This is a genomic window from Chitinophaga sp. 9-1-y (assembly GCF_059511905.2).
This window is the reverse complement of the sequence record NZ_CM197955.1, coordinates 4206929-4264599: the sequence shown is the minus strand read 5'-3', so window position 1 is coordinate 4264599 and position 57671 is coordinate 4206929. Positions and strand designations below refer to the sequence as shown.

At 43.8% G+C, this 57671-nt stretch carries 50 protein-coding genes and 1 tRNA gene (2 of these 51 running past the window's edge); 30 read left to right on the top strand and 21 right to left on the bottom strand.

Annotated elements, in window-relative coordinates; all coding sequences use genetic code 11:
* From AC5ZC7_RS16780 to AC5ZC7_RS16765, 4 genes are all read right to left on the bottom strand, one after another.
* Positions 1-1654: the 5' portion of a protein O-mannosyl-transferase family gene (locus AC5ZC7_RS16780; RefSeq protein WP_496157759.1), read on the bottom strand. The gene continues 1580 nt to the left of window position 1, outside the view; only the first 1654 of its 3234 coding nucleotides appear in the window; it begins with the start codon at positions 1652-1654; its stop codon lies beyond the left edge, outside the window.
* A 171-nt stretch (positions 1655-1825) separates the two neighbouring features.
* On the bottom strand, positions 1826-2119 hold the full coding sequence (locus AC5ZC7_RS16775; protein WP_496157760.1) for an antibiotic biosynthesis monooxygenase: 294 nt from the start codon (positions 2117-2119) through the stop codon (positions 1826-1828).
* Positions 2116-2943 carry an SAM-dependent chlorinase/fluorinase gene (locus AC5ZC7_RS16770; RefSeq protein ID WP_496157761.1) on the bottom strand — a complete coding sequence of 276 codons (828 nt, stop codon included), beginning with the start codon at positions 2941-2943 and terminating at the stop codon, positions 2116-2118. Before AC5ZC7_RS16770 ends, AC5ZC7_RS16775 begins: the two co-directional genes overlap by 4 nt.
* Before the next feature lie 214 nt (positions 2944-3157).
* The gene (locus AC5ZC7_RS16765; RefSeq protein ID WP_496157762.1) at positions 3158-3970 is read right to left on the bottom strand and encodes an SDR family oxidoreductase; all 813 of its coding nucleotides are present in this window, start codon (positions 3968-3970) and stop codon (positions 3158-3160) included.
* A gap of 180 nt (positions 3971-4150) precedes the next feature.
* Between AC5ZC7_RS16765 and AC5ZC7_RS16760 the strand changes: the two genes are divergently transcribed.
* From AC5ZC7_RS16760 to AC5ZC7_RS16730, 7 genes are all read left to right on the top strand, one after another.
* Positions 4151-4223, top strand: a tRNA-Lys gene (locus AC5ZC7_RS16760).
* A gap of 314 nt (positions 4224-4537) precedes the next feature.
* Complete coding sequence (locus tag AC5ZC7_RS16755; RefSeq protein ID WP_496157763.1) at positions 4538-5098, top strand: phage integrase SAM-like domain-containing protein; 561 nt, start codon at positions 4538-4540, stop codon at positions 5096-5098.
* Positions 5099-5208: 110 nt separating this feature from the next.
* Positions 5209-5808 carry a hypothetical protein gene (locus AC5ZC7_RS16750; RefSeq protein ID WP_496157764.1) on the top strand — a complete coding sequence of 200 codons (600 nt, stop codon included), beginning with the start codon at positions 5209-5211 and terminating at the stop codon, positions 5806-5808.
* Positions 5809-7505: 1697 nt separating this feature from the next.
* Complete coding sequence (locus tag AC5ZC7_RS16745) at positions 7506-7667, top strand: hypothetical protein (protein ID WP_496157765.1); 162 nt, start codon at positions 7506-7508, stop codon at positions 7665-7667.
* A 308-nt stretch (positions 7668-7975) separates the two neighbouring features.
* Positions 7976-8464, top strand: coding sequence for a hypothetical protein (locus tag AC5ZC7_RS16740; protein WP_496157766.1), 489 nt, complete (start codon positions 7976-7978; stop codon positions 8462-8464).
* Positions 8465-8648: 184 nt separating this feature from the next.
* On the top strand, positions 8649-9989 hold the full coding sequence (locus AC5ZC7_RS16735; protein WP_496157767.1) for a DUF7834 domain-containing protein: 1341 nt from the start codon (positions 8649-8651) through the stop codon (positions 9987-9989).
* Between the two features lies 1 nt (position 9990).
* Complete coding sequence (locus AC5ZC7_RS16730; protein WP_496157768.1) at positions 9991-11934, top strand: GmrSD restriction endonuclease domain-containing protein; 1944 nt, start codon at positions 9991-9993, stop codon at positions 11932-11934.
* Positions 11935-12482: 548 nt separating this feature from the next.
* Here AC5ZC7_RS16730 and AC5ZC7_RS16725 read toward each other — a convergent pair.
* Both AC5ZC7_RS16725 and AC5ZC7_RS16720 read right to left on the bottom strand, forming a co-directional pair.
* On the bottom strand, positions 12483-13451 hold the full coding sequence (locus tag AC5ZC7_RS16725; RefSeq protein WP_496157769.1) for a zinc-binding dehydrogenase: 969 nt from the start codon (positions 13449-13451) through the stop codon (positions 12483-12485).
* A 21-nt stretch (positions 13452-13472) separates the two neighbouring features.
* Entirely contained in the window at positions 13473-13865 is a 393-nt protein-coding gene (locus AC5ZC7_RS16720; protein ID WP_511911604.1) for an ester cyclase, read from the bottom strand.
* A gap of 152 nt (positions 13866-14017) precedes the next feature.
* Between AC5ZC7_RS16720 and AC5ZC7_RS16715 the strand changes: the two genes are divergently transcribed.
* Complete coding sequence (locus AC5ZC7_RS16715) at positions 14018-14140, top strand: hypothetical protein (protein WP_496157771.1); 123 nt, start codon at positions 14018-14020, stop codon at positions 14138-14140.
* Positions 14141-14190: 50 nt separating this feature from the next.
* Here AC5ZC7_RS16715 and AC5ZC7_RS16710 read toward each other — a convergent pair whose 3' ends face one another.
* Together AC5ZC7_RS16710 and AC5ZC7_RS16705 are read right to left on the bottom strand one after the other, a co-directional pair.
* Positions 14191-14760 (bottom strand): Crp/Fnr family transcriptional regulator, encoded by a 570-nt coding sequence (locus tag AC5ZC7_RS16710; RefSeq protein ID WP_511911603.1) that lies wholly within the window; start codon positions 14758-14760, stop codon positions 14191-14193.
* Between the two features lie 214 nt (positions 14761-14974).
* Complete coding sequence (locus tag AC5ZC7_RS16705) at positions 14975-15328, bottom strand: winged helix-turn-helix transcriptional regulator (RefSeq protein WP_496157773.1); 354 nt, start codon at positions 15326-15328, stop codon at positions 14975-14977.
* 91 nt (positions 15329-15419) lie between these two features.
* Here AC5ZC7_RS16705 and AC5ZC7_RS16700 point away from each other — a divergent pair, with 91 nt between their 5' ends.
* Entirely contained in the window at positions 15420-16154 is a 735-nt protein-coding gene (locus AC5ZC7_RS16700) for an SDR family oxidoreductase (RefSeq protein WP_496157774.1), read from the top strand.
* A 249-nt stretch (positions 16155-16403) separates the two neighbouring features.
* Positions 16404-17072 carry a hypothetical protein gene (locus AC5ZC7_RS16695; protein WP_496157775.1) on the top strand — a complete coding sequence of 223 codons (669 nt, stop codon included), beginning with the start codon at positions 16404-16406 and terminating at the stop codon, positions 17070-17072.
* Between the two features lie 6 nt (positions 17073-17078).
* Here the strand turns inward: AC5ZC7_RS16695 and AC5ZC7_RS16690 are convergent, their stop codons facing one another.
* From AC5ZC7_RS16690 to AC5ZC7_RS16665, 6 genes are read right to left on the bottom strand one after another with little or no spacing between them, the layout of a single operon-like run.
* A complete protein-coding gene (locus AC5ZC7_RS16690) occupies positions 17079-18014 on the bottom strand; it encodes an LLM class flavin-dependent oxidoreductase (protein WP_496157776.1) in 936 nt (311 codons plus the stop codon).
* A 9-nt stretch (positions 18015-18023) separates the two neighbouring features.
* Entirely contained in the window at positions 18024-18551 is a 528-nt protein-coding gene (locus AC5ZC7_RS16685) for a hypothetical protein (protein WP_496157777.1), read from the bottom strand.
* Between the two features lie 30 nt (positions 18552-18581).
* A complete protein-coding gene (locus AC5ZC7_RS16680) occupies positions 18582-19610 on the bottom strand; it encodes a S41 family peptidase (protein ID WP_496157778.1) in 1029 nt (342 codons plus the stop codon).
* Positions 19611-19612: 2 nt separating this feature from the next.
* Positions 19613-20146, bottom strand: coding sequence for an aspartyl/asparaginyl beta-hydroxylase domain-containing protein (locus AC5ZC7_RS16675; RefSeq protein WP_496157779.1), 534 nt, complete (start codon positions 20144-20146; stop codon positions 19613-19615).
* Positions 20147-20164: 18 nt separating this feature from the next.
* Positions 20165-20995 (bottom strand): class I SAM-dependent methyltransferase, encoded by an 831-nt coding sequence (locus tag AC5ZC7_RS16670; protein WP_496157780.1) that lies wholly within the window; start codon positions 20993-20995, stop codon positions 20165-20167.
* A 30-nt stretch (positions 20996-21025) separates the two neighbouring features.
* Positions 21026-22390 (bottom strand): nucleotide disphospho-sugar-binding domain-containing protein, encoded by a 1365-nt coding sequence (locus AC5ZC7_RS16665; RefSeq protein ID WP_496157781.1) that lies wholly within the window; start codon positions 22388-22390, stop codon positions 21026-21028.
* Between the two features lie 563 nt (positions 22391-22953).
* Between AC5ZC7_RS16665 and AC5ZC7_RS16660 the strand changes: the two genes are divergently transcribed.
* The 16 genes from AC5ZC7_RS16660 (at position 22954) to AC5ZC7_RS16585 (ending at position 41487) form a co-directional block, all read left to right on the top strand.
* Positions 22954-23181: a class I lanthipeptide gene (locus AC5ZC7_RS16660; protein WP_496157782.1), complete on the top strand. Its 228-nt coding sequence runs from the start codon at positions 22954-22956 to the stop codon at positions 23179-23181.
* A 51-nt stretch (positions 23182-23232) separates the two neighbouring features.
* Entirely contained in the window at positions 23233-23442 is a 210-nt protein-coding gene (locus tag AC5ZC7_RS16655; RefSeq protein WP_496157783.1) for a class I lanthipeptide, read from the top strand.
* Between the two features lie 203 nt (positions 23443-23645).
* On the top strand, positions 23646-24767 hold the full coding sequence (locus tag AC5ZC7_RS16650; protein ID WP_496157784.1) for a lanthionine synthetase LanC family protein: 1122 nt from the start codon (positions 23646-23648) through the stop codon (positions 24765-24767).
* 2 nt (positions 24768-24769) lie between these two features.
* Entirely contained in the window at positions 24770-25972 is a 1203-nt protein-coding gene (locus AC5ZC7_RS16645; protein ID WP_496157785.1) for a lanthionine synthetase LanC family protein, read from the top strand.
* Positions 25973-25981: 9 nt separating this feature from the next.
* The gene (locus tag AC5ZC7_RS16640) at positions 25982-26911 is read left to right on the top strand and encodes an LLM class flavin-dependent oxidoreductase (protein WP_496157786.1); all 930 of its coding nucleotides are present in this window, start codon (positions 25982-25984) and stop codon (positions 26909-26911) included.
* Positions 26912-26921: 10 nt separating this feature from the next.
* Positions 26922-30149, top strand: a complete 3228-nt coding sequence (locus tag AC5ZC7_RS16635; protein WP_496157787.1) for a thiopeptide-type bacteriocin biosynthesis protein — start codon at positions 26922-26924, stop codon at positions 30147-30149.
* Positions 30139-32379, top strand: coding sequence for a cysteine peptidase family C39 domain-containing protein (locus AC5ZC7_RS16630; protein ID WP_496157788.1), 2241 nt, complete (start codon positions 30139-30141; stop codon positions 32377-32379). The genes AC5ZC7_RS16635 and AC5ZC7_RS16630 overlap by 11 nt, the downstream gene beginning before the upstream one ends.
* Positions 32380-32413: 34 nt before the next feature.
* On the top strand, positions 32414-32830 hold the full coding sequence (locus tag AC5ZC7_RS16625; RefSeq protein WP_496157789.1) for a hypothetical protein: 417 nt from the start codon (positions 32414-32416) through the stop codon (positions 32828-32830).
* Positions 32831-32847: 17 nt separating this feature from the next.
* The gene (locus AC5ZC7_RS16620; protein ID WP_496157790.1) at positions 32848-34110 is read left to right on the top strand and encodes a hypothetical protein; all 1263 of its coding nucleotides are present in this window, start codon (positions 32848-32850) and stop codon (positions 34108-34110) included.
* Positions 34055-34849 (top strand): galactosyltransferase-related protein, encoded by a 795-nt coding sequence (locus AC5ZC7_RS16615; protein WP_496157791.1) that lies wholly within the window; start codon positions 34055-34057, stop codon positions 34847-34849. The genes AC5ZC7_RS16620 and AC5ZC7_RS16615 overlap by 56 nt, the downstream gene beginning before the upstream one ends.
* Positions 34842-37610 carry an outer membrane beta-barrel protein gene (locus AC5ZC7_RS16610; RefSeq protein WP_496157792.1) on the top strand — a complete coding sequence of 923 codons (2769 nt, stop codon included), beginning with the start codon at positions 34842-34844 and terminating at the stop codon, positions 37608-37610. Before AC5ZC7_RS16615 ends, AC5ZC7_RS16610 begins: the two co-directional genes overlap by 8 nt.
* Before the next feature lie 9 nt (positions 37611-37619).
* Positions 37620-38348: a GLPGLI family protein gene (locus AC5ZC7_RS16605; protein ID WP_496157793.1), complete on the top strand. Its 729-nt coding sequence runs from the start codon at positions 37620-37622 to the stop codon at positions 38346-38348.
* 23 nt (positions 38349-38371) lie between these two features.
* A complete protein-coding gene (locus tag AC5ZC7_RS16600) occupies positions 38372-39133 on the top strand; it encodes a glycosyltransferase (protein WP_496157794.1) in 762 nt (253 codons plus the stop codon).
* A complete protein-coding gene (locus AC5ZC7_RS16595) occupies positions 39126-39902 on the top strand; it encodes a glycosyltransferase (RefSeq protein WP_496157795.1) in 777 nt (258 codons plus the stop codon). The genes AC5ZC7_RS16600 and AC5ZC7_RS16595 overlap by 8 nt, the downstream gene beginning before the upstream one ends.
* A 6-nt stretch (positions 39903-39908) precedes the next feature.
* The gene (locus AC5ZC7_RS16590) at positions 39909-40598 is read left to right on the top strand and encodes a glycosyltransferase (protein WP_496157796.1); all 690 of its coding nucleotides are present in this window, start codon (positions 39909-39911) and stop codon (positions 40596-40598) included.
* A gap of 19 nt (positions 40599-40617) precedes the next feature.
* A complete protein-coding gene (locus tag AC5ZC7_RS16585) occupies positions 40618-41487 on the top strand; it encodes a glycosyltransferase family 10 domain-containing protein (RefSeq protein WP_496157797.1) in 870 nt (289 codons plus the stop codon).
* Between the two features lie 93 nt (positions 41488-41580).
* Here AC5ZC7_RS16585 and AC5ZC7_RS16580 read toward each other — a convergent pair whose 3' ends face one another.
* Positions 41581-42054, bottom strand: coding sequence for a hypothetical protein (locus tag AC5ZC7_RS16580; RefSeq protein WP_496157798.1), 474 nt, complete (start codon positions 42052-42054; stop codon positions 41581-41583).
* Between the two features lie 121 nt (positions 42055-42175).
* On the bottom strand, positions 42176-42433 hold the full coding sequence (locus AC5ZC7_RS16575) for a LytTR family transcriptional regulator DNA-binding domain-containing protein (protein WP_511911601.1): 258 nt from the start codon (positions 42431-42433) through the stop codon (positions 42176-42178).
* Between the two features lie 344 nt (positions 42434-42777).
* Between AC5ZC7_RS16575 and AC5ZC7_RS16570 the strand changes: the two genes are divergently transcribed.
* Complete coding sequence (locus tag AC5ZC7_RS16570) at positions 42778-43347, top strand: isochorismatase family protein (RefSeq protein ID WP_496157800.1); 570 nt, start codon at positions 42778-42780, stop codon at positions 43345-43347.
* 111 nt (positions 43348-43458) lie between these two features.
* Here AC5ZC7_RS16570 and AC5ZC7_RS16565 read toward each other — a convergent pair whose 3' ends face one another.
* From AC5ZC7_RS16565 to AC5ZC7_RS16545, 5 genes are all read right to left on the bottom strand, one after another.
* A complete protein-coding gene (locus AC5ZC7_RS16565; protein WP_496157801.1) occupies positions 43459-44946 on the bottom strand; it encodes an FG-GAP-like repeat-containing protein in 1488 nt (495 codons plus the stop codon).
* Positions 44936-46426: a RagB/SusD family nutrient uptake outer membrane protein gene (locus AC5ZC7_RS16560; protein WP_496157802.1), complete on the bottom strand. Its 1491-nt coding sequence runs from the start codon at positions 46424-46426 to the stop codon at positions 44936-44938. Before AC5ZC7_RS16560 ends, AC5ZC7_RS16565 begins: the two co-directional genes overlap by 11 nt.
* Positions 46427-46455: 29 nt before the next feature.
* Complete coding sequence (locus AC5ZC7_RS16555; RefSeq protein ID WP_496157803.1) at positions 46456-49830, bottom strand: SusC/RagA family TonB-linked outer membrane protein; 3375 nt, start codon at positions 49828-49830, stop codon at positions 46456-46458.
* Between the two features lie 310 nt (positions 49831-50140).
* Positions 50141-51313, bottom strand: a complete 1173-nt coding sequence (locus AC5ZC7_RS16550) for a FecR domain-containing protein (RefSeq protein ID WP_496157804.1) — start codon at positions 51311-51313, stop codon at positions 50141-50143.
* Positions 51314-51407: 94 nt separating this feature from the next.
* Positions 51408-52007: an RNA polymerase sigma-70 factor gene (locus AC5ZC7_RS16545; protein ID WP_496157805.1), complete on the bottom strand. Its 600-nt coding sequence runs from the start codon at positions 52005-52007 to the stop codon at positions 51408-51410.
* A gap of 165 nt (positions 52008-52172) precedes the next feature.
* Here AC5ZC7_RS16545 and AC5ZC7_RS16540 point away from each other — a divergent pair, with 165 nt between their 5' ends.
* The 3 genes from AC5ZC7_RS16540 to AC5ZC7_RS16530 form a co-directional block, all read left to right on the top strand.
* A complete protein-coding gene (locus AC5ZC7_RS16540; RefSeq protein ID WP_496157806.1) occupies positions 52173-52802 on the top strand; it encodes a sigma-70 family RNA polymerase sigma factor in 630 nt (209 codons plus the stop codon).
* A 140-nt stretch (positions 52803-52942) separates the two neighbouring features.
* Positions 52943-54202 carry a FecR domain-containing protein gene (locus AC5ZC7_RS16535; RefSeq protein ID WP_496157807.1) on the top strand — a complete coding sequence of 420 codons (1260 nt, stop codon included), beginning with the start codon at positions 52943-52945 and terminating at the stop codon, positions 54200-54202.
* Between the two features lie 541 nt (positions 54203-54743).
* Positions 54744-57671, top strand: partial view of a SusC/RagA family TonB-linked outer membrane protein gene (locus tag AC5ZC7_RS16530; protein ID WP_496157808.1) — the 5' portion only. The gene runs 567 nt beyond the window's last position; only the first 2928 of its 3495 coding nucleotides appear in the window; it begins with the start codon at positions 54744-54746; its stop codon lies off the right edge, out of view.

Genomic DNA, 57671 nt, shown 5'->3' with positions numbered 1-57671 from the left:
ATCCGAGGATGAATGGCAGGAAGAACAGGGTATTATGTGCTTTGTTGTCTTTCAGACTGTCTGGCATCATGCCCTGGTCGCCATAAATCAGGTTATCGATGAATGGAATACCGGAAATCCAGTTACCGTCCCGTACGTTACCGTAACCCTGGGTATCGTTTTGTTTACCTACGAAGTTCCACATGAAGTAGCGGAAGTACATAAAGTTCACCTGGTATTGGAGGAAGAACTTCACGTTATCGCCCAGTCCTGGTTTTTCGCCCTGCTGTAATCCCAGCCAGGACTTATAGAAATCGGCGTGTCCCTGATCGTTGCTGGCATCCCATACACGAGGGAACAGCATCATATCTTCCGGAGCATATACGGGTTCCATTCTTTTACCGGAAACCATATATTTTTTCTCGCCACGGGCGTAGATGTTACCACCTTCTTTATATTCAGTAGGACGGGCAGTGAATACCTGGCCATAAATCAGCGGGAAGTCGCCGTATTGCTCACGACCGAGGTAACCTACCAGGGAAATCGGGTTATCTACATTGTACATATCTACTGAAGGATTGGCAGTAGAACGTACCATGGTAGTAATATAAGTGGAGTAACCCAGCAGCATGAACAGCACGAACATGATCGTGAGGCGGCTGAAATGGGTAGCTTTAGCGAAATCTGTTTTAATACCCACCACTTTCATGAGGTAAGGAATGGCTACAAAGAACGCTGCCAGTATGAATTTGAAGAAGATAACGGCACCACTGGCATCATTAAATGCAGGTACCAGGATAACGGTTGCAATCACGATGAAAGGTGCATAGAGGCCGAATTTCGGCTTTTTGTAACCAATCAGCAGGATGGCTATGATCAGCACGAAATAGAAGATAAATCCTGAGAAGTATCCCATTCCGAGGCTATTTACGAAGAATACGTCCATATAACCGGAAGCTTTCACGGTATCCTGGATCAGGTATTTTTGTACGAGGCCGGTGATACCGCAACCTGCTACAAAAGCCCAGAAAGTACCCCAACCGGTGGGTTTGAAGCGTCTGAAGTAGTACACCATTACCATAGCCGGGATGGTAAGGAGGTTGAGGAGATGGACACCGATAGAGAGACCCAGCAGGTAACCGATTAATACGATCCAGCGGTCTGCATAGGGTTCATCGGCTTCATGTTCCCATTTCAGGATCGCCCAGAATACGATGGCGGTAAAGAAAGAGGACATACCATATACTTCACCTTCCACGGCGGAAAACCAGAATGAATCGGAAAAAGTGTAAGCCAATGCACCTACGATACCAGCACCCATGATAGCGATCATTTTCTCGCGGGAAATTTCTTCCCCGGCTTTCACCATCAGGCGGCGTGCGAAGTGGGTGATTGTCCAGAACAGGAACAAAATAGTGAAACCACTGGCCAGGGCTGTCATGGTATTTACGCCCAATGCAGCCTGAGATGGTTTCAGGAACATACTAAACAATCTTCCAAGCAACACGAACAATGGCGCTCCTGGCGGATGCGGGATCTGTACTTTATAAGCACTTGAAATAAACTCGCCGCAGTCCCACAAGCTGCCTGTAGCTTCCATCGTTTTAATGTAAACAAAGCAGGCAATGATGCAAATGACCCAGCCGACCATGTTGTTGGTCCTTTTAAAATTCATAAGGTTGTTTTAAGGTCCGACAAAAATATAAAAAACAGCAAATTATGCTAATCTGGTGAACAGTTTTAACTTTTTGTAAATAACTTTTTGGCTGTTAGCCTTGGGCTACCGGCTTTTAAGCGCCCGTTTTGGATTGGCGGGGACATTAAAAAGGTATTAAACTTCAGCGATTTAGAGGCTAACGGCTGTTTGAACCGTCCAGGCAGCGGGTTTTCCGTTGAAAAGGACTTTAGTGGCTGCCCAGGTTTCGCGGAACAGGTCGGAGGCCCGGTAGTTTTCCAGTGCAGCTTCAGATTCCCACTGACTGAAAGTAAACCAGGTGTTGCCGGAAGCGGGATGTTCCCATAGTTCGAGGTGCATACATCCGGGGAAATGGCGGATCAGCAGCTGTTGTTGTGTGAAGAGGGCCCGGAAAGTGTCTACTTTTTCCGGGTCAAATTCCATTTTAACGATACGGTTAATCATTGAAAAATTATTCTTACAGTTTGGTAGTATGACAGTTGCTGGAAGCCGGTAGGATGTGTGAGCTGGTCTCTCCGGAAGCCCTGGAGGCCAAAGAGTCCGGCCGCATTTCCTTTATTGATGGCGATTTCCAGGTATCCGGCGGCGTTAAAAAGGGCCAGTTTGGTCCCTTCGGCTACATCGGCGTAGGTTTCGCTGATCTGGCTGATTACTTCATCGCGGCGGAAGAAGATCCGGAAGCGACGGTTTTTGCGTTGCATGTCGAACTGCTGGCGGGTAATATTTACCACCACGTTCTCGAAGCTATCTATATGAATGATTTGTCCTTCTATGAAATCGTCGCCCACCAGCGGTTGCAGGTTGTTTTTCACATGGATCTGCTGGGTGAGTGGGCCCAGTTCTCCCAATGCCCTGCCACGACTCAGTTCCCTGGCCACCGTGGCCAGTAGTTGTATGATGGTGAAGGTGTTTTTAGGTGCATCTGCCGGTAAAGGTATTTTAATCACCTTCTCCGGCATACCTCCGGCAATCATGGTCAGCAGGCCATTATCGGCGCAACCTATATATTGCCCGTTATGTTCCGCCACCAGCACATGATCCGGGCGCCTGTCGAATAAATTAATCAGGACAAAGTGGAAAGTCCCCAGCGGGAAGTACGCAAAAGCGCTTTTACAGATGTAAGTAGCCTGTGGTAAGTTGAAAGGACTGATATGGTGGGTGATGTCCGTAACATGACATTCCGGGCAGTATTGCCAGAGCTGCCCCTTAATGGCACCTACCAGGTAGTCCTGCATCCCTATGTCTGATGTTAATGTTATGATGGACATGCCAGAATATCTAAATCCAATTCTCTAAGTTCAAAATCTCGTCCTCACTATTGCTTTCTCACCTTCAACATGGCAAATAAGTGTGCGCTTTCCTTTCAAAAAAGATGCCATGGGGGTTATGCGAGCTAAACTTACTGCAAATAAAGACAAAAAACCCGAGGCGATCGTTTTTTAAGCAGAATTTTTTCACACTAACGTTAACGACTACAGTGAATTACTGCAAAGGTGAACCTGGTTCTTTTTTAAAGTGATTAAATACCAGGCCATCCAAAACACCCGGCAACAGTTTGCTCAACAATACCGTCAGTTTACCCTGTCCAGTTAATACCAGCGTGCGTTTGCGCTTCGCAATCGCCTTCGCAATAGCTACCGCCACCGCCTCCGCCGACATCAGCTTACCCTCGTCCAACGGCGTTTCACTCTGTGATTCCCCCTTCGGATTCAAGGCCGTATTACGGATATTAGAAGACGTAAACCCGGGACATACCCACATCACGTTAACGCCTGTATGTAAATTCTCTGTCCGCAGCGCTTCCATAAAGCCCTGCATCGCAAACTTCGACGCCGAATATCCCGTGCGACCCGGCAGACCCCTATACCCCGCAATAGAAGATACCCCCACAATGGTGCCCTTGTTTTTTAAGATAGAGTCGAAGGCAAACTTGGTACAATATACCGTGCCCCAGAAATTAATATCCATCAGCGACTTCAACACCTTCACATCCAAATCCCTGAACAAAGCCCGCATAGATATACCTGCGTTATTAATCAATATATCTATCTTCCCGAACTTCGCGATCGTACTTTCAATAAATGCTTTGCAGTCGGCCTCTACGCTTACATCTGCAACAAAAGTATACAGTGCTTTGTTATTTAATTCCAGCTGTAGGGCATCCAGGGCATTTTGCTTTCTGCCACATACCGCTACGTTAGCACCGTGGGTCAGTAGTTCGGCCGCCAGGGCTTTACCGATTCCTGAGGATCCACCGGTGATGACAACCGTTTTGTTTTGAAAGTATGAGTTCATGGGTATATTTTAAGCTGCACAAAAATAGGCGAGAAGATGATAGGAATGACATTTTATTTTACAAAGATGTATACGTGGGATTTGTGGTAATGCTTAGTGGTGGTGGATTTGAAGGTTTTTTGAAGAAAAATTTGGCAGTAAAAAAAATATTATTACTTTTGCAATCGCTTAACAGCAAAGGATTCCGTAGCTCAGTTGGTAGAGCAATACACTTTTAATGTATGGGTCCTGGGTTCGAGTCCCAGCGGGATCACTACTAAATCATCAAAGGAAATTAAAGCCGCTTAAATCGTAGGATTTATGCGGCTTTTCTGTTTTTGGTATGAAAAGATAAATCATATCAAACGAATCTGAAAGGATACAAAAAAGGATACACAAAAAAAATCTAAGTTTAGTGTATCCTTTTTTCTGGTAGATGCTTATCAGTAAAGGGTTTTAGGACTTGCAAACCGAAACAAAACAAACCAAACAAAACCAAAAATCGGTAACCTAAAACTTGTTTGACTATGAAAGTAAGTCAAGATTTATCAATCCTCTTTCATCTCCGGTACAGCAACATGAACCCTGATGGTAAGGCGACCATCTGCGTCCGTATTACAGTTACGGGCTTTCCCCGGGGATGGTTTTTCACTGGGCTATAAAGTTGACCCCGCAAAATTCCACAAAGAATCCGGTACCGTTACTGGGAGGTCGGCAGAAGCTATTGAAATTAATAATCATCTTCTGCATATCAGAAGTAAATTGCTCCGACACTACAACCTGCTGAAAAAACACGGAGAAACAGTTACGCCAGCCATAATAAAAAATGCGCACCTGGGTGTTAAGCAGGAAAAGCAAACCCTATTGCAGGTTGTAGACTTCAACAATGAAAAATCTAAAGAGAAAGTCGATAAAGAGAAACGGAAAGGGAGTACCTATAAAAAATGTGTCACCACAAAGGATAAGATCATTACCTATCTGTCACACGTCTTTAAATTAAAAGACATTCCGCTGGATAGAATCGACTTTGCTTTTGCTGAGGATTTCTATGACTACCTTACACTCACTAAAGGACTCCAGGACAATAGCGCCATGAAATACCTGAAAAATACAAAGCAGCTATTAAAGCTGGCGGTTCAGCGGAAGTGATCTCTTTTCTTTCAATAGCAGGGTTGGTAGCGTGTTTTTTTACTAAATTAGGTTACTGTATAAAATCGATACTAGTTAGTCTGGCAAGAGGTAATAAAAATAAGTATAGGATGAGAAAATGTTTTGAATGCGGAGAGCCTGCAGAGCACAACCATCATGTTATTCCTCAAGTGTTAGGGGGAAAGAAAACTATTCCACTATGTGCAAAACATCATGGATTAGTGCATAATCTCAAGAGTTTTGAACGTGCTGATGGGCATTCGGAAAACACAAAAAGAGGACATGATAAAAATAGGGTTTTGGACATGTTCATTCTCTTTCAGATATTATATATTTATGAAATTCAAGAAGATGTTCATATGATAAAAAAAGCAGCTCAAAGTCATTTTAACATTGAGTATACTGAACAAAATATCAAAACATTACTGGTCCGACTTAATGAAGTAGACGATAAGTATTTGTGTTTTCTTTTTGATAGGTATATAGATTCGGACTTATCTCATCTATGGAATGAGGAGGATTTTGAATTATATACTGACCTGAAATTTAATAGAATTGCCATTTTGGCAAAGGAACTCGAAAGTAAAAATGGCCAGATGGACTTGTTTATAAATGCTAGAATAAAAGAGACCCTTGATGAAATAAGAAAAGAATTTGTTCAAATAAAGAGCAGTAAAGAATATATTTCAGAACGGATATGCTATAGGTAAAGACTATTTAACATTAATAGCAAATCGAAGAAAAACTGCTTCTGCAGTTTTTCTTGTAACGAAGTAGCGGGTAGCGTCACTACCGTTCAGGGAGCTTGTACAGGCGGACTGATCGGGATGACCTGCCAACGAGCCTAGTTACAGTAGTTACAGATGGAGGGGGCCGTATTACGACAGCTTTTCCGAGCAACTTTAAAAAGGAAATGGTATGAGTACCAAACTAAAGATCAGTAAGGAACTGGAAAAGCAGTTTAATGAATTTCTGGAATACCACCCTGCAAAACGTGTCAATCATAGTCTATGAGAGGTTTTCAAGAACTATGCGTCCTATTCTTTAAACGTTGTTCCGCTCAATATGGAAGAAATTATTTGGGACATGCAAAGCCTGATCGAACTATTTGATATGGCGGAGGATGAAACAAAGGACTGGCCGGAGAAATGAATTTTGAATGCGAAGCATGAGAATTTAAGGGTTTGGGTATTACCAAAACATAGCTGACTATACTATTTCACCTCCTTAAGTGTTTGAAGATGTTGGTCAGTTATCGATGTATAGGATTGCTCTTAGGATAATCACTTTAAGCCCTGTATATTACTGATGTTAAGACGTAAATTTATTTTACTTAACTTTCGATTAACAGTGGTTATGTGTTTTTATCGGTCATTTGTATTATTAAATATTAAAATAACACATATGGCTGATCATCGCGTTAATATTCAGTTGCCGGAAACAGAATTGGGAAGGGCTGATACAATCCTAAAAGTTAAGAAAGATAATAAACTACTAGGGACAATTCATATCTCCCACGGAGCATTTGAATATCGGCCAAGTGGTTGGGCGGAAAAGAATAGAATTAAAATAAACTGGAAGGACTTTCATGATCTAATTGTGAGTACAAATAGGTAGATGTAAATTTTCGACATATAGTATCATTTGTACGTGGGAGATCTGATTTATTTATTGTCAGTCAAATATTAATTTCCCCTTTTTAGTAATGATTGTGTACATTATATTTTCTCTTATTTTCGCACTTTTACCTAACACTATTCCTGACAATAACGGTTACACGTAATCAGGTTAGCATTACGGTTAGCAATAAACGCTCACCACTATCAAACACATATATATTCTACAAGACATTACGAAGATACGTGCTACTCCCAAGGGGATCACTGAATAGTTTCAAAGCCTGCGCTAGTCGCCGGCTTTGTTGTTTTGGCCTATTTGTTAGTCTATCAAAGTGGGAATTCGCGATTCGTAGGTACTTAGTTTTATTTGGGTTGACCTGTCATTATAAAGGTACTTTATCTTGAACATTTAATTAACACAGGGAGATTATTTCTTTTAAACAAGAAAAAGCAAAGTTCCCATGTTACTTGCCTTCGGCATGCAATTGCCTGATGAGTTGTTCTAGTTCTAGAACTCGTTCAGCTTTAATTACATATCCAATACCGGTGTATACAGGAGTTACATATGTAATTTTTGTGAAGGGTCGACAGCCAATGTTAACTCAAAATGATGAAGATCAGCAAAAAATTCTTAATTAGATAATTGCTATTAATACATTCTTTATTCTCGTATAATCTCTATCAATCTATTCGATTATTGCTCATATTTATTACGATATTTGTATATTACAATAGCAAGCCCTTATTTCAAAACATCTATGAAATGATTTACCTCAAAATAAACGATAATGTTATCTCATTACATTAAAGAATTTAAAGAAAAAGAATCTGCTGAGATATTTGCCAGAGAAGCTAAAAGCTCAAGAATCGCAGCATGGGTTTCTGTTGTGGTGGCAATTGTGGCAACCATTGCTGCGACAATTTCATTATTTAAATCGTGGTTTTCATGAACTGTCTGAAAATGCCCCAATTAACAAATCTCCAGATAATAGTTAATTGCGACTGGACACCGATAATGATCATGTGTTATATAGATTATGAAAAATGCTTCACTTATTTTATGGTTAACATTAGGTGGATATTTATTAAAACCAGAAGCTTGCTATTATCAACTAATGTCTTCCATAAATAGTGACTAGTTTTTTCCTGATCAGTTTTTAATCATCAAGAATATGAAATTCGGCACCCGCTTTTTAAAGAAGTTCGTATGTAGATCTTAAACTACTTTCCAAAATACAAATTACAAAAATTATTAAGAATGGAATTATTGCAACATGAATTTACTACCGCCCCTAAAGGTTCATATTTAAGCAATGTTGGGCTACTAGTTAAAGAATTACGGCATTACCGCGAGAGTGTCTCTATAGAGGAATTTAAATCAGCATTGCCAGGTCTTAAAAGGTTAGAAAGGCAACTGCAGGAATTCGATGACGCTATAGGGCTTGAGGGAAGAAACTATATAGACGAAATAATGGCGGAGTTACAACAAGAAGCGGAGATAGAAGATAAACTAATGACGGATATTGAAAGATTTTCTAAAACGATAGTATACACTATATTCCATAAAGAATTTGTAATAAAGGAATTTTCCTACGATTTTCGGAATATAGAAGCTGTAAAATGGTTGGAGTTTTATGGTTATAGAGACGAACAGTTAATAGATGAAAGATTAAATGTTGTGAAAGATATTTTTCGATCTGTATGTTCAATGTATAGCGTAATTTTTATCGATAGCACCTTAACTTAAGGTGCGGTAGGTAGAAGGGGCTGTCAAGTTTAAATAGGCCTTGATGACAAAATGCCTGTTGATATCTTGATTCACTTCATAAATTTGTGAAAGCGGATATACGAGAGCTATTCGAGAATGTGGGGAACGGTAGAATTGAACCAAGAGGTGTTATCTCAAAAAGGGAAAATCGAAGTTATATTTTATGCAGGTTCAACATGATGTAAAAACAAGTGTAATCAGTATACGGGAATTACTGCAGCTGAAGAGACTTATGATACCGGCTTATCAGCGGCCTTATAAGTGGCAGGAAAGCCACATCCTACAGTTAATAGAGGATATCAATACGTTTAAACGAAAGACCGCCTATCGTCTAGGTACATTGGTGGTGCATAGTGATCGGGAGGCGCTGAATATAGTTGATGGGCAACAACGTACGATTAGCTGTATCCTCTTGTTCAAAGCGATAATAAATACGTTAACTATTGAAGATCCTCATTTGAAAAGGGAGATTGCATGTATTCAGAAAAATCTTGTTGATTTTACCTTCAGTAATCCTGTTACAGCACAGAATATCTTACGAAATTACAATGCGGCAAAGCGAGCCATTTCAAATTGTGATGAGGATTTTGTACGTTTTTTTGTGAATCATTGTGAGCTGATCTATTTCGAGATAACTAATATCAGTGAGGCTTTTCAATTTTTTGACTCACAAAATGCACGTGGTAAAGACCTGGCCCCACATGATCTGCTGAAGGCGTTTCATCTCAGAGCATACAGTTCTGAAAGTGAGAGTTTGAAACTGGCGGATGTCAATGTATGGGAAGAATACGAGTCCAATGACCTTGCCAGGCTATTCGCTGATTACTTGTTCCGGATCAGGTCCTGGTCTAGAGGCGATTCCGCCCATGAATTCGATAAAAGTAAGATACACCTGTTCAAAGGAGTGACGGTGGAGCAGATTGAAAATTATAATTACGTTGTTGCATTAAGGATACTGCATCATTTTACCGACGAATATAATAAAAGTTATCACCGGCAAATCGACCTGGCTCAAAAGCCATACCCGTTTCAGTTAGATGCGCCAATATTAAACGGCCGCCGGTTTTTTGAGATGATCGGCTATTATAAGAATGTCTTTGAGATGACGATTAATAGTATCCGTGTAAATGCATCTCTAACAGAAGTGTCCAAAGAAATATTTAAAACAATCAAATCTTATGACGGTTGGCAGAGAACGGGTGACACATATGTAAGAACACTATTTGAATGTGCCTTGATTTTCTATGTGGATAAATTCGGCTTCCACCATATCAATCAGGCTGTCGAAAAGTTGTTTGCGTGGGCTTATAAGTTGAGGTTGCAATATTATGCTATTCAATTTACAAGCGTAGATAATTATGTGAGAAGCGAGAACATGTTCCTGGATTTCAAGAACAGCTATGTTCCGCAACAGGCCCTTTCCAGGACCATTGACTATGAAATAAATATTCAACGAGACATCAAGGATATTAGTAGTATTTTGAAAAAGCAGTTTTACCTGTAATATGGCACATCAGATACAACCACACACAATAAAGGAGCTATTCACAAGAGACAGCTACCGCATACCAATCTATCAGCGGAATTATGCCTGGGGGAAACGCGAAATATCTCAACTTATTCACGATATTATCGACTACGTTCAGGAACAACGTAATTATTATATTGGTACTCTAATTGTTTTCGAGCAGGCCAGTGAGCACGGAGTCTTCTATGATACAATAGACGGGCAGCAACGTCTGACTACGTTTTCTATCTTGTTATCTGTTTTGAAGAATGAGTTCTCCGTTATGGATTGGTATCAGGGTAACACGTTGACTTTTGAAAGCAGACCTTTATCGCAAAATGCACTTGAATGCTCCTATGCAGGGTATTTCAGTGGGTATAAAGAGTACCATTCCTCCATTAAAGATGCGTATGACCATATCAAACAGGAATTGGGTATTAAACTTAAAGAGAGTGGGACAACAATCGAGGATTTTGCCCGTTATGTGACTAATCATGTCGTTATCCTTCGTGTACAAGTTCCGTATGATACTGACTTGAATCATTATTTCGAAATAATGAACAATCGCGGCGAACAATTGGAAAAACACGAAGTGGTAAAGTCACTTTTGTTGGATGTATTATATGATGGCGAAAGTGAGGAGAATGATTGTCTGCAGGAACTTTTTCACTCTATATGGGATGCCGCTCAACAAATGGAGCGATATATTCAATTCGGTTTTGAACCCAAATTGAGACGACTTTTATTTGGAAAAGACTGGTCTGAATTGCAACCTAAAGAGTGCGCTGAATTATTAGAAATATTCTATAGCTACAAAGAAAAAAGTAAGGATGGGAGTGCTGGTTTTTCACTTGGAATTGACGCGATCATAAACAGTGGTCAGCGATTTGAAAAGATCGAAACAACACAAGATACACCAGATAGATTTACATCACCAGTGAATTTCCAGAATTTTCTGTTACATCTCCTGAAGATTCAGACCTCAAAGAATGAAGTGGCATTGGATGACAAAAGGTTGATCGATCTTTTTAAAGCGGAGTTGAAAAACAGGGATAGAGAAAAAGCGAAGGCCTTTGTTTTGGAATTCATGTTCAATCTGCTGCGGGGTAAATGGTTGTTTGATACCTATGTGATTAAAAGGCAGTTTCTGAGCAATAAAGAGGGCTGGAGTTTAATGAAACTACGTTCGAGTGATGGAGTTAAAGGATACTATGTAAATACATTTGGTAAAGAAAGCAACTGGGATAATGAGTATGTCATTACTCTGCTCTCTATGTTTCATACAGCTGCACCCGCAATGATCTATAAGTACTGGCTAAATGCAGCAATGTATCATCTTTTGAATAGCGAGGAAGTTTCCAGAGATGATTATGTAGATTATTTGGAAAAAATAGCCAAGGACTTGATCTGTTTTCGCTTTTTGAATGAGGACGAAGGATCAAAGCTAGACTACCATGCACTTATTTTCAAGAACCACACTATTCCAAAAAAATATCCCGTCATTCAATACGATAATCTACTTTTGCAGTACGGTAGTATTGAGAACAATTTAGTATTTAATTTTTTAGACTATATTATCTGGGACAGCCTGGATGATGAGGTCGCGGAGAGCTTTGAATTTTCGTTCAGAAGTTCAGTTGAGCACTATTATCCTCAAAACCCCATTGGTGGGCAAAAGCTGGAAGATCAATATTCACTGCACTCCTTTGGGAACCTATGCTTAATAAGCCATCAGAAAAACTCCAAACTGAATCATCATCTACCTTCAGCAAAGAAGAACTATTACGCAAAGTTGAATCAAGGAGGTCATCTTGCTTATGATAGTTTGAAACAGTATATCATGATGCGAGATTATAACGCTGAGGAATGGAGTATGGAGCAGATCGATGATCATCATCGAAAAATGGTAGATTTAATCAACAATTTCATACAAGCGAGATAAACTCATGGCCCCGACGGGGCGAAGGAAGGATTATTATGAAGTGAAATGGTACTTTTCAAAATTGATAGTTACTTTTTTAAGTGTTGATACCAACCAGATAGGGTATGACCCCAATGATGTTCCTTTTGGTTATTTAAGTGAAGTTGGCAGTGTAACAATTCAATATATTCTTTCCGAGCCAAAAAAGGATAGCAATAGGCCATAAAAGAGGTGTAACTCTTATCTATAGAAGGTAAAAATGAAACAATTTAGGCGCAAGGTTTATTAAACTTCAATTAATACCCATAATATCTACATAAAATTACTTTGTTAAAATATCAGTGCATCAGCATCATTTCTATTTCCATTGAGAAACATAAAAAGTACATCTATTTTCCCTGGCATTTAATTTCAATAATTTATTGCTTTTATACGCTATCGTATGCCACAAATTCACTGACTTCAAATCTGGCTACAGTTGTCTGAATATTGTTGGGTAAGTCGGGAACATCATTAACAGTTACTTAAAATTGAGCCTAACTGTCAGATTAAATCGCAACTATTCCGATTTATGGCAATATGACGATCTTTCCAACGGCGGTATTACTGTCCATCAGGCGGTGGGCCGCTACAATTTCTTCCAGACGGAAAATTTTGCCTATGCTGAGTTTTATAAGGCCGGCTTCCACATCTCTGATAAACTGTTGGTAACTTCCGCTGTCCACCCGGACCTGCCCACTATCATACACAGTAAGATTCACGGTGGCGGGGATGTAATCCATTGGTGAAAAGTTGGCAATTGACCACTGTTCTGATAGCATGCCGGTCATGCAGACTGTAGCTCCCTGGGCGGTACACTCAAGTGAGTCTTTCAATGTGGACGTGCCGACCAATTCCAGTATTTTAGGTACACCTACAGGAAAGTCTTGTCTTAACGCAGATGATAGTTTGCCGTCGTCGATAAGCACATAGTCGGCGCCATTGTCCAGCAGGTGTTGCTGTTTTTGGGGATTCCTGGTAGTCGCAATAACCCGGAGCCCGCTGTTTTTAGCAAGTTGGGTCGCGAGCATGCCGATGGATGAGGTGCCGCCCCGGATCAGGAGGGTCTCCCCTCTTTCAATTTTCAATGAAAGATGCAGCGATCCATAAACGGTCTGGAACATTTCCGGGGTCGCACCAAGCTGCTCCCAGGGCAGATCGCTTTCAAACGGGTCGATGATCGAACTGGGCAATACAGTAAATTCTGCATAGCTGCCATCAAATTCACGGCCCATTCCACCCATGAAGGCTGCTACCTTCGTGCCTTTCTTCAGTGTTCCACCAGGATCGACTTCTACTTCGCCGACACATTCGATACCAAGCACGCGGGGGAACGTTACGGATGGAGATAGACCCTTGCGGGTCATCAACTCGGACCGGTTTAGCCCAAAGGCTTTTACTTTGATCAATACCTGCCCTGCCTGGGGGACAGGAATGGTCCTTTGCTCGATCACAAAGTTTTCGGGTCCGCCTGGTATGTTTAATACAGCCGCCTTCATGTGTTTGAGTTTGAAAGAGTATTATTGGGGAGGGAGTGCACCTATTTGTTGCATCAGCCCGAGGAGGTCAGGTTGGCCGTATTCCTCGATGATCTGGCCATTTAAAAAATGATAAATGTTGATCGCCATGACCCGGATTTGCCTGCCGGTAGGTGGCACACCAAAGAATGGGCCCTGATGCGTGCCAGCCATGGTAAACCGGGCGGCTACTTTATCGTCATCAAAGATGAACTCGTCCACGGCCCACTGAATATCGGGAAAACCACTGCGCATCATGTCTATGATGGCCAGGTAACCTTGTGGTCCCTCCATGGGTTCAGCACGGCCTGGGACATAAAATATCGCTTGGGGTGAAATGAGTTGTTCGACCAGTTGTGGGTCGGCGGTATTGATGAATTGCACGAACCGGTCCATTGCCTGTTTGTTGGTCTCTTTTGACATAATTTTGAGCTTGATTAGTTATATTTCCTTCTGGCATAAACAGCCCGTCGCAGGTAAAGAAATCGCGGGGGGCATTCTTGTTGCCTGTATTGAGCGTATGTGCAAACGCAGTAACTACGTCTTGCATGGCCGCTTTTTCTACCTGGATATTCATTGCCTTATATGTACTGTCTATCAGTCGTTTCCTCCAAAATGCAAGTGTTGCATTGGGCCGGGAACAATGGCGCAAAGGTAGTCTTTCCAGGTAAAATCAACCCTTAAACAATCTTAAGAAATAGCTTGAATCTGGTTTAGGGGGTCAGGATCGGGAGGACAGGTCTTTCCTTATTTTACTTAGAAATTCGGGAGTGATACCCAGATAGGAGGCGATTTCAGTATTTGGCAGCCGGAGAGCCAGTTGGGGATAGTCGGTGAGGAAGGATTGATACCTCTCTTCAGCCGGCTGACTGATATGTTGCAGGACCCTGCTTTGCAGGGCAATATATTTTCGTTCGATGATGATCCTGAAATTACGGTCAAATTTGTGATAGTCTATGTAAAACTGAAGCAGGTCGGAATGTTTGATCTGCAGAATAACGGACGGTTCGATGGCCTCTATATAAAGTCGGCTTGGCTTCTCATTATAGAAGCTAGTGAGGTCGGTAGTCCAGTCATTTTCTGCGGTGAATTGGATATTGTGTTCTTTTCCGGCCTGGTCTACGGCATACAGTTTAAAACAGCCGGAAACGACGAAGGTGAAATGACGGCAAACCTCACCTGGCTGAAGGATTATCTGGCGGCGCTTGATCCGCCTCTCTGTGAAATGCTGGAGTACTTCACTACGTTCCAGGCTGTTGAGCTGAAAATAGCTATTAAAATGGGGAATCAATTTCCCGACGGAGTCGTCTTTGGTATGCAACGCTTTGTTTGAATAAGATTAACTAAAATAGAAGTGTTCCGGGAGGAAAATTACAAAAAATGACTGGCAAATAAGCTTATCAGAAAACAGAGACCGGCAATTTTATAGGATTTACTACAAGCGGTAACCTACATGGATACCGTAGCCTAAAGAAGAACAAAACCAACGCTCGTACAAAAAAAATTCAATTAGACATAATCTTCTTTCTGTGTTTCAACCCAAATTCAATCAAAGCATTAATAACAGGTAAGGTTTCAGTGGCGTGCTTAGTAAGTGCATAGGATACGGTAACTGGTTTGGTATTGTTCACCGTTCGCGTAATCAGCAAATTTTCCTCTAATTGCTGTAATTCGGTCGACAGCACTTTGGGCGTTATACCTTTCGATTTTTCCAGCAAGTCTTTAAACCGAATCGTTCCGTAGAGGTACAAACTTCTCAAAATAAGTATTTTCCATTTGCCTCTCAATAAGTCGAGGGCATCCTGCAATGCTAATTGCCGTTCGATGCTGGGTTCCGGATTAGATTTCAATTTTCCCATAATTATAGTCACTATCCTAAAGGTAACGGATAACAAGACTATAACAAATGTCCGATAATTTTGGATTTATAAAAATCAAACAAACAAGGACATGGAAAATGAAAGAGAAAAGAGTTTGGCTGGCAAAAGAGTTATTCTATTGGGCGGCACATCCGGTTTCGGCTTAGCTACTGCAATAGCAGCAGCAGAGCAGGGGGCGTCTGTGGTGGTGGTTTCCAGCAGTCAGCAAAAGGTTAATGAAGCTTTATTGTTACTACCGGAAGGCGAAGGTTTCATGGCTGATCTTGGTAATGAAAAGCAGGTCGAGCAGCTGTTTAAGAAAATAGGCGAATTTGATCACCTTGTTTTTACGGCAGGTGATGCGTTAAATTTCAGTAACCTGTCGGAGTTGGATATTGACAAGGCCAAACAATCGATTAACCTGCGCTTCTGGGGCTCCGTTATGGCGGCAAAGTATGGAGCACCGTTGATTCGCGAAGGTGGATCAATTATATTAACTACTGGCGCCATCGGAAGAAGACCGCGGAAGGGAACTGCTGTGATTGCCGGAATGGCCAGCGCTATTGAAGGACTTACCCGTTCACTTGCTTTCGAACTTGCACCAATAAGGGTCAATGCGGTATGTGCAGGAACTTTCAGGACAAACCTTTTAGCCAGTATGACGGAGGGCGACAGGGAACAATTGTTTAGTCAGATTGGAAGCAAGCTATTGACAGGCAGGGTTGGCAATCCAAATGAAATTGCCGAAGCATATTTATACCTCATGCGCGGAAGCTTTACCACTGGTCAGATTATAGTGGTTGATGGAGGAAGCTTACTTGTTTAAATATATTCCGTATAACGCAGCCATAAGGAGCTACAAATTATTTCTACCATGGGGATCACACGCAACTTCTACAACCTGCGTTATTCATAGGTTGTAGAAGTTGCGTTTTTATTTTCTATAACTCCCGTTTCTTTCCCGTACTTTATACAGCATTACTACGATATATCATACATCTTCTCCTAAAATACCCCCATTCTAATTTTAATAAATCCACTTTAATCCGTATTTTCCAGTACACAATTTAACCCTATGCGTTCATTCATATTTTGCACCAGCTACATAAATGGAGACCAGTTTTTTCACAACCGCGACAGGTACGACAGGTGGATCAAATATTACCAGCCGCTGCTGGAACAGCTGCAGGCGGAGCGATTGTTCCTGATCGATGATGGCGGCCGGGGATATGGCGACATCAATGTGCTTTCAGGATCATTGCCCGCTACACTGGAAGGAACTGTTCAGCTGTATCGGTTTGATGAAAACCTGGGACGTCGTTCTACCATAGATTTCCCCGGTTGGTGGAGAAGCTTTTTATATGCCGTGGAGATTGCCCAAAAATATGAATATGATAAGATCATTCATATTGAATCGGACTTTTTTGTGTTGTCTGAAAAGCTCCGTACCTATATTCGTGAGTTGAACAGTGGCTGGACCAGCCTCTATTCTGCATATTATGAATTTCCGGAAACAGGTATCCAGGTGATTTGTAAGGATGCTTTTGATATGGTTACTTCTTTTAAACAGCAATATGTGAATGCGGATTTCCAGATGGATAATTTTGCAGAACTGAGTTTACCATTTACAACGGTTAATACCGATTTCGTTGGTGACAGATTGGGAGAGAGGGGAGTGATAGATGCCTGGTTGAGAAGTTCGCCGGAACTGCTGTCCCGATTGGATTATATCGGGCAGGTGTAGCGGTGGTTACACTGTGATATTTTGTTTTTGGGAGATACCCAGGCCAAGGGCATCCGCAATTAACTCAATTCCCAATAGCTTCTCTTTGACAGGTGCTGCGGTATTGAGAAAAATGAACTGACGAATGCCAAATAATTCGGCGAGGGTGTATACCTGGTCTGCAAATTCGGATGGTTCTCCTACTACGTTGTTGGTGACAAATCCCCGCGAATTTCTTTCACTGAGCGCATGAGCTGTTTGCCTGTTGTGGTGGCAACAACCTGTAAAAGCTAGTGAAATTCCCGGTAAACCGCCATGCTGGTGATAGTAGGCTTCTCTAAATCGCTCCAGTTCTTCCCTGGCAGGTGTGAGGTCTACACCAAAATGAAAAAGGGAGCGGGAAAAATTAAGGCCTTGCTGTAGTACCAGGTCGAGCTTTTTATAGGAGGAGCCCAACAGCCATATGGGAGGAGGTACTCCCTGTAGCGGTGGGATGATCACATCATTGTCGATCAGTTCTTCTTCTTTGCGGAAAATGTCCAGCAGGGAGAGGAGCTTATCGGTATAGGTGTGATCAGATACGGGCTCGGGGTAAAACAGTGAACGGGTAGTTCCGCTAATGTGGCCACCTGCAATGCCCAGGTCAATGCGGTTGGGGAAAAGACCCGCCAATAATTTAAATGTATAGGCAATGCGATAAGGCTGATGCGCGGAGAGGATGATACCTCCTGACCCTATCCTGATCCGGCTTGTTTTGCCGGCCAGGATAGGGATCATTATTTCCGGGTTGAGCCACAGCGAATTTCGATGGGGATTGTGATGTTCCGCCAGCCATATACGGGAATAGCCTAATTGTTCGGCATGGCAAACATAGGTCGACAGGAAGTCTGCTTCCTGTGTCGGAGTAAAATTTTCACCGGAGGTAGTACCAAAGTCCAGTAGGCCAATTTCAATATCGTTCATAAGGGATGATCAGGATACGGTAATGGAATAGTCGGGGTAAAGCTCTTGCAGTACAATGTCTATGCACTCGTTAACGTAATTGATGTCGAGATACATGTTCAGGTAAACGCAGGACATATAAGCTTCTACATGCCGCCCCTGCCGGATCACGCGGTCTATTTTTCCCAGCGAGGAGACGGTTGCTTTCAGGTAGCTTCGATACCATACTTCGTATATTCTGAACAGGGCATAGTTTCGCTGATCATCCCGGCTGGTGGTATAAAAAAGCACCCGGTGGCGGTTGTTGATAAGAAATTGTTCCATCAGTCCGATAACGGTGTTGGTAATTTTTTTATCAAATGCCTGTATCGTTCCCACGCTCATTACTTCAAAAACAAACTCATATACTTCTACGTACTTATTGTCTGTATAAAGCTGTACAATATCGTTCTGGTAATGCAGGATAAAGTTGATAGAATAGTGACTTCCTCCGTCTGAGTAAAACTCATAATAGTTGTCCGCCAGTTCTTTTAAAGGGTAAACAGGTAGATGGTTCATAATAATAAGTTTTTCCGGGTGATGGAATGTTTACCTGATCCAATGGCGGATATCACTCATCAACTGATCTTCAGTGATGGTTGATGGATTCGCATATTGATCTGGCTGTATGGGGCCGGGGTAGGCGTGACCGTTACGGTCATGGGTAACACTGGTAGCCAGTGAAATGAATGCGCTGTCTGCCAGGAAGATATTGCTTTTGCCGGTGGCTACGCCGAATGTGGGCATTCCAAATGTTTTTACGTGAGGTAACCCAAGGAATGCGATGAGTATCATTTCGCCGGCGCTGGCGGTATAGTTGCCGGTGATAATGGCAATGGGCTTTTCGGAAAGCTTCAGCGGGCCATACGTAGACAGATATCCCAGGCGCGCTGTTTTACGGCCACTTTTAGTATAGATGCCATTTTTGTAACGCGTGATATACGACCGGTTGCCTTTACTGTCAACATATTTTAGCAATACATCCTGGTTAATCAACGGCGCAAAGCCTGTCAGGAAGGGAGCTGTGGAGCCGCCTTCCATTTTCCGGAAATCGATAATAAGGCCTTTTACATTTTCATCGTCCATTTTTTTCAGGGCATGATACAGGCTGTCTGCTATCCGGTGTTGATCGGCCTGGTCCACGGAGTTGTAAGACTTTAGTTCTATTATCCCATAGGAGCTGTCGATCCTGGCATTAAAAGGAATGCCGCCGGGTTTACTGCTGAGCATAGTGATAATGGAGCTCCCCGCTTTGGCGGGCGCCTGGAAGAAGCTATGCCGGTCGTTGAGTCCGGCCAGCAGGTATTTGATGGCGGGATAGGTGTCCTGCCACGATTCGGCTTTTTCCATTTTGTCAATGGATGCCTGGTATAGTTGTTTGAAGTCAATATCTTTTTTCCGGAAGCTTTGGTCTCTTACCTGCACAAATGCATCGTTAAAGTAGCGGGCTGCAGCCGGCGAAATATTTTTCCGGGCGGCTCCGCGGTCGTCTAACAGGTAAGTGCTACTGCAGCCCACAAAGAATGTGGTCAGTAATGCGCCAAAGAATAAGCTTCCCTTGTGTTTTCTTCCCATCATATTCATATCTTTTCCGGTAGTAACAATGCCTCTTTATTTAGGTCCATTAATAGCACGATGCGTGTTTCGTTTGTTTTGTTCCATGCCTCATGCAGCAGGGTATCATCAAAAACAATTACGCCGCCTTCTGTCCAGCTTTCCTCCACGCCGCCTACTTTAAGCCGGCAATCGCCTGCTGGTACCTTAATACCCATATGGCAGCGAAGTACGGCAGCGGTGTAGCCTACGTGGGGGCGGATAATGGTTCCCGGGTTCAAGATAGAGAATCCTGCGGTATCAATCAAAGTAGAATATTGCTGAATAAAAGACGATAACACAGGGCACATCTGGTGGGCTACTGCAAAGTCTTGCCCCTGGTAACGCAACCCGAAGATATTCCAGCCTTCATTGTAAAGGAAGGTTTCGGGCCATTGGATGTAGGCACTTTCTTCTACGGCCTGGTTAAATTCCGTTTGAATGGATTGGAATTGCTGGCTCAGATCATGGATGAAAGGATGATCCAGGTAATAAAAGGGTTGTTGGAGTACAGATGTCATGTTTGCTGGGATTACAGGTTATATAAATTCAATGGCAATATCTCTGGCGTGCGGGTTATTGGGAAAGTCGAGCCCTTCTACGGGATAGGCTTCGGGTTTATCTGTTAAGTCATTTTTATCAATACAGGACCGCCTTACAAAGGTTGTTTCCAGCACATCGGGGAAGGCGATATTGGTATCACTGTTATGAATAAATCCATACATAAAAAAGGTAGGCGCGTAGTTGTTGCCATGTATGTGTACCAGCTCAAACTCCTGCTGTAGCATGGCGAAAGCTTTTTTCATGTCTAATAACCGGTTTTTGAGGTCATGCCATTCGATCAGCAGTTGGTTTACGTTTTGAAGATCGCGCATGATGTCCGGAGCATTGAATACCGCATATTCACTTCCTTCAATATCTATTTTCAGTAATACCTGTTCGTTGTGCAACTGAAATCTTTGTTGATGGGCAGCCAGTGTATCGAGTTTGTTTTTTTTCACGGGGCCCAATCCTTCGTTAATAAAAAATACCTGTTTTTTCTCCAGCATTCTTCGCTGGCGCCAGAGTTTTCCTACGAGCCACAGGTAGGAAGATGCGTTGATCAGTCGCAGGCGGAGCAGCAGGTTGCCGAGATGTTTGAAGTTAACCATGTATTTTCCATACATCGTGGGATCAAACATGAGTACTTTTTTCCCGGTTTGCTCCTGGAATTCTTCTTCAAAAAGCGTTTCCCATCCCACACCGTAGGTGAGCAGGCGGTCGGCGCTGTGGAGTGTTTTGCCGTAAACAACATAGCCTCCGTCTTGTTGTCCGCCCAGTCTTATTTTTCCATTGATGGCAAGTGGTTTAAGAAAATGTAGTGCATGCATATTGTTCAGCGATTAGATGATGGTAGGGTGTCATGATAAGTTGTTCACTGTTTCGAGGAAGGTGTGGGCGCTGTATTTTTCATTGATCACGTCGCGCATCTGCCTTGTATTATTTCTATATAACGGGTTGTTTAGTATCTCACCTATTTTTTTTGCCAGGCTTTCAGTGCTGTCTTTTTCCATTTCTCCCCGCAGGCCGATCCCGTGATATTCCACTTTGAAGGCGTTGCCATTGTTGTCCCATCTGGGTTCCAGCGGACATGCCAGCATAGGTACGCCATAGGCAATGCTTTCTTTGATGGATCCTAATCCGCTATGGGTTATAAATACATCCGTATGTTCCAGTACTTCTTTTTGGGGAACTTTTGAAAACAGGTGAATAGTAGGCCATTCGGGTAATGTTTTTTGCAGTACTTCCAGGATTCTTTCATTGGATGCCAGGATAAGGTGTGTGCCTTCCAGGTTGGCTACTGCTTCTACGAGGTTGTTGATAAAAGCCAGGATGGTTTTGTGTTGATGAATAGAAGTGAAGTAAGTGCCAAAAGAACAGAATACTATTTTTTGAGATTGCTGTTTCATTGCTTTCACTAACCCGATGTCAAAACGTTGGTCGAGGTTGTGGATGATGGTATTTTTGTTGACGCAAAGGCCCAGGTAATGCTGGTGCTGTATCCTTACCTGTGGCGATACTTCCAGCTCTAATGGCGCCAGGATCAGTTCCGGTACGTTTTTAAATGAATAAAGGGTGAACAGGTTTTTATCATAAATTAGTTCATTGTCTTTAGGCAATCCTATCTTTCTGCAAATACGTTTTAATATCCATTTATCCAGTAGCTTGTTGAATCGTGAATGGCTTTTTTTCAGCGGATGCGTTTTATCACGTTGCTTTTCGAGATGCGCTTCTTTTATCCATTCGGGGTCTGATAGTATCGGAAACCCTTTCAGGGTGTGGGTCGACAGCATCGGGGAAAACAACATGATTTTTATTTGGTGCCGGTACTTATGGAAGAAGAGATAATTGGTAACTGCAAATACATCGATCAATACCAGTTCCGGACGAAGGCTGGTAAGCAATGTATCTATTTCTTCCTGGCGCTCACGATAGATTTGATTGGTGTAAACAAGTTGCAGAAATTTGAAAGTTTTGTAAATGAAATTTTTTTCTCTGTAGTTGTTTACCACATATCCGGCATCTGCCATATAACCAATATTCTCTGTGGTGGATTTTACAAATGTGAACTGATTCTTCTCTATCATTTCCTGTAAACCCCTTGTCTGATGTACGAAGTAGTGTACATCATATCCATCGGCCTTCAATATATCTGCAAAATAAAAAGTAGGAAGAGCGTGGCTGGGAAGTGGCGATATTATTATCAGGGCAGACTTTTTACTCATTACTATGTGTTGTTTACGGGATCATTAGGAATGATAATTATCGTATCGGGTATCACTGATAGTGCTTAGGGTAATCTGATGAATTGAAGATAGAAAATTTTTTTTTATTTCAGATTTTTAATTATTTTGGTTGCATATAACGATAGTGAGAGCCCAAGTCCAAAATCTTGTTTTATAATCCTAAAGTAAACTATACATACTATGTTGTAAGTACCCGATTTTAAATACCTGTATTTTCATGAAGTGACGTTAGATACTGTGAGCACGCTATGTACCCGACTGTAAATCCCGTTTCTATTAAATCCGTATTAATGCAACAATGAAAAAATTGTTACGAGAACCCTGATGGCTGCAATGGTGCAGCCACCTCCCAACAGGAGTTGCCCATTCCGTAGTTAATAGTCCTGCCATGGATCCGTTTGTACTACCATCAAATGGTAGCTGGTAGGAGTGTGTTATGGTGTTAATAAACCTTGTTTTATTACGCCCTGGTATTTCTTTGTCTGTATGCATTTACAATTCATCACGTCTTTTTTTTTACTCACCTTCAAACCCAAGATCAAATGAAAAAAGAACAAGGGAGAAAACTGTCTCTCAACAAAGAAACCCTACTCCGCCTACAGGAAGAGCAGCTGAAATCTGCTATGGGCGCACAAGCCATGATGTCCAATGGTGGTACCGATGTTTGTCACTGGACTACCTGCGGCGCCAGCGTTAATGGTAACTGCTCCACCCACGGAACTGCATTAGCCGAAGCAGAAATGAATACCTGCTGTAAGAAATCCTGTTGATCACTTGAACCATTGAGATCAACCCTTTTTTAACCTGGAAAATTTCACATCATGGAAAAAAAATCTCTTAAATTAAACAAAGAGACATTACTCCGTCTTCAGGAAGAGCAATTAAAAGCTACGCTCGGCGGACAAGCATTTATGAGCAATGGACAGTCCTCTCAATGCCCTACAGTAGACACTTGCGGTTGCAACCCCAACGAGCCTGCAAGCTGCTGTAAGAAAACCTGCCGCGCACACCAGAGTGCCGAGTTTTCATGATGACTGGTTCGTCGTGGTAAAACTCCTGCCGGCAACGCCGCTACGTATAAGCTGTTAATGCGTAATAGCAGAAAGATTTACCAACGCCGGATATCTTTTATTCAGGTATAATATGCCCGAAGAGAGGCGGTTACCTGGTGATTGATCACTTCATCCCATAGCAGCAGGTAACCGACCTTTTTTAAAAATTATGACTAGAGCCGATGAAGATGCCATCCCACGAAGTGTATAATATAAAAGACAGCATGGGCGACCTTGCTAGTTTTATCCAGGATAATGTTGCCGTTATCGATCGTTTCGATATGGGCTACGGCGTTTGCGGGTTTGCGATTTTTTATCATCAGCGATACCTGCTTTACGGCCACCAGGAAGATTTGCAGGCATTTTATGAAATGACAGAAAGAGCGATATACCTGGCTAATAATCCTGTTGAAAACGGATTCACGTATATCGACTACACGGAGATGGGCTTCTTCCTGCGCGGTCATATTCCGTTATTACAAAAGAAATTCGACGTAGCGGAGATGATTCAGCAAATAGATGAGCTGCTGCTGGATTATGCTTCTTATGCTATCGGACAATATCGACTTGATCCCTATACCGGCGGCATGTTACAGGCACACTATTTTCTGTTACAAGGCATTCATACCGGTTTTATAGCGGATCTCGTCAACGATTTCTTTACAACGAAGCTGTCGCTGGAAAGTACAGAGATCTCCCAAACAGGGATCACGCACGGCCTGGCATTTTTTCTGTTGTTTTTCGTCCGTTGCTTTGAACAGGGTATTCAGACCGAAAAAAGTCTGCACTTAATCCGTCATCTGTGTGATGCTTTGATGGGAGCGGAGCAGGACGCCGATATCCACGGTTCCTTTTTCTGCGACAGGCGGCAGGAAGCAGGTGTATCAGGACTTAACCTTTGTTATGGAGATGCCGGAATTGTATATGCATTGTTGCGCGCATCCAAATACCTTCTTCCAGGGTATGCAGCAGCAAAAACAGACAAAATGGTTAAACATCTTATAAACAGGATCGGTCAGGTGAGCCCCGCAGGTACAGATAGTATCCTGTATGGGGAAAGCGGCCATTTATTTTATTTGCAACACCTGCAAAATGAAGGGTTCTTACCTCATCTGCCGGCCACCGATACATTACCATCTCTTGACGTTACCTGGAACCTCCGGGAAAACCTGCACATGTATGGGTTGCGGGAAAAAAAGAAAATATCGCTGCTGGAAGGAGCTACTGGTGTTGCTTACCTCCATTGTTGCCGGCAAACCGGCGCTAATCCCCGATACATTAACGCATTAACCTATCTGCTTTGAATATGAAATGGAACGAAGACCTGAATGATATCCTGACTTATATGGATACAAAGCTGGGAGAAGAGCAATACCGGAACTATTCACTTTATAATGGTATGCCGGGACTGATGCTCTGTTATTATTATCTGGCAAAGTATACCGGCGAACAAAAGTTTGCTGACAAAGCAGCCATGTTTTATGAAAATATCAACACGGGGCTTGAATCCGGCGCTGTTAACTTCAGGATATTCCACTCGCTTAGTTATGGAATAACGGGGATTGCTTATGCCAACTGGCATCTCAACGAATTTGGTTTGCTTCCTACGCATCCATCCGATTTTGAAGGGATTGAAGAAATGTTATTACCCTGTTGTGAAGAAGATTTTAACAGAAATGTTACGGATAATCTTCATGGCCCTTTGGGTGTTTTTTACTACCTGAGTAAGGTGATGGATACTTCTCCTGAAGTGCCTGCCGTCATGGAAAAATTGCTGGATAGGTACGCTGCTGCTGCTATTACAGATGAGTGGGGCATGCGCATCAAGAATAACTCTGTGAAGGATGTACATGAAACAGAATACAACCTGAGCTTATCCCATGGTTTATGTGGCAACCTGCTCATTTTTGCGGAAGCATATGCCAACGGCTTTCGTTCCGAAAAAATGATGCAGCTTATCAGGGATGGCTTGAAATATATAGATAATACAGAGAAGATAGAGCTTGACACCAATGTCAATAACTCACATTTTCCCAGTTTTTTTTCGGAGCACGCCGGATTTGATAAGGCTGTCAATATCAGCAATTATAATGCCCGCCTGGCCTGGTGCTACGGTGATCTTAACATGGCGCTGTTGTTTATCAGGTTAGGACAGGTGTTGAATGATACAGCACTGGTGGAGCGGGGTATTCATACCGCAGAGCGCAGCCTATGGCGCAAAACCAGGATGGAAGCGCAGGTGGCGGATGTGTTTTTCTGCCATGGCGCCAGTGGCCTGGCTTACCTGTACCTGAAACTTTATCACCTGACCGGGCGCGAAGCTTTCCTGGAGCAAACGGATCATTGGATGGAGATTACCAGCGAGCGGTTGAAACATGCATTGGATAACGGCAACGAAGAAAATCCTTTCTCGCTGCTGGAAGGGTATCCGGGCGTAGCCCTGGTATACCTCAGTCGTATGCTCGGAAAACCGCTTACCTGGGACGATGCACTTCTTTTGAACTTTTAATTATCGCCGATGAAACTGGGCATTATGGAATTCGGGTATCTTGAATCGGCCTTCAGCAGTGTAGGTAAAGTGAGCGACATCGCTGACTATGCTATGATGGCGGATGAAATGAATTTTTCCCGCTTTTGGCTGAGCGAACACCATCATAACTATACGCAGAGCAGCTGGTCTAACCCCCAGTTCCTCGTACCGTTGTTACTCAATATGACCTCGCGTATTAACGTAGGTATAGCGGGTATCTTAATCAATTATTACTCGGAGTATGAAGTGGCGATGAACTTCAAGCTGATGGCGAATCTTTTTCCTGACCGGACCGACCTTGGCTTTGCGAACGGTACGCTGCCGGTTAATATAGGAGGATTGTTGTCGCAGAAGAAGCTGGAACAACATCCGGAGGATTTTTACAGGAAGATTGTTTCCCTCGCAGATATGCTCCATAACGAAGATGATTTCCGGGAGAAACAGCAGATTATTATTCCGCCATATAAAGGAACGGCGCCCAATATGTTTGTGTTGAGTTCTTCTTCTATGAAATTCGAGTTTTGCCTGGAGCATCAGTTGCATTGCGCGCATTCCTTATTTCATGATCATCGTTCCCGGGAGGTACTGAATAAGGCACAAATCGCCGATTACAAAGGGATGTTCCGGGAGCGTTACGGTTATACACCTTCTTTTGTAGTGGCCTTCAAAGGGATTTGTGCCACCGATAGTACTACAGCGGAAAAATACCGTCAACAAGCCTCACAGAGTATATATGGTGCTTCTTTCTTTAACAACCTTATTGCAGGAACCCCGGAAACATTTGTCCAGGAGCTGGCTGAACTGGAAGAAAAGTTTGGCGTGGATGAATGTGTATTCCTGGATTGCAATACAGATGTAAACAGGAAGAAAGAAGCCCTGCAATTATTATCAGACAGATTCAATATTACTCACTCATAAGTATCATGATATGAACCCAGCATTCCAGCATTTCGACAAGTTCATTTACCGCATACCGGCTTTATCCATGTCCTTACTGGAGCAGGAAATTAAACAGCATCCGCGGGTACATGAGTTGCTGACATCCTATCTCAGTAAGCCTGCTGTGCGGGAAGCCATTTACCTGGCCTCTCCTGACCTTTACCAGGAAGTGTTATTGTTCCTGAGTGGAGAAATATCCAAAGAGGAGAAACCTGTCCGGTACGATAAATTTGTGGACGCCGCATTGAAGTATATTTATAGGATGACCTACAGGGCTACTCCTTTCGGCACTTTCGCCGGCGTAGGAGTAGGAGACGTAGGCAGTGAAAACAGGATATCACCGGATACCGAAGCGCCCATGCAAAAAGTAGTGCGTTTTGATTCAGGCATACTGATAGCGATAGCGGAGTATATCTTGAAACAGCCGGAACTATTGAAGGGGCTTACCTTCTATGCCAATAACTCTATTTATCCATTGGAGGACAAATATCGTTATGTGGAGTTTTTTATGGACGGCGAAGGCAAAAGAGTTTATCATCTCTCATCTTTCGGGAAAGATGAATATACCGAGGCGATTCTGGCTGCAGCAGCGGATGGCCTGCCATTTTCCGACATCGTGGCGTTGCTGGTGAGTGACGATATTTCGGAAGAAGAGGCCACAGATTTTATCTGTGAACTGATTGGCGCCCGAATATTGATTAGTGACCTGGAACCGCTTGTAGTGGGAGAAGAATACAGCGTACAGTTTATGCGGGTGTTGTCGACCGCAATTTCTTCATCTGCCGTGTTAAGTGCCGCCGGCAGGGAACTGTATAGAAAAATATTTGACTGCATACAGCGATGCCTTCACCTGTTTGATGAAATTGCAGCGGATCATCATTTCCCGGTAGAGAAATATGAATGTATTGTAACGGAGCTGGAAACACTCGGTGTACAGTTCTTTTCAAAAAGTAGTTTCCAGGTGGATGCCGGTGTCAGGGCGGTTACCCAACCAATTATCTCCACCGCACTGGCGGCAGATATTGTAGAGGGCTTTCAATATCTCCTCAAATTTTGCCGGACCCATGAAAGTAGTATGATGGCGAAATTTACCAGGGATTTCCAGGGCCGGTATGAAGACCGGATGGTAAAGCTGGCAGAAGTAATGGATCCTGAAATAGGTATTGGCTACGGCACACTGGGAGCTGGTACCCTTGACTTTTCACCATTGGTAGATGATGTGCCGGTACCGCCAAGACCGGCAAAGAAAGATACCCTGGAGATCAAATGGGATATGGATAAACACACCTTTTTCTTCAACAAGGTATTACAGGCATTTAAAAATGACGACTATACTGTTTCACTTTCAGACGCCGAAGTCCGGAAATATATGCCACCGGCAAAGGAAATACCGGCTACCGTGAACGCCTATGTAAATGTATTGTACCGGAAAGATGAAAAACCGCTTATTCATTTCCTGAACCTGGGAAGTGGTAGTGCTGCCTCCATGTTTGGCCGGTTTAGTGTAACGGATAAAGACATCACTGCATTGTCGACCCGCGTGGCTGAATACGAAGAAGAATTTTATAAAGGCTATGTAGTAGCGGAAATTAATCATCTTTCAGATACCCGTATTGGTAATATCACCATGCGCGATACTTTCCGGAAACATGAAATCCCCTATGTTACCAAGTCAAACGCCCCCCACCAGGAAGGGATTATTTCTGTGGATGATCTATATCTCGTGATGGTTCACGGCCGGTTACAGGTGTACGCGGCCAGCCTGAAAAAATGTGTGTTGCCTAAATTATCCAATGCACATAATTTCTTTATGAACACCTTGCCGGTGTACAAGTTTTTGGCAGACTATCAAAACGAGATAGAACTTGGCGGCATTGACATTATGCTTGACATGGGCCGTGTACCGGAGTTTTTTGAGTTTACTCCCAGGGTGCAATACCGGAACTATATTTTTTCGGCCGCCAGGTGGAGCTTCCCGAATACGGAGCTCATGGAAATTGTAGCAAAGAATGATACCGCCACCGCTATCGGAGAAATCAGGAAGTATTTGCAGGAGAAACGGATTCCCCGGAGGTTCTATTTGCAGGAGAACCACGACAATGAATTGTGTTTTGACCTGGAGAACGATATCTCCCTGGAGCTTTTTATTCACGTAATTACCAAGGTGAAGAAGCTCTATTTCCGCGAATGTTTGTTTGATCAGTCAAACGAAGGGCTGGTGCAGCAAGGCGACCTGGTGTACGCACACGAATTGTTATTACCCCTGAAAAACCTGGAAGGGAAAGCCCATTTTGTTGACGGCAGCACGCTGCTGCCTGCAATCCCGGAATATGCTGATGAAGCCAGCCCGGTGGAGCGCAGCTTTTTACCTGGTAACGAATGGCTGTTCCTGAAAGTATATGCCGGTATTGATATCTGTGAAAAAATTATCGGCCAGGTGCTGCCGGGTTTTCTGCAGCAACTCCGCGCCAGCGGAAAACTGGGCGGGTGGTTCTTTATTCGTTATTCCGATCCTGACCATCATATCCGGTTACGGTTAAAAGTGCCGGCAGATATGATTGATACCATACTCTCCGGATTACAGCAGGCCATTGTATCGCAGCTGGGAAGAAAATGCCTGGGAAGTATTATCGTAGACACCTATCAGCGCGAGTTGGAGCGGTATGGATTTGAGCTGATGGAGACCGCCGAAAGTATTTTTATGTACGACAGTGAGCTGGCGGTACAATTAATAAATGAAACAGCGGCTATACCAGGCACTCATCCGAGGTGGCTGGTGTCGCTGAGGACCATCGACGCCTATATGAATGCGTTTGAGATGGACATAGATGAGAAATATGCCTTTGTGAAACAACGCAGGGATGATTTCGCGCGGGAGTTTAATGCAAACAAATTTCAGAAAAGGAAGATTATCTCCAAGTTCCGGACCGCAAAAGAAGAAATAGACATGGTCATGGAAAGCAGCGGTCATCAGTACCAGGCAGCTATGGCGCTGATCGGCGATTTTGAAGACCGGCTCAAAGTGATTTGGAATCAACGATACCGCCACCAGTCGAGGGATAAACAGCTTGGTTTCCTGAACAGCTTCGTACACATGCACGTGGTACGGTTGTTCCGGTCAAAGAACAGGCTGACAGAGTACGTACTCTATTTTTATCTCGAGCAACACTTCCGGTATAAAATAGGTGAAATGAAACATTTGATGCATGCTGAATAAAAGATTTCCATTTTATTACCAAAGTAATTCCATGGAATGCGGCGTTGCCTGCATGAAGATGGTGACAACCTACTTTGGTAAAAAGCTGAGCAATAATACGATTCGTTCTTTTTCTGATTTTGAACGATCGGGGACTTCCATGTTCGGACTTTGCAGAACAGCCAAAGCGCTGGGATTGGAGCCGGAGGCTTATTCACTCCGGTACGATGAACTGCTGGCATTGAACACGGATCTGCCCTGTATTATTCACTGGAACCGGTATCATTTTGTGGTATTACACAAAATCTCTGACAACAGGTTCCATGTAGCAGATCCGGCGAAGGGATTATTGAAGCTCAAAGAACCAGAGTTTAGGGAAAATGCGTTTACGACAGACGGCGAAGGTGTTGAACGCGCTTTTGTGATCTTTTTTAAACCTACCCCTCAGTTTGAGGCCCTGGAAAACGATGAGTCGTCGGGATCCAGCGTACGCTTTGCGCTATTCCAGGAAATGATCGCAAAGCGGCAACGCTTCTTTTGGGTAATTGGAGTACTGTTATTGATCTCGTTGATGATACAGTTTCTTATACCCTTCTTTACAAAATCGATAGTAGATATCGGTATTACCTCCGGTAACCTGAACCTGGTATTGGTACTGGCGATTGGACAGGCTGCCATTATTTTTGGCCGTACATTATTTGATATTGTACGCAGCTGGATTTCGTTGCATCTGAGCGTACGTATTAACTTCGACCTGATCGTCAGATTCCTGCAGAAGATGTTCCGGCTGCCCCTTATTTTCCTGGAAAGCCGGAAAATAGGCGACCTGATGCAGCGTATTACCGACAACTACCGGATAGAGTCATTCATCACCAACGTCACGGTGTCAAGCGCTTTTTCTTTCCTTACCATCCTGGTGTATTCAGCGGTGCTTTGTTTTTACGACTACCACTATCTGCTGGTGTTTATTTTCAGTAGTGCGGTGTACGTGGGGTGGAACATATTTTTTCTTAAAAGACGGCAGAACCTGGACTGGAAGAGATTTGATGTAGCGGCGCGTAACCAGTCCATACTTATCCAGATGTTTTCCGGTATTCATGATTTGCGTATCAACAGTGCCGAGAAGTTTTATTTCTCTATCTGGGAAAAGAATCAGAGGGAAATTATTAAGTCGAACTTTGATGTAATGCGATTAAACCAGGTACAGCAAACGGGCGCCTCTGTTATTTATGAAATATCACAGATCCTTATTACGCTGCTGTCTGCCCACCTGGTGATCCATAACCACATTTCTTTTGGTACCATGCTCGCTATCCAGTTTATTATGGGGCAGTTAATGGGGCCAATGGGGCAACTGATGAATGCTGTCATTACCGGGCATGATGCTAAAATAAGCCTGGACCGGTTAATGGATATCTGGAATGTACGAGAAGAGTCGGAACTTTTTGTACGTGGTAATAAAGAGACGCATCCCCAACGCCTGGAAGCCGCGGATAACAGTATCCGTTTCTCCAATGTTAGTTTCAATTATCATGGACAGGAAACGCAGTTTGCGCTCGATGGTATCGACCTGGAGATTCCGGAAAACAAGATTACCGCCATTGTAGGAATGAGCGGCAGCGGCAAAACAACCCTGTTGAAGTTATTGCTGGGCTACTATTACAACTATGAAGGAAGCTTATATGTAGGTGGTGATGAATTCCGGTCAATTGATCTGCAGCACTATCGGCCTAAATGCGGGGCCGTATTGCAGGAGAGCTATATTTTTAATGACACTATTGCCAATAATATAGCGCTGGGTTTACCCCTGGACAATGACCGGATGAACATGGCGCTTGATATTGCCTGTATCCTCGACTACGTGCAGGGATTACCGCTCAAAACCAATACATTCATAGGTAACGAGGGGAAAGGCCTGAGCGAAGGACAAAAACAACGTTTGCTGATTGCGCGTGCACTGTATAAGTCGCCACAGTTCCTTTATCTCGACGAAGCCACCAATTCCCTCGATGCGAAAACAGAGGCCCGGATATTTGCCAAGCTCAGAAACTATTTTAAAGGAAAAACAGTTGTCATGGTGGCCCACCGGCTAAGCACTGTGCAACATGCCGATAAAATTGTGGTGCTGAGCAAAGGTAAGATTGCAGAAGAGGGAACGCACGACGAGCTGCTGCTCAATCAACATGAATACTATAACCTGGTGAGGGCACAGGTAGGCAATTACAATCTCAGGGAAACAACCGATGTCTGACCGGCATCGGTATCAGATCTTATAAATGTAAAGTATGGATGAGTTAAATACATTTCCCCGGAAACCGCTGTTATTTGCAGTGATATTATGTTCGCTTTTTGTACTGGCGGTTACGGGCGCCTGCTTCTATCATCCGGCGATACCGCATCCATTCAGGATAAAGCTGAACAAGACCGGGATGATTGGGGAAGGAACGGAAGGGTATTATGTAACTACCGAAGGTGCAAGCGGCACGGTTACCCAACCCCACTACCGTTTGAAAATGGCCGTGAATGGAGAGAGCGTCTTTTACGACTTACAGATCGATCAACAGCTAAATGACAGCAGCTTTGCCGGCCGTTTGCTGGTGCATAAGGCTACTAATCCATTTGGCCGCGACAATTCAGTGGAAGCCATTATTTACAATGATTCAAAGTCGGTATTGCCGCTTATAAGACTGATGTTTAAATAACCGATAAGCTATTATCCATGAAAGCATTACAAATCGGCGATCAACAGGAAGGAAATATCAAACAGCAACGGCTGATCAGCTATTTGCGGAATACCCTGCCCGCCCGGGGAATAAGTATCACGATGCAGGCAGAGCATCCGGTGCTGAACCCGGATATAGTATTGATTACGGGAACACCAGATACGGCGGCGGTGGTATTGCTAAGTCAACTGGCACCGCAGGTGCCCGTCTTGTTGTTTGTAGCGGATCATGATTTTCATATATCCCTTCCCGTAGGGACCAATATTACGTATGTTTTTTATGTAGATAGCCTGCCTAAGGGCTATGCAGATTATCCAAAGGAAATGACGGCGGTCATACACATTCCAGGTGCCAGGTGTGCTGATGTTGTGCCTGCCGCTGTGGCTAACCGTGATGCGCTCTGCATTGCCTTTATCAACTGCCAGGATAACCTGTATGCTTCCAGGCAATTGCTGGCTGTGTTTAATGATCTCTCCGGGCATGACTGCCGGGTGTTTGAACATGGCCGTCATCTTGGACTGTTGCAGGAGCACGCCAACCATCATGTACGGTTGCATAGCCTGGACGAGTATCTGTCCAATTTGCCGGATTTTGACCTGGTGATTGCTAACGGACAGGCGGCCGTGGATGCTATTCTGCATCATAAGCCGGTTATTGTAGCGGGGTTGAACGGCTTTGCCGGAATGGTAAACGTAAAGAACCTGGCCGCTCATATCAAATGTCATTTTTCAGGCAGGATAGGAGGTTATATTGGAGAGCGTATCCCGGTGACCATGGTGATTGCGGAATTGCTCGCTGTTAACACATTGATGCGGGAAGGCCTGCCATTGAAGGAACTGGCTGCTACAACGGCGATTGCATACCATGAACCTACCACTACCGATATCATCATGACCCGGATTATCCAGCTCATGGACACCGCGGAATGCGTGTATGGAGCAGCGGAAACATTGTTGCCGCTGGTTCCGCAAATAGCCACCAATATTGTTTTCGATCAGCGGCAAGGAGAAATGATCATGAAGCGATTAGGTAGTATGAAAGTACTCAACGGATTTACAGATGAGGAGCGGCTGTTGCTGACTTTTTTTGACGGCAGTAAAAGCTTGCAGGAATTGGTACAGATGACAGGCCTGGAAGATAGCCTGGATGTGGTACTTCCTTTCGTTCGCTACTGTTTTGAAAATAAGATTATATTTTTCACCAATGGAACAGGCCATGACAGACTACCTCGTGAAGCAGCAGTTAATGAGCAATTTTGATCTGAGTATTATATTGCCATTTTATAAGAAGTTGCGATCTTTCCGCAAAATCCTGCCGTTGAATGCACCTTATTTTCAACGTCCTGGCATTGAAGTGATCATTGTCATGGATGAACCATCTGAAGAAGCCGGGCTGATTTCATTGTTGAAACAATACCCTGACATCTGCTGGAAAGTAATCGTAAATGATATCCCGCATAGCTGGCGCCCACCCTGCAAAGCGCAGAATGTAGGCATCAGGCATGCCGGCAAAAATTATGTACTGTTAATGGACCCGGAATCGGAATGTTATACGGATGTGATACTCCTGCTGTCTTATTATAACCGCATGTATGGCGGCTGTTTTACCACCGGCAAAGTAGCCTTTACGGACTTTGATTTTGTAGCTCCTGCTGCCGGCCTTACGGGCATGGAGTTTCTTTCGTATGGAAGTATCCTCACAGAAAAAGCTTATCTCTACGACATACAAGGATATGATGAAAGCTATACCCAGTGGGGAGGAGACGACGACAACCTGAGGGCCAGGCTGAACTATTACGGTCTTGATACATTAAAAATAGATGAAGCAGTATTGCTGCATCGGGAAGAAATAAATATCAATGGTCATCAGTCGCGGTATGAACAAGCCAATCAGAACGATGACGACATCATCAAAAAATCAATTTGCCCTGACCATTACCTGGCCAATGATATCAATTGGGGCAGGGAGTTTTCAAGAATAGCTTATAACAATGCATAGATATCTCAAAATAGGATGGATCGTTTGCTGCTGCTGTATAGTAGCGTCTATTGCCAGTGCCCAGCGCCAGGTAAAGGGCAAGGTAGTCAGTAAGCTGGAAAACAAAACCATGCAATATGCAGTAGTTGCCTTGCTCAACAGTGGCGACAGCACCTTCAGGACATTTACCCGTACCAATGAAAAAGGAGAATTCAGGTTACCGGTAACCGCACCCGGGAAGTATTTGTTGTTATTATTGTATCCCGGTTTTACAGACTATATGGATACACTGAAAGTCGCTGGAAATGCGGACGTTGATCTGGGTACTATTACCCTGATGGACGAAAGCATTATGCTGAAGGAGCTCATTGTAAATGGTAAGTTGGCGATGCGGATAAAGGGAGATACCATAGAATACGATGCATCGAGCTTTATTGTGCGGGAGGGTGGAAATGTGGAAGACCTGCTGAAGAAACTTCCCGGCTTCCAGGTGGATAGTAAAGGAAAAATTACGGCATATGGAAAGAAGGTGGAAAAAGTGCTGGTAGATGGAGAAGAGTTTTTTGGAGATGATCCTACCATTGCTACACAGAATCTGCTGGCTACCGCGGTAGACAAAGTAGAACTGTACGACAGAAAATCAGATCTGGAGCAGATTACAGGCGTTACAAAAGAGGATGCCAATAAAACAGTAAATATTGTACTGAAAGAAAGTGCAAGGAAGGGCGACTTTGGGAGATTGGAAGCCGGCGCCGGATCGAAACGCATCATCAATGAAAAGGCGATGTACAATAGTTTCCGGGCTAACAGGCGCTTCTCCGTGTATGGTGCCGGCAGTAAAACAGATGCCGGATTGATGAGCGGTGATGACAGAAGTTTGCTGGGACTGGCAGAAGATAAAGAATATGATGCCGTTAGCGGGTACTACCTGAATATGGGCGTAAATGAAGAACGCGGTAACTGGAATACCGATGGTATCCCGGAGGCGTATACGGCAGGCGGGCTACTATCCGATAAATGGAACCAGAACAAGAACAATATTTACCTGGCGTACAAATTTAACAGCCTGCTGATGAACGGCAACAGGTACCTGCTCACCCGTACATTTACCCAGGATAAGTCCCTGCTGGAGGAAAGAAATATCAATACCAGTTTGCTTAAGCAACAGCATCAGGCCAATATAAAATACGAATGGAGACCCGATAGCTTTTATACCATAAAATTATTGTCTGCCGCCAGCTATGCCACCATGAGGGGGAGGATGTCCGCCGTGGGTCAAACGACCAACGAGCAACAGGATACCCTTAATAAAGGTGTCATGGATCAATACATGGATGCTACGTCGCGCAAGTGGGAGAGCCAGTTGCTGATAAGCAGAACATTCCGGAAAAAGGGACGCTCTCTTAGCGCCATACTGAGACTAGGCGTGGCGGATGACAAAAATACCGGAACCCTGGACGCTACTTACCGTTTTTTCTCGAATGGCATCAACGACAGCACCAGCCTGATTAGCCAGTTAAAGCAGCATAACGGAAATGCTACTGCCACCAGCGCAAAGATTGTCTTCTCCGAACCACTGGCGCAAGGGGTTACACTGGTTACCTATTACAGCTTTAGCAACCTGTCGGCAAACGCTGCCAGAACAACCTACGACAAGGATGATAACGGGAAATATAATATTGTGAATCCGCTTTTCAGCAATGATTTTGGGTTGAATGTTACTGACCATACCGCCAATGCTATGTTACGGATGGGATCCCGTAAATGGAAATGGTATGGCGGCTCAGGGCTGTCGTTTACAACAATGCAACTGGATAATCATGATAGTCACCGGAAGGATAGCTATCGGTTCACCAATTTCGCACCTACGGCAGGTATATCCTATAATTTTTCTGCACAGGAGAAGATCGGCATCTTTTACAATGGTACCACTATTCAACCCTCATTGTTTCAGCTGCAACCATTGTACGACAACGCAGACCCGCTTAATGTATACGTAGGTAATCCACAACTGAAGCTTGGATTCAATCATACTACCGGCCTGAATTTTAATGCTGGTAATCCGATAAAGGGAACCGTATTCCGTGCCAATACGGGAATTACCTTCAGGAATAATGATATTACCACCCTTAGCCTGCTGGACGTTAATACCGGTAAAAGAACTTATATGCCGGTAAATGTCAGTGGAAACAACAACTGGTATTTCTGGGGAATGCATAGCTGGGGCGACAATGGAAAAAGCAAATGGAAACACCAGGTTAACGCAAATGCTTCCGGTGGACGAAACATTACTATCGCCAATGAGATCAGGTACACAACAGATTATACCATGCTCGGGGGCGCCTACTATTTACGGTATGAGCCTTCCGTAAAGATCCAAACGGCCATAGGCCTGGGCGCAGAACGTTTCCTGTCGCATATTCCCATAGATAATGCCGTGGAAAACAACTATTGGAACTATAGCAGTTATGCCAGCCTGACACTTGGATTGCCATGGGGATTACAGTTATACAGCGACATGAATGGCAACGTTTTTCAACGGGTGAAAGGACTGGGTGACCAACGTGACGCATTTATCTGGAATGCCAGCCTGTCGCGCGGATTCCTGAAACAAAAGCAATTAAGGGCCAGCGTAGACATAAAAGACATCCTGGATCAACAGATAAATTTCAACAGAAGTATCAATAGTAATATTATCACAGAATCGAGAACTACCCTGTTGGGAAGATATGTATTGTTAAACCTGGTATGGACCTTTAACAGAGGAAATACTGTTGAATAAATGCTATATATGAGAGTAATTATTTTTTTATCGTGTTTGATCGGACTGCTGCCTGCTGCCGCACAAACGCCTTTCCTGCCGGCAGTAAAGGTAAGATTTGAAAGAACGTTTTCACTGGCCAATGCTATCAGGGAAATGGACCCGCCCAGGTACAATCAATATAAAGATTATATCCCCGCTTCGCAGGTGACGTATTTTCAGTTTTCCGGTAATGAACAGGCTTCTCTCTATGGCCCGCAGGCCGGTGGAAATGAAGTAAGCAGCAACTATGCAGAATTTTATATCGAAAACCAGATTTATACAGACCTGGTCAAAGACAGCATTACCAGTATAAGAAGTGTTTTTGCCCAGAAATATCTCCTTTCCGACACTGCTCTTCCGATTAAATGGAAATTTACAGAAGACCGCCGTACGATTGCCGGATATAGGTGCAGAAAGGCAATTGGGATACTCCAGGACACCATTGCCATTTTTGCATTTTATACCGAAAAGATATTAGTGAAAGGCGGCCCTGAAAGTATTCATGGTTTGCCGGGAATGATATTGGGAGTGGGAATTCCGAAAATACACACCACCTGGTTTGCTACCAGTGTAGAGGTAAGCAACGGACCGATGCCGCTCTCGCCTCCGGCGGGAAAAGGAGCAAAACAAAACAGAAAGCAATTATATACCATGATTGATCAGTCAATGAAAGACCTGGGCGATTTCAGGAAAATGATCCTCGCCGTCATCATCTGAGTAATCGTTATTAAAATGTTTTTATGACATCCATTCAGCCATCCATTTCCTGTATTTGTGTAACCCGGAACAAGCCGGAGCGACTAAGCATTGCAATCAGTTGTTTTCTTGCGCAGACATATGTCAATAAGGAGCTTTTGATTGTATATGAAGACGACGATATAAAGACGGCGGCATTTTTACAGGCGCAACAGTACGGTGTGCCTGTCAGAAGCCTGGTGGTGCCGGCCGGCAGCATGAGTTTGGGGAGCTTGCGGAACTATGCTATTGCCAATGCAACTGGCGAATACGTAGCTCAATGGGACGATGACGACTGGTATCATTGTAAACGGCTGGAGCACCAGTTTGCCGGTATGATAGAAGAAGGAAAACCTGCTTGCATCCTGATGCAGTGGATCATCTATGATGCCACCAGAACAAAGGCCTGGCTCTCCAATCGTCGCAGGTGGGAAGGCAGCATTCTGTGCAGAAAGGACCTGTTTACCCGTTTCCAATATGATGATAAAAAGGCTGGAGAAGATACCGCGCTCATAGAAGCACTCTTTAAAAACCAGTTGCTGGCTATGATGGAAGACATGCCACATCTGTACATTTATATATTCCACGGCGCCAATACCTGGAACCTGGAACATTGGCAGCTTATATTCCGTATGAGCCTGGAACTTCCGTTGTCATTTGCGCAATTGCTGGGGGAGATTATCCGCCCTGGTGCAGACCCGGCAGCGGGTACACAGAGCATAGAAAAAATACTCGCTCACTATCAAATACTAAGTGAAGATGAATAGTATCCCGCGTAAAATACATGTCACCCTGAAGGATAAAGCAACCCCGGGAATGTATAAGGTCTTCCTGGATAGTATGAGGGATGTTAACCCCGATTGGGAGCTGATCTTATATGACGATGAGGATGCAAGTACATTGGTTCGTCAGTACTATCCCTACTTGTCGGAAGTTTATAACGCTTTCCCTACCAATATCCAGCGGATGGATATCTTCCGGCTTTTGGTAGTGTATCTTCACGGGGGCTTTTATGTGGATGCCGACATGTACTGCATGAAAAACCTGGGGGATCTTACCTCCAGGCAGTTGGTGCTGGCAGAGGAGAAAACGCTCTCCGATGCACAATGCAGGGAGCTGGGGCATGCACATCCAATGAGAATAGCGAACTACATGTTTGGCGGTGTGGCAAATCACCCGTTTATGGCCGAATGGATCATCGCTGCACTCCGTAGTATTACACATCCGGTTTCCTGTGAGATGGATGTGCTGGAAACTACGGGGCCTGGCTTGCTCACCAATCTTTATCATCTCCATAAAAATAATTACCCCGATATAAAATTGTTGCATAACGATACCATGTTGTGTCTGAAGCAATGTAGTGAGGGGGCTTCCTGCCATTTTGGTGAATATGCAGTGCATTTGCATATGGGGTCCTGGAGATGGGAGGGAACGCCCAGCCATCCGGTTTTTACACCACCAGTCTACCTGGAAGAGGCAACCATTGAAGATGCCCTCCAACAATTCCGGGAACGCTCCGTTTTCATGATCCAATAACACAGTATGACAATACCTAAAATTATTCATCAAACCTGGAAGAGCCCGGATGTACCTCCACATTTTCATTTACTGGCGGAAACCTGGAAAGAGAGCCACCCGGAATGGACCTATATCTTGTGGACCGATGAGATGTGTAAGAAATTTCTGGAAGATAATTACCCGGAGATGATGGAGCGATTTAGTGCATTTCAGTATAATATTCAAAGAGTAGATGCGGTAAGATATTTTATACTGTTGCATATGGGAGGCGTATACGTGGATCTTGACTTTGAATGCCTGAAAAATATAGAACCCCTGATCGCCGAAGCCGGCTGTTTGATGGGAAAAGAGCCACTGGAGCATTGTGTGGTGCACCAAAAGGAGATGATCATCAGTAACGCCTTTATGGCCAGCGAACCTCAGCACCCTTTTATGAAAGCTTTGTGCAACGAAGTTGCTGCCTTTGATATGCCCGATGAACATTCCAATGATTACATTTTATCAACTACCGGTCCGTTTATGCTTACCCGTGTGTATCAACAGCAAGCTATGGAACAACAGGTAAAGATACTGGACCCTGAAGATATTTATCCGCTTACGAAGGAAGAAATCAGCCGGGTGCTAAATGATGACCTGGATGAAACGATACAAAAGAAAATTGACCATGCATACGGTATACATTATTACTGGGGCACCTGGTGGAAAAATCAATAACCCCTAAATACTTAATGGTATGACGAACATCTTATTTTATAACGGTATGTGGACGGATGAAATGACGCTTCCGGCTATAGATTTCCCACCGGATTTTTATGTAACTACGGATCGGAGCCGGTTTGAACAAATGGATGCCGTTGTTTTTCATATGCCCTCGCTGGAATTAGATATACCACTGGAAAAGCCGGAGAATCAGTTGTGGGTGTTTTGGTCGATGGAATGCGAAAAACATTATCCCCATCTGATGCAACCAGAAGTAAGGGACTTGTTCGATATTTTTATGACTTATCACCTGGATGCAGATGTAGCGGTACCGTACATGGAGGCGGGCCTGGATATGCGGCTCCGGCAGCCGCCTGTAGAGAAGAGTAAAGGAATATGTATGTTTGTATCAAGTAATTTTAATCAGAGTAACAGAATCAGTATTATCCGGGAGCTGATGGCAGAAATACCGGTTGATTCTTATGGCAGTCTTTTTCGTAACAGCGTTATTCAAGATGATAAGGGACTGGCCACAAAAATGGATATCATCAAAAATTATCACTTTACCATCTCATTTGAAAATGCCATTGCAAAAGACTATGTAACCGAAAAGTTCTTCGATCCAATGATCGCCGGTTCTGTGCCGGTTTATCTGGGTGCCCCAAATATCAGTTCATTTGCACCTGGAAATAATTGTTTTATCAACGCATTTGAATATGGTAGTGTTAAAGAGCTGGCTGATTACCTCCGAAAGTTGATGGATCATAAAGATGAATATCAGCAATACATGCAATGGAAAACGCAACCATTTCTGCCTGCTTTTGTAGCCGGCTTAGGGCTAACGTCCCAACATCCATTTACACGGCTGTGCTATAGCGTAAAGGCCTTATTGGATCGATCCTGAGAGAAAGGTGGCGCCGGTATTGCCGGCGCAGATGAGTGGAGAGCTGCGCTGCCGGAAGCACAGCTCTCCACGTGAATAAGGGTTGCTGATTTTTTAATTTCTGTCAAATGTTTTCGGAATTACATTTTTCTCCGTTTCCCCGCTAAATGTCCAGGAAATAATATACCACCGGTTATTTTCAAAAATTAATTGAATGCTATTTATTCCTCTTCTTTCAACTTTACCATCTTTTTCTAATTTCGTTTCATAAGTACTCCAAACCTGTGCGATGTTGCCGAAAATTCTGACCTCCCGGTTAATTCCCTTTTCATAGAAAGCGGTGCCAAAAACCATGTCATCGGTTTTTTTATGAAATTCCTGTAATGTCATGGTTGCTTGTTCTTGCTTTTCCATGTCAAAATAAGAATATACAGCTTTGGGGTGATGCAAATAGTTATCTCTTTCCCATTGTCTTTTTGCGCCTTTTTCTCCTGAAACAACCTCATAGCTTGCTTTCATTAATGCGTCGATTGTTTTTGCATCATTTTCAAATGAGCGGTTTTGTGTCTTTAAATTCCCCGTTGTCATAAATACGATAGTTGCTAAGTAAAATAAAAGTTGTTTTTACAAAGCAACGTGCATAAGCATCTGCAGAAAAATGAGTTATTTGGTTTAGTGGGATTTTTATGTAGTTGGTTGGATTTCTTATTTAGAGTAACAATTTGTCAATGCTATTTAATAAGCATTCCTTGTAGCTTTTTGCTATTGTAATTTTATGTTCACCAATAATTAAATGATTATCCTCTATATAGTCAACATTTTTAAGGTTCACAATGTTTGAATGATGAACTCTCATAAACTCATCGGGCAAATTCTCAATAAGGTCTTTTAAGGTCTTGTAGTAGATATACTTTTTGTTGTGGCTGACAAGTATCTCCACATAATTCCCTAAGCTTTTTATAAACATGATGTCGTCAAAATTTATTTTGACTAACTTTCTGTCAGTTTTTATGAAGGTGAAATTTTGTTTGGTTGTCATTTTTAAGATTGGGTTGTTAAAACTAGTGGCAGTGTAGAAAGTGTAAATATACAAGATGCACTACTATTTACCCGTTGTTATTATACCTGATGTCGTTATCGTTTTTATAAACAGATGGTGTCAAAGTCCGCACCTGGTATGATCGGCAGGCTTCTCCTGGTTGTCCGGTTTGCGTAAAGGGGGTAGTATGAGGTTGTAACAAAACTGATTAACACAAATCAAAATAGTAATAAAATAGTCACTTACTTATTTGAACCCAAAAGTTAAATATTATGGAACCATTTGAGAAAATTGAAATAGACAACATCATTATTGTTTTGGCAGACTTGCAGCCGGAAATTATCGGTGCCGCAAATAAAACAATTCCTGAGGGGAACTTTAAGCGATCTCTTTCTGTTCTTTTGGAAGGTGCGGAGGTATTGAATCTCCCTGTTTTCTTATCGGCAGTCCCCCTTCATCCCGGCGTAGATCCTGTACTGATTACTGAACTGAGTATGAAACCTGTTCTTGTTCGACGTACGCCGGGAGTATTTGATGATACTTCAAGCATAGACGCGATCAAAAGTCTTAAACGGTCAATCGTGGTATTAGGAGGAGTAGCTACCGAACTGGCAGTATTGCAGACTGCTCTTGGCGCGCGGAGGCATGGATATGGAGTACATTTGTTGACGGATCTCTGTGGTGGGTTGAGTTTAAGGACAGAGGAGGCGGCATTCCGTCAGTTAGAGGCAGCAGGTGTAACGATTTCAAGTGTGCCTGCATTTTTGAGCAGCCTGATACCGTCTCCGGAAGATCCGCGAAGCGGGTTGGTATTTGCCGCATTGGCCCGCTTTATGGGATGATCACCTTCTTTCAATGAGTAGCCTGCGCATTCAGTTCATATTTGAGTGCGTGGAAATATCAGGGTGTACCAGGTTTTGATCTTGCGCATTGCGGAAGAGGCGTAGGGAGGGTTAGTATTGATTCTTCCAGATAATGAACGCTGGCCCCAGGATCCAGGAATTCATCAAAGCGGTATTGTTGCCGGGCTTCGCTGCCATATTGCCTGCTATTATGTCCGGCTTTCCATCATGGTCCACATCTTTAACGTCCAGGGTAATCCATCGGCCAAGGGTGGCGATCTGCTTGTTTGCATGCAGCTCAAATTGCCACGGGGCTTTCTGCAGCAGGTATACGAGCGAAAGATCAGGATGATGATCGTAGTCAGCGAAGAAACTGATTACAGATAGATCAGGAAGGCCATTATGATCCAGGTCAGCCGAAATGGCCTTGTAACAGCCATCCAGGTGTCTGAAGTAAACCTGCTGATAAGAAGATCCGGTATTTCGAAAAATGTAAACGCCATGATATGGTTTCAGGACCGGAGATTCATCGGCGTTGTCGCCACATGTATAAATGATGTCTTTCTTTCCGTCGCCATCCATGTCAGCCAGTTCAAAGTAGGTAGAGCCGTATGATGGAGGGAACTGGCAAACAGTTTTCATACTGAATTCGCCATTTCCTTTATTGATAAATTGGTAGATGCCTTCGCGGCCTTGAGCAAACAACACCCAGAGATCTTCTTTTCCGTCGCCGTTGATGTCATCGGTATACATTTTTTCTGCTCCCGGCAGTGGAACAATGGATTTCTTTACTCCTTCAGAAACAAGTGACAAAGCACCGTTCATATATCCAAATTCACATACGGCAATGTCGTCGCCGACCTTTAAAGCCTGTACTGGTCTGTAGAGGCTATCACACAGCAGCATCCGGCTGGTGATTTTTCCAGACACAACGCTTATTTCTTCCACTTTTCCATTCCTGGATGCATTCCGGGGATTTAGGCTGCCAATCTGGGTAATGAGGTAATGACCAATGCCGCAGGGCATAACAGCTACTGTGCTGCTATTGGGTAAACTGTCTGTCTGCCTTAATTTGTTGTCAAAAATGCGCAATAGCCCCTTTTGTATATCTGATTGAAACAAGTATCCGGTTTGCTCGTCGTAGTAGACACATGCGGTGAAGGCGTTTGATTTTTTCGGTGGGCTAACAAGGGAGAAATGCTCGTCTGTTATTACAGGGCTGGAGGACGGCATTGCGAGTGTGTCAGGTGCATTTTTTGAATAATAGGCAACAATTTTGTCCCAGGCTTCTGGTGGTATCGATGTACGAATATTAGCTATAACGGGGTCACGCATATATTGCAGCCCCTGGGGCAGCAGTTTGTATTTTCCTGTGTGGTCCTGGTAAAGGTCAGCAAAAGCACCCATAGTAGGAAGTACACTGTGTTGCCAGGTATTTTTCGGCAGGAGTGCGGGTTCAGGAAAAACATGACAGGAGGAGCAATACTGCACGGCGACGGCGCGGTCATTATTGCCGGTACATCCGGATAACAGGCATAAAAGCGCGAGCCCGCTCAGGAGCAGGCGCACGCTTTTATTTCCAGGTTTATTAGTAGCCATTGTTCTGTTTTACAACGCCTCTCGTTTCGTTGATTACCTTACGTGGCAATGGATACAGTACAAATTCAGGTTTTGCGAATTGTGATCCTTCGTCTTTGGCATGTTGGATGTAGGTACCCCAGCGGATCATATCTTCCCTGCGGCTTCCTTCGCACCATAACTCAAACAACCGCTCATCCATGATTTTGCTACGGAATCCATCTTTGCTGAGCCCTGTGGGGATTGGTGATACGCCTGCTCTGTTGCGTACCGTATTAATGAGGTCGTAGGCTGCCTGTACAGGTCCCTGGTCTTCATTGATTGCTTCCGCCATCATCAGCAATACATCAGCGTATCGCCATACCACAATGTCTGTGCCCTGCTGTTCACTGATTGCGCCCGGGTCAGGTCCATATTTCATCGGAATAGCGCCAATGTAATTATGTGCCTTTGCATCGAAAATAACCCCGCCATCAGTCGGCCATTTTGCTAGTAATACACCCAGGCGTTTGTCATTTGGATCGAACTTATTGTAAGTTTTCCAGGGCATTTTGTAACCTCCCCACTGCGTAATGGAAAGTCCATTGGGGTCTACATAGTTGCCGGGCATGCACATGGCTAACCAGAGGTTATTGTTGTTACCTGCATCAAATCGGCAGGGAATCGCCAGGATTACTTCCTGTGAATTGCCCTTGTTGGCAAAGCTGAATATATCCGCGTAATTTTTCTGCAGATCGTGGCCATAGGTTTTGAGAAGATTACCATTGCTGATCACCTCCTTCCAGTTTTTTTCGTGCATATATAGTTTCATGAGACCTGCAAGGCACGCGTCTTTTGTGAACCGGCCATAGTCTGATGCGGCTAATTCACTGGCTTTAGGAAGTACGGCAAATGCGTCCTTATAGTCCTTTTCGATTTGTGCCACCATCCATTGCTGATCAGGCCGGGGAATTGGAGCAGCAGATGGGTCTTCAGCAAGCTTCGCATCAATACGGATAGGCACAGGGCCGTAGAAGTTGTAGAGGATCCAGGAGTAATGTGCCCGAAGAGCTTTTAACTCTGCCAGGTACCTGTTTTTCCGGGTTTCATCCATTTTGACAGCCTGAATTTTTTCCAGGTTGATAGTGATATTCGTAATGACAGGCATCAGGCCATTGTAGTGATTCAGCAACTGTGAAAAATCTTCAGAGAAGTTCAGCTGGTTAAATTTTTGCCAGCCATCCCATCCCCAGGAGCAAATCAATTCATCTGTTGTGAAACTGCTTTGTGCAACCCATCCCTCATTGGCCGCGCCCCATCCACCGCCATAATAGTTTGAATTCAGCATACCGCTGTAGGATGCAGTAACGGCAGATTTTACGTCTTCCTCGTTCTGGAAAAATGTAGAGGAGGAGAACCTGTCGTAAGTTTTTTCTTCCAATGATTTCTCACAGGAGAAATGCAACGTGGAGAATATAACCAGTATAACCAGGAAATATTTATTATGATTTATAAGTTTCATTGCTGTCTTTTTAAATTGAAAAACGGTTATTAGAACTTGGCATTCAGGCCGATGGTATAGGAGCGCGACATCGGATATGCAAGAAAGTTCTGTAGCTCCGGATCTATGCCACGGTATTTTGTAATAATAAATGGGTTCTGCACGTTGGCATAGAGTCGTAAGCTACCCAATAATGATTGTTTGGAAATAACCCGGCTGCCAAAAGTATACCCTAACGTTATATCCCGGCAACGCAGGAAGTTTGCGTTTTCCAGCCAGTAATCAGAATTGCCGGCGTAAGAAGCATATGGATCGTTAAGACCGGTAGGGTATTTCGAATTCACATTGTTATAAGACCAACGGTCTTTGGCGATGCTAAGTACATTCCAGCCAAACTGCCCCAGTTGTGCATATGTGAAGAATGCGTTCGCATAATCGGAGTTATACTTTTTCTGAATAAATCCATACATAAAAATGGACAGGTCAAAATTCTTATAACTGAAGCTGTTGCCGAATCCAAAACTATAACGAGGCTGATTGATACCCAGCAGAACCTGGTCAGCTGAAGATATTTTGCCATCAGGCTTGTTGGTAAGATTGCCGTCACTGTCGTATCCATTCAAATCTTTGATGATAATTCCGCCGGGTAAAACACCTGGCATGGCAGCAGGTGTATTCTTGCCACCATCATAAATACCGCCGCTTACATAACCATAGATGCCATTAAATGGACCGTCTGGTGCAATATATTTCGGGAGCGACTTCAGTGCATCAGCTGATCTGGTTACCCAAAAGTCGTAGGAGTGAGAGAGGTTAAAAGTTGTTGACCATGTAAAGTCCCCGGTTTTGCTGCCCTGGATGTTGTGGGTGTTTATGCTGAGGTCCCAGCCGCGGCTGCGGGTTTTACCTGCATTACTGGCAACAGAAGATACAGGGAAGTCTGTTGCCAGGGGAGTACTGGTAAGCAAATTATTGACTGTCCTGTTGTAGTAATCGAAAGACCCTCCAATCCTGTTATGGAATAATTGAAAGTCCAACCCGATATTCGCATCTTTTTGTGTTTCCCACGTGAGGTTGTCGTTGCTTAATTGGCTGAGCGATACTCCCGGCAGTGTAGTGCCACCAAAAACATAGGAGGTGGTATTGCTGTAGTAGGAGAAAGCACTACCGCCAATATTACTGTTACCTGTAGTGCCATATCCCAGGCGCAGTTTCAGGAAGCTGATCGCTGGTATGGCCTTCATGAATTCCTCCTCGGAGATGATCCATGCCGCAGATACGCCTGGAAAAGTGCCCCATTTTTTGTTGGCGGCAAAGTTGGATGCGCCGTCCCGGCGTACGCTCGCCGTGAAAATGTATTTATCAGCGAAATCATATATGATTCGGCCGAAGTATGACTTCCAGATGCGTGTAGGGTTGCGGTAAGAACTTACTCCTGGCCTTGGTGCCGTTCCAAATCCAATATTGTTGAACAGGAAATTATCTGTTGGGAAACGGTCGTTGTAAAGGCCAAGTCCGTCCCAGTCGCTCACCTGGTAGGAGTGGCCTGCAAGTGCCTGAAGGTTGTGTTTGCCGAAATGTTTACCATAGTTTACCGTAAATTCGGAAAGCCTGGACACTGAATTACTTTCGTCAATAGCAGCCTGGCCTCCTGCGCGGGCCCCGTATAGGAATGATTTAGGAAGATACGAGTTCCTTTTACTGGATGACTGGTCATAGCTATAATTCATTTTAACTTTCAAATCCGGTATTACCGTCCATTCTGCGTAGCCTGAAGCGAGCATGCGGGCGCTTTTGGTATAGTCAGTAATTTCCAGGAACGACAATGGATTCGGGGAGTTTTGATAATCGGGATTGATAGGATAATTACCCTGAGCATCCTTAAGGGGAAGGGTAGGAGGATAATAGAAAGCGGATAATACCATGCCGGAATATTCATTCTGCCCTGTGCCTACGTTGGCATTATTTGCTTGTGAGCCAGTGGCTATCATATTTACGCCCACACGAAAATGGGAGCTGATGGCCTGGTCAATATTCATCCTTCCACTGTAGCGGTTGAAATCGGAATGTTGCAATACACCCTGTTGACTCAGGTAGTTACCGGAAATATAATAACGCGTTTTGTTTGACGCCCCTGACAGTGATATATTATGTTGTTGCGTGTAGCCTTTCCTCGTGATCGCATCTAGCGCACTGGGGCGCGTTGGGGTGGTGTCTATCTGTGTTTGTGTGTACTTTGGAATGTATGGTGATACAGTAGACGGATCGGTGGTGCCATAAGGTGCTATTTTGTTGTTAAGCATCCATTTTTCCAGCCCGATCTTATTCCGTTCTTCCATGTATTCTTTTGTATTCAGGATGTCGTAAAACTTGAAAACATCCTGGAAAGAATAGCTTCCATCGTAGCTGAGACTGGGTTTTTCTCCCTTACCCTGTTTAGTGGTAATTAGTACAACGCCGGCTCCTGCTCTGGCTCCATAGATGGAGGTGGCGGATGCATCTTTCAGGAATTCGATAGACTCGATGTCGTTAGGGTTTATGAAGTTCAACGGAGAGCGGTCAACACCTGAACTGCCGTACCGCGTACCTGCTGCTGGTTCGCCTGCGTTGTCGTTTATGATGACACCATCCACTACATAGAGGGCGCCCGGAGAGGCGAATGAAGGATTGCTGCGAATCTTCAGATTTACGCCTGCACCCGGTTGCCCACTGCTTTGAATGGCGGTAATACCAGATACACGGCCTGCCAATGCCTGCACTACGTTGGTAGAAGCAGCAGTATTCAGTTCGGCGGCTTTAACAGAAGCGACTGCACCGGTTACATTCCGTCTTTTTACAGATCCATAACCAATAACCACTACTTCCTGCTGCTGTGCCACGCTATTTTTGAGGACTATGTTCAGTTTTGCTCCGGAGGTGATATTCACTTCTTTTGTTTCCTTACCTATGAATGAAAATATCAGAATGTGAGAAGAGTTGTCCGGCAACCGGATGGAAAAGGAGCCTGTAACGTCCGTGCTCACTCCCTGCCTGGTACCTTTCAGCTGCACCGATACGCCAGGTAAAGGTTGGCCGCTTTCGTCAGTGACCTTGCCGGAAATTTCGATCCTGGTGGGAGCGTCCACTACATTTGCTTCCTCCTTATTGATAACTATCACCTTGTCCACGATATTATACTGGAGTGGCAAGCCTTTCAGGCATAGCGCCATAACTTCCTGTATAGAAGCATTATTCAGATGAATCTCTTGCTTCGTGACCTCCTTAACGAGTTTTATGTTATACCAAAACGAGTAACCGGTTTGCTGCTCTATTTTAGAAAACAATTTCTCCAGGGAGATATGCCGTTCGTTTAGTGTGACGGTCTGCGAACGTGCGAATACCGGTACCTGTAAGCCGATAATGAGTAGAAAAACCGCCAGTTTCATAAGTAGCAGTGTTTTAATGCTTAGCCAATACGTAGAAGTGGATAAATCATTCCCAGCTGCAGCTGGGAATTTCTTTTTTTTGAAAGCCTGTAATTCCATAGCTTTGGTTGTTTGGATTTAAATGAACATTCTGTGAAAAGGAATTCTGTTTTGGTTCAAACCACGCCGTTTCATCTCGTACATGAAGCGGCATTTTTATTAAACCAAATGCGCATTGATATGTAGTAAGGATATGCCTTGTTTTAATTGAATGGCATTAAACTGATTTTGGTTGTTGACTTTTATTTTCTCTTCCGGTAAATCGTATGTGCTATGATTTGATGATTAATTTACTGCCCTCAATTCTGAAATTTACGCCACTCAGGGCCAGAATCTTCATAAGTTGCGATAGGTTGGTGTTGCGGGAAATACGTCCATTGTACTGCACTTCCGGTATTTTTCCTTCATATACTACCTCCAGGTTATACCATTTACTTACCTGCCTCATAATTTGCTGTAAGTCGGCCCCTTCAAAAATGAAGAACCCATTTTTCCATCCCATTACTTCGTCCATGTTTACTTGCGATACTACTGTCAGCTGGCCGCTTTTGTCGAGGCTGGATTGCTGCCCTGGTAGCAGCATTTTCGTTGTGTTGCCCTGTTTTATCTGTACCGATCCTTCAAGTAAAGTGGTGCGGATCGCTGATTCGTCGTTATATGAATTGATGTTGAAATGAGTGCCGAGAACGTTGACTTCCATGTTGTTTACCCTACAGGAGAATGGTACACGTTTTCCATTTCTTTCTACTTTGGCGACCTCAAAATAAGCTTCTCCGGTAATTTCTACCTGGCGGCTGGCGTCGTCGAATGCAACGGGGAAACGAATGGAAGAAGAGGTGTTTAGCCAAACTTTTGTGCCGTCGGACAAAGTAAGCTGAAACTGACCTCCGGCTGGAGTAGAAACCTTATTGTATACCGGCGCAGCACTGGTTTCGCCGGCCTGGTAAACAAGGTGCCCGGGAGATTGGTTAATGCTTGCCTGGCCCTGTTGCCTCCATGTTTTTGATCCTGAACTATCCAGGTCAACGCTGCTGCCGTCCGCCAACTCCAGGGTGGCTTTGCTGGATGCCGGCAACGCATCCTGCATAGATGCCGCGGCTATTTGAGCGGGTGCTTTTTGCTGGTGCCGGTAAAACCAAAGTCCGCCCAGGCCAACCAGCAATAATACAGCTGCTGCAATCTGTATAGCAAGGTACATTCGGCGGAGAGGCCGATGCTGTTTCGTTTGTACGATCTTCTGGTACATGAACTCCCAATCAATGTCGGCCTTTGCATCATCTGTGTTAATGGTCAGGAGTTGTTGATCCAGGAGTTCCTGCAGCAGTTGTTTGTTAGAAGATTGGTTAATAATATGAAAAAACTCTTCCAGTTCCTCCTGGGAACACTGTTGTTGTGCATACTGTTTCAACAGATATTGCAGCCGGTCGGGTGGTAGTATTTTCATACGTGTAGATTAAAGGTATTGTTCACTGATTCTTCTACTATCTATAAAGACTGTTGGGAAAGAAAATAGTACTGGTAAAAAAGAAAAAATTTTTTTAACCAAGAAAAGCAGCTGCTAAAGTAGCTACCAGGAAGGGTATGGTGGGATTGTACTGGGTATGGAGATAATTTTTAATGTATCTTAGGATTTCCACCATGGAGTTCTTTACAGTAATAACAGAAATCCCCAGGCGGTCGGCAATTTCCTGGTGGCTGAGCCCTTCATGTCTGCTGAGAAAGTAAATGTTTTGTTTACGGTCTGATAAACGATGGACGGCAGAACGAACAATGCCGGCTGCTTCGGCGGCTAAAATAGTTTGTTCGGTATAGTCTCCGCTGTCGTGAATATTTGCCCAAACCTGTTGACGGAGCTTTTTGTCGCGCGCAATTTTGGTAAGATGATCCATTACCCGGTTACGGGTCATTATAAAAATGTATTTGCCAGGCGACGATACATTTGCCAGGTTGCTGCGATTGAGCCAAACCTTTAAGAACACATCCTGAATAATTTCCTCGGCATCGGTATCTGAGTGGGTAAAACGGATGGCAAACGCTAATAATTTCAGCTGGTAGTGTTCAAATAGCTGTTTGAAAGCCAGTTCGTCTCCAGTGGCGATCTGCCGGCAGAGCAAGACCTCGTCAATTAACCCGCTCATTTTTTTCGTTTTCGTTGTCGAGGTAAAAGTAATCGCTTTTTTCTTTTTCCCAATGAAAATTTATCGGTAGAGTACTGGTGCCTCTAAGTCGAAAAATATGTATTGCGGGTTATTGTATCATCATTTTATTTATTTATTAGCTTGTCTCGTTGTATTTTTGTTACAATGCAATCGAAACAGGATTCTCCAAAAATGCCAACCGCATCTTTCGAACAGGAACTATGGAAGAGCCATCAGCTAGGTGATGATCATGCTCTGTCTGCCATTTATTCTATGTACTTCGATCCCCTGTATAACTACGGCTTCCGGTTCACCAGGGATGCTGCATTAATTGAGGATTGCATACAGGAGTTGTTTTTGAAACTAATCCGAAATCGCCGTAATCTATCGCTCCCCTCTTCTGTAAAAGCTTATCTGTTTAAATCTTTTCGTTCGCATATGATCGATAAAATGGAACAGGTTCAGCGTCGCCCGGTCGCGGAAATAAATGAACACGCGGATTTTAGTCTTGAATTGAACCACGAGGATTTCATGATCTCAACAGAAGAATCGGATAACAGGAAACAAAAGCTGAAGGCGGCACTTGACCAGCTTACTCCGCGACAAAGGGAGGCGATTTTTCTGAAATACGAGGAAGGATTGTCTTATCCGGAGATTGCTGAAATGTTGAGATTGACACAGAAAGCGACTTATAAGCTGATTGGCAGAGCAATTCAAACCCTCCGTACCCTATACCAGCTGTCACTTTCAAGTGTTTTATTAAAAGGAATTATATATTTTCTAGGTGTTATATAAACCTGGAGCAGGCAATTTCTTTAATGATACTATTAATAAATAAATAAAAATTATCGGATGGTGGGGTAAAAAATATAGAACCACCGTCTGTTAATCGGATGTTTGCCGGAGTTGACAACTCCAAACATTAATTTTCAGCTATGACTGTTTTAAAGGAATACTATAAAGACCTTGCTGTAGAAGAATTGGTGATGGATGATTTTTTCATTAAGAGCGTAGAATGCCCGAATGAAGCGTCAGACTCTTTTTGGAAGGAGGTTGTATTGCAGTATCCACAACAGGAAGGGACAATTGAGGAAGCAAAGGAAATAGTGCGGTCATTAGTTTTCAGGAAATCCTCTGCCCGGCCGGGATCCAAAGAAAGGGTCTGGGAATCTATAGTTATTGCAGCCCAAAAGGATGTTAGGTTCACGGTTAGAGACATTGCCTTCAGCAAGTGGTTCTGGGCCGCAGCCTCAGTCCTGTTGATACTGGCGGCAGGTATTGTAATGTGGTGGCAGTTTATAAGGGTGGATAGCCCATCTTTTGCCGTACGGGTAAAAGATGCATCGGAAATACTTCCGGGAAAGAACGGGGCTATACTGACGCTTACGAATGGGGAGCAGGTGGTTTTGGATACTGTGAACAATGGAATGATCGCCACTCAAAATGGTACCAATATTATACTGAAGGGTGGTAGCCTCTTCTATAATAATACAAATGTACCTTCTGCGGGCGAGATAGCTTATAACACCGTCACTACTCCCAAAGGCAGGCAGTTTCATCTGCAACTGCCTGACGGAACAGGGGTGTGGTTGAACGCCGCCAGCGCCATTAGATATCCGGTTTCATTTAGTGGAACAGAGCGTAGGGTTGAGATACATGGAGAAGTGTATTTTGAGGTGGCACAGAATGAAAGAATACCTTTTAAGGTGAAAGTCAATCAAAGTCTCGAAATATTGGTACTGGGTACCCAATTTAATATCAATGCCTACGATGAAGCTAGCAGCATAAAAACCAGCCTGTTGGAGGGCAGTATTAAAGTAATAGCCAACCAAAGCCATTTATCCCTTACATCGTCGCAGGAATCGAAACCAGCCATTGTATTAAAACCAGGCCAACAGGTGCAGGTATCGGCTGTTGGCCCCCCAAAACTTATTACAGACCTGGATATGACAAGTGTAATTGCCTGGAAAAACGGACTGTTTGATTTCGAAAATGCGGACCTGAAGGAGGTTATGCAGCAGTTGTCCCGCTGGTATGACATTGATGTTGTGTATGAAGGGCAGGTGCCGGATGTTCAGTTCGGCGGGAAAATGAGCAGGAATATTACGCTTTCGGGAGTCCTGAAAATCCTGGAAAAAACCGGTGTCCACTTTCGACTGGAGGAAGGGCGAAAGCTGAAGATACTGTCTGAATAATTCCGGGAACTCAATGGTAAATACACCCCGTTATGCCTGATATGCTCAGGTAACGGTTTCTCGTGTGCGAGGAATTCTCAGAAAACTGAAGCTGACAAGGATTTTTGTATTGTGTTTGAGTAGGAAGTAATTGATATTTTATAAAACCGCACAGAATTGAACTTTTCCTTAATACTGTGAAAGAATATTTTAAAAAAAATATGGGGGACATGGGGTAATTTTTAACCACACTCCGTCTTGTTTTTGATAATTAATAGTGAACACCGGGCAGATGGATAATTATTCAACCAACAAATGTTAAATCTGAGAGTTTCCCTTGGGGGAAGTGATAGCCTCTTTTAGTCTTCATGTATTTGTGGGCAGTTTTGCAATTGTCATGTCAGATCTTTCAATTCAGCATATATTCAATAGAACCCATCGGGATTGGAATACCCGGTCATCCATTGTTTGGTTAATTCCCCCGGAGACACGCTAGCATTTTCTACCGGATATCAGTCAACCAATTGGCACCATGCCGATATTGTAATTTGATTTATTTTATATGAACAGTGAACAGTTTAATGTTTCTCCTGCGGCGCCAGGTACAGCCACCGGTGCAACTTTCTCACACGCAAGATCCCGCGCAGAACATGCTGAGTGCCGCCAGGAGAAATGTAGAAGATTACAGCCACTTACGGCTGCATACTTGTTGCATAGAAAGGTCGGCCTGGTATTGCTGATATTATTCTTATGTAATTCATCATTCAAAGGGTTCTCCCAGTCCATCACAATGTCTGGTCGAAACATGCCTGTTGCCAAAATTATCGCTGCAATTGAAAAGCAGGCGGGTTATTCTGTTTTTTATAATAAGAAGGATTTGAGAGATGCGCAGCCGGTTACGTTGACAGTATCACAGATGCCATTGATAAATTTCCTGGACCTGGCTTTCAGTAACCAGCCATTCAGCTTTTTTATAGAAGATAAAACGGTGATTTTGACGCTCAGGCCGAAGCCGGCGCGAACAGAACCATCCGGCAGTGGATCGGATTTGCCTGCTGCAGTAATTGAAATTTCTGGCCGGGTATCCTCAGCCAAAGATAATAGGCCACTGGAAGGAGTAACAATAGCCGTAAAGAATAGCCAGGTTGCTACCTACAGCAACGTGAGGGGAGAGTTTAAACTAAAGCTGCCTGCGGGTGCTACAGCCCTGATGTTCAGATACCTTGGATTTAAGCAAAAGGAGGTTGCCTTGCAGGCAAAGCAGTTGTTTTATGATATCCAATTAGAACCAGAAATACAAGGGTTGAGTGCGGTGGTAGTAAATGGCATTTATGAAAGGCCGGTTGCCAATTATACTGGCGCTGCAAAAACCTTTACCATCAAACAGCTACAGGAAGTTGGAAACAGGAATGTGCTGGATGCGTTAAAGTCAATAGATCCATCATTTCGTATTCCGGAGAATATTAAGTTTGGATCTGATCCGAATAAATTACCTGACATACAAATGCGGGGAACCAATAGCCTGCCTGATCTTAAGAATCAGTATACACAAAGTCCGAATTTACCATTGTTCATTCTTGATGGATTTGAAGCCACACTGCAGAAGATTTATGATCTTGACATGAACAGGATTGCAAGGGTCACCCTGTTGAAAGATGCCTCGGCTACGGCCATATATGGATCAAAAGCAGCTAATGGTGTAATAATAATTGACACACGGCAACCCAAAAAGGGGAAGTTGCAACTTTCTTACAGCAGCAACTATACCGTTACGATGCCGGACCTGACGAGCTATGACTTATTGAATGCTGCGGAGAAGCTTCAATTGGAGCGTATGTCCGGAATTTATAACGGTAACTCCATTACTGATAAACAAACAAAAGAGGAGTTGTACAGCAAACGTCTTGCGGAGGTGCAGCGGGGAGTAAACACCTATTGGCTATCCCAACCGCTTCGTACAGCATTTGGGCATAAGCAGAGTCTGTACCTGGAGGGAGGGGACGATTATTTCCGATTTGGTATCGATTTTTCCTACAATAACGACAATAATGGCGTTATGAAAGGCTCTGCACGTACCAACTACGGCGGAGGGATGAACTTTATTTACAGGCGGAATAACCTGCTGTTTCGAAATTATCTGTCTGTAAACTATAATAATTCAACCCAGTCACCTTACGGAGGTTTTGGAACTTACGCCTCGTTAAATCCATATTGGCGGGTGACAGACAGCAGCGGACATATTCCGAAAATCCTGGACGTTTCCGGCAACCAGGGAACCGTATATAGTCCGATGTATAACGCCACATTGAATAATAAAAATTTCAGTGACTATCTCAATGTGGGAGATAATTTTGAGATTAACTGGAACATCCTGGAAACGCTGAAACTAATAGCCCGTGTTGGATTTTATACCCAAAAGGATAATAGTGAGCAATTCAACTCCGCAGGAAGTACGCAATTTGCTGACGGCTATACAGGTGACGATTTTTTTAACAGGGGAAGTTATTCCGTCAATAAAGGTAATACTGTTTCTTATCAGGGTGATCTCAACATAAACTATGGCAATTCTTTTGGAAAGAATGTGCTGTATGCGACTACAGGATTCCATATTGAGCAGTTTTCAGCCCAGAACATAGGGGTTGTGGCAGTTGGGTTTCCTAATGAATACCTTGATAATATTGCCTATGCGTATCAGTATCAACCCAATAATAAGCCCTCCAGTAGTGAAAGCCTGGTACGCAAAGTAGGCATGCTGGCTAATCTCAGTTATGCATACGATAGCCGTTATCTGCTTGATTTTTCTTTACGCACCGATGGTTCTTCACAATTTGGCACAAACCGCAGATTTGCTCCGTTCTGGTCAATCGGCGCGGGATGGAATCTCAACAAAGAAGAATTCATGCAGCAGTTTTCGTGGATGGATCAGTTTAAGATTCGGGGCTCCTATGGGATAACTGGATCGCAAAACTTTCCTGCGTATATGTCGTTGCAGTCATACCAGTATTTTACCAACGAACGTTACCGCGCTGGTATTGGAGCATACCTGCAGGGGCTTGGTAATCCGGATCTGCAATGGCAGCAGTCCGTGAAAACAAACCTGGGTGCAGATATCACGTTGTTCAGTAACCGCCTCTCCTTGTCTGCCAATTATTACAATGAAAACAGCAATTCATTGATCACCTCAATATCCACACCGCCTTCCATGGGATTCAGCAGCTATAATGCGAACCTCGGACAGGTAAAAAACCGGGGCTATGAAGCATATGTAAAATATAACCTGGTGAGAAACGAAAGAAAGAACATTTTCTGGAGCATCTATACAGATATCTTCCATAATAGTAACCGCATTGTTAAAATTTCAGATGCCCTCAAGCAGCAGAATGAAGACCAACTGGCGAAGCAGACAGGCTCAAACCCCGTGACTACACCTGTGATACTGTTCCGGGAAGGGCAGGCGGTCAATACGATTTATGCGGTTCCCTCACTGGGT

Excerpts from the sequence above, each read along its gene's own strand:
- AC5ZC7_RS16650 (WP_496157784.1), top strand. The coding sequence starts at position 23,646 with ATGAAGATGCCATCCCACGAAGTGTATAATATAAAAGACAGCATGGGC.
- AC5ZC7_RS16655 (WP_496157783.1), top strand. The coding sequence starts at position 23,233 with ATGGAAAAAAAATCTCTTAAATTAAACAAAGAGACATTACTCCGTCTT.
- AC5ZC7_RS16720 (WP_511911604.1), bottom strand. The coding sequence starts at position 13,865 with ATGGACCGGTTCGTGCAATTCATCAATACCGCCGACCCACAACTGGTC.
- AC5ZC7_RS16620 (WP_496157790.1), top strand. The coding sequence starts at position 32,848 with ATGAAAGCATTACAAATCGGCGATCAACAGGAAGGAAATATCAAACAG.
- AC5ZC7_RS16660 (WP_496157782.1), top strand. The coding sequence starts at position 22,954 with ATGAAAAAAGAACAAGGGAGAAAACTGTCTCTCAACAAAGAAACCCTA.
- AC5ZC7_RS16690 (WP_496157776.1), bottom strand. The coding sequence starts at position 18,014 with ATGAACGATATTGAAATTGGCCTACTGGACTTTGGTACTACCTCCGGT.
- AC5ZC7_RS16550 (WP_496157804.1), bottom strand. The coding sequence starts at position 51,313 with ATGAAAATACTACCACCCGACCGGCTGCAATATCTGTTGAAACAGTAT.
- AC5ZC7_RS16750 (WP_496157764.1), top strand. The coding sequence starts at position 5,209 with ATGAGAAAATGTTTTGAATGCGGAGAGCCTGCAGAGCACAACCATCAT.
- AC5ZC7_RS16670 (WP_496157780.1), bottom strand. The coding sequence starts at position 20,995 with ATGCATGCACTACATTTTCTTAAACCACTTGCCATCAATGGAAAAATA.
- AC5ZC7_RS16700 (WP_496157774.1), top strand. The coding sequence starts at position 15,420 with ATGGAAAATGAAAGAGAAAAGAGTTTGGCTGGCAAAAGAGTTATTCTA.
- AC5ZC7_RS16595 (WP_496157795.1), top strand. The coding sequence starts at position 39,126 with ATGAATAGTATCCCGCGTAAAATACATGTCACCCTGAAGGATAAAGCA.
- AC5ZC7_RS16615 (WP_496157791.1), top strand. The coding sequence starts at position 34,055 with ATGGAACAGGCCATGACAGACTACCTCGTGAAGCAGCAGTTAATGAGC.
- AC5ZC7_RS16610 (WP_496157792.1), top strand. The coding sequence starts at position 34,842 with ATGCATAGATATCTCAAAATAGGATGGATCGTTTGCTGCTGCTGTATA.
- AC5ZC7_RS16575 (WP_511911601.1), bottom strand. The coding sequence starts at position 42,433 with ATGTTTATAAAAAGCTTAGGGAATTATGTGGAGATACTTGTCAGCCAC.
- AC5ZC7_RS16675 (WP_496157779.1), bottom strand. The coding sequence starts at position 20,146 with ATGACATCTGTACTCCAACAACCCTTTTATTACCTGGATCATCCTTTC.
- AC5ZC7_RS16600 (WP_496157794.1), top strand. The coding sequence starts at position 38,372 with ATGACATCCATTCAGCCATCCATTTCCTGTATTTGTGTAACCCGGAAC.
- AC5ZC7_RS16770 (WP_496157761.1), bottom strand. The coding sequence starts at position 2,943 with ATGTCCATCATAACATTAACATCAGACATAGGGATGCAGGACTACCTG.
- AC5ZC7_RS16540 (WP_496157806.1), top strand. The coding sequence starts at position 52,173 with ATGCAATCGAAACAGGATTCTCCAAAAATGCCAACCGCATCTTTCGAA.
- AC5ZC7_RS16565 (WP_496157801.1), bottom strand. The coding sequence starts at position 44,946 with ATGGCTACTAATAAACCTGGAAATAAAAGCGTGCGCCTGCTCCTGAGC.
- AC5ZC7_RS16730 (WP_496157768.1), top strand. The coding sequence starts at position 9,991 with ATGGCACATCAGATACAACCACACACAATAAAGGAGCTATTCACAAGA.
- AC5ZC7_RS16715 (WP_496157771.1), top strand. The coding sequence starts at position 14,018 with ATGGCCGCTTTTTCTACCTGGATATTCATTGCCTTATATGTACTGTCT.
- AC5ZC7_RS16625 (WP_496157789.1), top strand. The coding sequence starts at position 32,414 with ATGGATGAGTTAAATACATTTCCCCGGAAACCGCTGTTATTTGCAGTG.
- AC5ZC7_RS16560 (WP_496157802.1), bottom strand. The coding sequence starts at position 46,426 with ATGAAACTTATAAATCATAATAAATATTTCCTGGTTATACTGGTTATA.
- AC5ZC7_RS16585 (WP_496157797.1), top strand. The coding sequence starts at position 40,618 with ATGACGAACATCTTATTTTATAACGGTATGTGGACGGATGAAATGACG.
- AC5ZC7_RS16775 (WP_496157760.1), bottom strand. The coding sequence starts at position 2,119 with ATGATTAACCGTATCGTTAAAATGGAATTTGACCCGGAAAAAGTAGAC.
- AC5ZC7_RS16705 (WP_496157773.1), bottom strand. The coding sequence starts at position 15,328 with ATGGGAAAATTGAAATCTAATCCGGAACCCAGCATCGAACGGCAATTA.
- AC5ZC7_RS16765 (WP_496157762.1), bottom strand. The coding sequence starts at position 3,970 with ATGAACTCATACTTTCAAAACAAAACGGTTGTCATCACCGGTGGATCC.
- AC5ZC7_RS16645 (WP_496157785.1), top strand. The coding sequence starts at position 24,770 with ATGAAATGGAACGAAGACCTGAATGATATCCTGACTTATATGGATACA.
- AC5ZC7_RS16680 (WP_496157778.1), bottom strand. The coding sequence starts at position 19,610 with ATGATGGGAAGAAAACACAAGGGAAGCTTATTCTTTGGCGCATTACTG.
- AC5ZC7_RS16735 (WP_496157767.1), top strand. The coding sequence starts at position 8,649 with ATGCAGGTTCAACATGATGTAAAAACAAGTGTAATCAGTATACGGGAA.
- AC5ZC7_RS16685 (WP_496157777.1), bottom strand. The coding sequence starts at position 18,551 with ATGAACCATCTACCTGTTTACCCTTTAAAAGAACTGGCGGACAACTAT.
- AC5ZC7_RS16640 (WP_496157786.1), top strand. The coding sequence starts at position 25,982 with ATGAAACTGGGCATTATGGAATTCGGGTATCTTGAATCGGCCTTCAGC.
- AC5ZC7_RS16605 (WP_496157793.1), top strand. The coding sequence starts at position 37,620 with ATGAGAGTAATTATTTTTTTATCGTGTTTGATCGGACTGCTGCCTGCT.
- AC5ZC7_RS16755 (WP_496157763.1), top strand. The coding sequence starts at position 4,538 with ATGGTAAGGCGACCATCTGCGTCCGTATTACAGTTACGGGCTTTCCCC.
- AC5ZC7_RS16570 (WP_496157800.1), top strand. The coding sequence starts at position 42,778 with ATGGAACCATTTGAGAAAATTGAAATAGACAACATCATTATTGTTTTG.
- AC5ZC7_RS16745 (WP_496157765.1), top strand. The coding sequence starts at position 7,506 with ATGTTATCTCATTACATTAAAGAATTTAAAGAAAAAGAATCTGCTGAG.
- AC5ZC7_RS16555 (WP_496157803.1), bottom strand. The coding sequence starts at position 49,830 with ATGAAACTGGCGGTTTTTCTACTCATTATCGGCTTACAGGTACCGGTA.
- AC5ZC7_RS16630 (WP_496157788.1), top strand. The coding sequence starts at position 30,139 with ATGCTGAATAAAAGATTTCCATTTTATTACCAAAGTAATTCCATGGAA.
- AC5ZC7_RS16665 (WP_496157781.1), bottom strand. The coding sequence starts at position 22,390 with ATGAGTAAAAAGTCTGCCCTGATAATAATATCGCCACTTCCCAGCCAC.
- AC5ZC7_RS16535 (WP_496157807.1), top strand. The coding sequence starts at position 52,943 with ATGACTGTTTTAAAGGAATACTATAAAGACCTTGCTGTAGAAGAATTG.
- AC5ZC7_RS16740 (WP_496157766.1), top strand. The coding sequence starts at position 7,976 with ATGGAATTATTGCAACATGAATTTACTACCGCCCCTAAAGGTTCATAT.
- AC5ZC7_RS16725 (WP_496157769.1), bottom strand. The coding sequence starts at position 13,451 with ATGAAGGCGGCTGTATTAAACATACCAGGCGGACCCGAAAACTTTGTG.
- AC5ZC7_RS16590 (WP_496157796.1), top strand. The coding sequence starts at position 39,909 with ATGACAATACCTAAAATTATTCATCAAACCTGGAAGAGCCCGGATGTA.
- AC5ZC7_RS16635 (WP_496157787.1), top strand. The coding sequence starts at position 26,922 with ATGAACCCAGCATTCCAGCATTTCGACAAGTTCATTTACCGCATACCG.
- AC5ZC7_RS16695 (WP_496157775.1), top strand. The coding sequence starts at position 16,404 with ATGCGTTCATTCATATTTTGCACCAGCTACATAAATGGAGACCAGTTT.
- AC5ZC7_RS16545 (WP_496157805.1), bottom strand. The coding sequence starts at position 52,007 with ATGAGCGGGTTAATTGACGAGGTCTTGCTCTGCCGGCAGATCGCCACT.
- AC5ZC7_RS16580 (WP_496157798.1), bottom strand. The coding sequence starts at position 42,054 with ATGACAACGGGGAATTTAAAGACACAAAACCGCTCATTTGAAAATGAT.